The 57,671-nt window shown below is 35.5% G+C and carries 27 protein-coding genes (1 of these 27 running past the window's edge); 6 read left to right on the plus strand and 21 right to left on the minus strand.

Annotated elements, in window-relative coordinates; all coding sequences use genetic code 11:
• Positions 1–394 precede the first annotated feature (394 nt).
• The 3 genes from PL77_RS16985 to PL77_RS16995 all read right to left on the minus strand — a co-directional run bounded on the left by PL77_RS16985 (position 395) and on the right by PL77_RS16995 (position 8,588).
• Positions 395–1,744 (minus strand): family 43 glycosylhydrolase, encoded by a 1,350-nt coding sequence (locus PL77_RS16985; protein WP_172665883.1) that lies wholly within the window; start codon positions 1,742–1,744, stop codon positions 395–397.
• A 389-nt stretch (positions 1,745–2,133) separates the two neighbouring features.
• Complete coding sequence (locus PL77_RS16990) at positions 2,134–6,330, minus strand: MBG domain-containing protein (protein ID WP_044207874.1); 4,197 nt, start codon at positions 6,328–6,330, stop codon at positions 2,134–2,136.
• Positions 6,331–6,692: 362 nt separating this feature from the next.
• Positions 6,693–8,588 carry a sulfatase-like hydrolase/transferase gene (locus PL77_RS16995; protein WP_172665884.1) on the minus strand — a complete coding sequence of 632 codons (1,896 nt, stop codon included), beginning with the start codon at positions 8,586–8,588 and terminating at the stop codon, positions 6,693–6,695.
• 747 nt (positions 8,589–9,335) lie between these two features.
• On the opposite strand from PL77_RS16995, the gene PL77_RS17000 reads away from it, so the two are divergent.
• Complete coding sequence (locus PL77_RS17000; RefSeq protein ID WP_172665885.1) at positions 9,336–10,760, plus strand: T9SS type A sorting domain-containing protein; 1,425 nt, start codon at positions 9,336–9,338, stop codon at positions 10,758–10,760.
• A gap of 152 nt (positions 10,761–10,912) precedes the next feature.
• On the opposite strand, the gene PL77_RS17005 is transcribed toward PL77_RS17000, so the two are convergent.
• The gene (locus tag PL77_RS17005) at positions 10,913–11,464 is read right to left on the minus strand and encodes a DUF2867 domain-containing protein (RefSeq protein ID WP_044207879.1); all 552 of its coding nucleotides are present in this window, start codon (positions 11,462–11,464) and stop codon (positions 10,913–10,915) included.
• A 774-nt stretch (positions 11,465–12,238) separates the two neighbouring features.
• Here PL77_RS17005 and PL77_RS17010 point away from each other — a divergent pair.
• Both PL77_RS17010 and PL77_RS17015 read left to right on the plus strand, forming a co-directional pair.
• A complete protein-coding gene (locus PL77_RS17010; RefSeq protein ID WP_044207881.1) occupies positions 12,239–13,387 on the plus strand; it encodes an acyltransferase in 1,149 nt (382 codons plus the stop codon).
• 398 nt (positions 13,388–13,785) lie between these two features.
• Positions 13,786–15,660, plus strand: coding sequence for a sulfatase-like hydrolase/transferase (locus PL77_RS17015; RefSeq protein WP_052444505.1), 1,875 nt, complete (start codon positions 13,786–13,788; stop codon positions 15,658–15,660).
• Positions 15,661–15,713: 53 nt separating this feature from the next.
• On the opposite strand, the gene PL77_RS17020 is transcribed toward PL77_RS17015, so the two are convergent.
• From PL77_RS17020 to PL77_RS17050, 7 genes are all read right to left on the minus strand, one after another.
• Entirely contained in the window at positions 15,714–17,378 is a 1,665-nt protein-coding gene (locus PL77_RS17020) for a right-handed parallel beta-helix repeat-containing protein (protein WP_044207883.1), read from the minus strand.
• Between the two features lie 484 nt (positions 17,379–17,862).
• Positions 17,863–19,530: a RagB/SusD family nutrient uptake outer membrane protein gene (locus PL77_RS17025; protein WP_172665886.1), complete on the minus strand. Its 1,668-nt coding sequence runs from the start codon at positions 19,528–19,530 to the stop codon at positions 17,863–17,865.
• 39 nt (positions 19,531–19,569) lie between these two features.
• Complete coding sequence (locus PL77_RS17030; RefSeq protein ID WP_044207888.1) at positions 19,570–22,716, minus strand: TonB-dependent receptor; 3,147 nt, start codon at positions 22,714–22,716, stop codon at positions 19,570–19,572.
• Positions 22,717–22,889: 173 nt separating this feature from the next.
• Positions 22,890–24,839: a DUF4958 domain-containing protein gene (locus tag PL77_RS17035; RefSeq protein ID WP_156152405.1), complete on the minus strand. Its 1,950-nt coding sequence runs from the start codon at positions 24,837–24,839 to the stop codon at positions 22,890–22,892.
• A gap of 837 nt (positions 24,840–25,676) precedes the next feature.
• Positions 25,677–29,720 carry a hybrid sensor histidine kinase/response regulator transcription factor gene (locus PL77_RS17040; protein ID WP_044207893.1) on the minus strand — a complete coding sequence of 1,348 codons (4,044 nt, stop codon included), beginning with the start codon at positions 29,718–29,720 and terminating at the stop codon, positions 25,677–25,679.
• 1,267 nt (positions 29,721–30,987) lie between these two features.
• Positions 30,988–36,615 carry a LamG-like jellyroll fold domain-containing protein gene (locus PL77_RS17045; protein WP_044207896.1) on the minus strand — a complete coding sequence of 1,876 codons (5,628 nt, stop codon included), beginning with the start codon at positions 36,613–36,615 and terminating at the stop codon, positions 30,988–30,990.
• Positions 36,616–36,957: 342 nt separating this feature from the next.
• Positions 36,958–37,968 carry an IS110 family transposase gene (locus tag PL77_RS17050; RefSeq protein ID WP_044207899.1) on the minus strand — a complete coding sequence of 337 codons (1,011 nt, stop codon included), beginning with the start codon at positions 37,966–37,968 and terminating at the stop codon, positions 36,958–36,960.
• A 1,062-nt stretch (positions 37,969–39,030) separates the two neighbouring features.
• Here PL77_RS17050 and PL77_RS17060 point away from each other — a divergent pair.
• Positions 39,031–42,036, plus strand: coding sequence for a T9SS type A sorting domain-containing protein (locus tag PL77_RS17060; protein ID WP_044207904.1), 3,006 nt, complete (start codon positions 39,031–39,033; stop codon positions 42,034–42,036).
• A gap of 166 nt (positions 42,037–42,202) precedes the next feature.
• On the opposite strand, the gene PL77_RS17065 is transcribed toward PL77_RS17060, so the two are convergent.
• Together PL77_RS17065 and PL77_RS17070 are read right to left on the minus strand one after the other, a co-directional pair.
• Entirely contained in the window at positions 42,203–46,120 is a 3,918-nt protein-coding gene (locus PL77_RS17065) for an ATP-binding protein (protein WP_044207905.1), read from the minus strand.
• A 199-nt stretch (positions 46,121–46,319) separates the two neighbouring features.
• On the minus strand, positions 46,320–46,562 hold the full coding sequence (locus PL77_RS17070; protein ID WP_044207908.1) for a hypothetical protein: 243 nt from the start codon (positions 46,560–46,562) through the stop codon (positions 46,320–46,322).
• Between the two features lie 376 nt (positions 46,563–46,938).
• Between PL77_RS17070 and PL77_RS17075 the strand changes: the two genes are divergently transcribed.
• Complete coding sequence (locus PL77_RS17075) at positions 46,939–47,409, plus strand: DinB family protein (RefSeq protein ID WP_044207911.1); 471 nt, start codon at positions 46,939–46,941, stop codon at positions 47,407–47,409.
• Positions 47,410–47,440: 31 nt separating this feature from the next.
• Here PL77_RS17075 and PL77_RS17080 read toward each other — a convergent pair whose 3' ends face one another.
• The 8 genes from PL77_RS17080 to PL77_RS17110 form a co-directional block, all read right to left on the minus strand.
• Positions 47,441–48,175: a flavin reductase family protein gene (locus PL77_RS17080; RefSeq protein WP_216595916.1), complete on the minus strand. Its 735-nt coding sequence runs from the start codon at positions 48,173–48,175 to the stop codon at positions 47,441–47,443.
• Positions 48,172–48,312 (minus strand): 4Fe-4S binding protein, encoded by a 141-nt coding sequence (locus PL77_RS32555; RefSeq protein ID WP_156152406.1) that lies wholly within the window; start codon positions 48,310–48,312, stop codon positions 48,172–48,174. The genes PL77_RS17080 and PL77_RS32555 overlap by 4 nt, the downstream gene beginning before the upstream one ends.
• A 3-nt stretch (positions 48,313–48,315) precedes the next feature.
• Entirely contained in the window at positions 48,316–49,431 is a 1,116-nt protein-coding gene (locus PL77_RS17085; RefSeq protein WP_044207914.1) for an FMN-binding protein, read from the minus strand.
• Positions 49,432–49,444: 13 nt separating this feature from the next.
• Entirely contained in the window at positions 49,445–50,818 is a 1,374-nt protein-coding gene (locus tag PL77_RS17090) for a sulfatase (protein WP_052444507.1), read from the minus strand.
• 376 nt (positions 50,819–51,194) lie between these two features.
• Positions 51,195–52,586, minus strand: a complete 1,392-nt coding sequence (locus PL77_RS17095; RefSeq protein WP_052444508.1) for a sulfatase — start codon at positions 52,584–52,586, stop codon at positions 51,195–51,197.
• 1 nt (position 52,587) lies between these two features.
• The gene (locus PL77_RS17100; RefSeq protein ID WP_082026604.1) at positions 52,588–54,084 is read right to left on the minus strand and encodes a sulfatase; all 1,497 of its coding nucleotides are present in this window, start codon (positions 54,082–54,084) and stop codon (positions 52,588–52,590) included.
• A 447-nt stretch (positions 54,085–54,531) separates the two neighbouring features.
• Positions 54,532–55,731: a T9SS type A sorting domain-containing protein gene (locus tag PL77_RS17105; RefSeq protein ID WP_044207920.1), complete on the minus strand. Its 1,200-nt coding sequence runs from the start codon at positions 55,729–55,731 to the stop codon at positions 54,532–54,534.
• A 60-nt stretch (positions 55,732–55,791) separates the two neighbouring features.
• The gene (locus tag PL77_RS17110) at positions 55,792–57,066 is read right to left on the minus strand and encodes a glycoside hydrolase family 71/99-like protein (RefSeq protein WP_044207924.1); all 1,275 of its coding nucleotides are present in this window, start codon (positions 57,064–57,066) and stop codon (positions 55,792–55,794) included.
• A gap of 242 nt (positions 57,067–57,308) precedes the next feature.
• Between PL77_RS17110 and PL77_RS17115 the strand changes: the two genes are divergently transcribed.
• Positions 57,309–57,671, plus strand: partial view of a sulfatase-like hydrolase/transferase gene (locus PL77_RS17115; protein ID WP_044207926.1) — the beginning only. 1,233 nt of this gene lie beyond the right edge of the window; the window shows 363 of its 1,596 coding nt (coding positions 1–363); the start codon lies at positions 57,309–57,311; its stop codon lies off the right edge, out of view.

The raw sequence follows: 57,671 nt of genomic DNA on the forward strand, positions 1-57,671 counted from the left end.
GGCTGAAAACTTCTTTAAAATATTGAAGTTAGTTATGAAATAGTATTTGAAGCCTATTTAAAAGAGTGTATAAAAACATATAATTTTATAAGACCGCACATGTCATGTTATATGAAAACTCCTACTCAGATGCATAAAACAAGAAGTGAGAAACGAAGGACTTATCGGACTGTAAAAGTAACACAATGAGCCTCGAAATTTATTGAGGTGAAATTGACAGCGAAGCGAATCAATTTTGCATCGAAAAATTTGAGGAACCCGCGGTAGCGAAATAAAAACTGAAGGCTACCTATAAAAAAGACCCAATCATTTTTAAATTATTGAGTCTTATATCGAAATTAATTCACTGAAAAACTGTATCGTTTTTTCAGGGCATTACAGATGCTAGAATTTATTAATCATTCAAAGGAACAACCTTAAACCAGTCCACTTTTAGGTTTGCATCTTTGTGTGCTTGGAACTTAATTTTATTATCTCCTGCTTCTAGTTGAACATTCTTGAAAGTGATTTCTTCCCAACCGTCAGTTTTCTTGATTTTCATACCTCCCCACTCTTTATTAATTACTATTGGACCCACAAAAATATCTGCAAGGAAATCGTTTTTCGCATTGATTCTAATGGTTAGGTCAGCCTTCATTTTTTTGGCAACTTGGGCTAATACTTCTACGGAATTAAACTTGGTTTCAAAACCTGTAATATACCCTGTTCCTGTATAACCTGGTTCTATGTGAGCATTGTAAGTACCATCTAATTTCCCTCCTTGTAATGGTGCATGTTCTGCTTCTAGAAGAATTGTCACATTTGTCTTTTTTGCTAAACCTAATCCTTTTGGATCAGTGATGGCATTGATTACATCATTTTCGTCATACGTTAACCAATCTGCTAATAAATTACGGCACGAAGAGTTACCTTCTGAAAGGTGTGAGCTATGGTGGAAAGCAATCCAATCTCCTTTCCATTTGATAATAGATCCGTGATTGGTTCCTGATCTCATTTTAAAGTGAGGGATGTAGACTTTTTGGTAGGTATATGGACCTAATGGCTTGTCTGCTGTAGCATAATACATTTGTTCTGGCCATTTATTATCAGGTAATCCTGGGTAAGACAGATAATATTTCCCTTTGTATTTATGCACCCAAGGGCCTTCAAATACTTCAAATAATTGATCCGTTAGATCTACTAATGTAGATTCTTTGATGGCTCTAAGATCATGTGTCAATTCTGCTCCATAACACTTTGAGCCAGCTCCCCAATACAAATAAGCCCTGCCATCATCATCCACAAAAAGAGCGGGATCTTGACCAAAATCAACTCCTTTAATGTAACCTGCATCTACAAATGGTCCTTGTGGGAAATCACTGACTGCTAAACCTGTTCTTGTAGTGCCTGTTGCTCTTTCTTTCATACAGTGTACCAAATAGTACTTTCCTTTCCATTGAACGGCATCCGTAGCCCATGCCATGCTACTTGCCCAAGGGATATCATCAGCGGAAAGTACACGTCCGTAATCAATCCAATTGACTAAATCTTTGGTTGAAAATACGTGGTAGCTGTTCATGGTTTTGTGAGAATTCGTCCCCGGTTCATCATGTGATGTGTATAACCATAAAGTAGTCGTATCATTGGGCCAAATATGTGCTGAAGGGTCAGCGGCATAGGTATGGCTTAAAAGTGGTTTTTGTGCGTATAAGTAGTTCACACTTAGTGTTACTAGTAGTAACAACAGTATTAGTTTGTTTTTCATACTTGATTTGTATTTGTTTATTTTAACATGGGATGGAAACAGAAAAAGCATCCTAGGTTGTGGACGCTTTTTCTATTTTTTTGTAAGCTTTTTTATGTTTCAAGTGTTAAGCGATAGCATCACTTGGAACTTATTTTTGGCAAAGTCTCCCGACTTCGAATTACATTTTTGTTTTGCTTCGAAGTCAGGAGACTTCGCCAATTCATCATCACAAGTGGCGCCTAGCGGCTTAACACTTGCGATATGGTATTTTCCTTTCAATGGCACGAATGTTAAGCGATAGCCTCATTCGTGTCTTATGGATCATTAGGAATCTCCTGATTTCTAAAAACGTGCACCATCGTTAAACTATGGTGCACGAAACACTAATCCACTAAAACCACATCAATCTATTTCACATGAATTTTTTGAATCTTAGCCTTTGTTCCACTGACAATTTTTAGGATCAATACACCTTTGTAAGTGGATGGTAATTTGATCACACTCTTATTCATTATTTCAGTAGCATATACTTCTACTCCACTGATCGTGTATGCCACTAAAGATCCTGAAGTACCACTTAGATCTACTGTAAATTCTCCGTTATTTGGATTTGGGTAAACACTTACTCCTAATAACTCATCCTCTACAGATAAAGGTGGTTCTTCTTCCGTGATTTTTAAAGTCGCAGTTGCTGAACCTTCGTAATTATCCTCTACTATGGTAGCAATCACCTCATATTCACCCACTTCTACAGGAACTGTTTCTTCACCATCATAGGTAACTGTAACTTGTAAGTTTTCCACGTCTGTAGACACTGTAACTGATTTTTCTGTTCCATCATAAATATGTTCTAAATCAGAAATTGTTAACTCTGCTACTGCCTTTTCGATAGTGTATGTGCTTTCGATCGAGCCTTTATAAATATCATCAGAAATTGTGATCATCACTTGATAAATACCTGCATTAATTGGTACTTCATTTACATCATTATAAGTGACATCGATTTGATCAACTGAAATAGTTTGCCCCTCATTATCCGTTATTGTGTACTCTATCGCTTGTGCTTCAGCATTATAGGTTTTACTTGTACTTTTAATAACTATAGATGCCTCTAACTTGTCTTTGATTTCTAAAATAGCAGTAGAAGACCCTTCATAATTATCAGACGACACACTCACATTTACCATATATTCTCCAACTACATTGGGGGTAACTTCTGTCTCTGACTGAGTATAAGTTACTGTAGTGAAAGACGATAAATCTTCACTGTTGATGCCTGTTACTATAACCGTAGCCTCTCGATCTGATCCATTATAAATATATGATAAATCTGAAATCGAAATGGTTGGTGTAGCTTTCTCAATAGTATAAGTTGATGCATAGGCCCCTTTATATTCTGGATCATCAATCGTGATCACCAAATCATAAGAACCTGCATTGACTGGAACTTCAGTGGTACCATTGTAAGTAACTGTGACCTCATTGACCGAGATAGGAGTGTCATTTTGATCCGTTATTTCATAAGACACGGCTTGAGCTGATCCATTATAAATTGTACTTGACGTTGCTGTAATTTTCGCCTCTAACTTGTCTTTGATTTCTAAAATAGCAGTAGAAGACCCTTCATAATTATCAGACGACACACTCACATTTACCATATATTCTCCGATTTCTATAGGTGTGACTTCCGTTTCTGACTGAGTATAAATTACTGTAGTGAAAGACGATAAATCTTCATCTTTAACACCCGTAACCGATACAGTTGTAGATTGAGCATTGCCATTGTAAGTATATACTAAATCTGAAATCGAAATTATAGGTTTTGCCTTGGTAATGATATATGTATCAGAATATTCTCCTGTGTAATTTGCATCATTAATTGAAACCGTCACTTGATATTCTCCAACATTAGTAGGTGCTTCAGCTAAATCCGTTCCCTCTGCATCTTTATACTTTGATGTATAAGCATAGGCGGATGTTGCATTTACCTCTTGTGGATCACCATTGTACTCTACAGCTAAATCTTCTTCTGAAATTGTAATTACCCCTTTGGCTTTGGTTACTGTAAATGTACTTTGAGTTGTTCCATAATACCCTGCATCGTCTACTGTAACTACCACTTCATATTCACCTGCATTAATAGGAGCTGAAGTTTCACCATTATAAGTCGCTGTATAGCTTACAATATCTGTGATATCATTTTCTTCATTGTCTTTTATAGTAAAAGAAGGTTGAATTTCACTTCCAGTATAAACCGTAGTTGCATTATCTAATGTAATAGTAGCAACATCAAACCCACCAAACTCGTAAGCTCCGGCGTCTCTTTCGTTTCTGATATTTTTATCATTGATATCCTTATCGGTTCCTAATGTAATGTCGCCGGCATCGATGGCAATACTACTTTCTAAAAGTGCCAAATACTTTACTCCAAAATGGTTTGTTGATAACTCTCTTGCTACATTCATTTGCTCATCCACAGTCAAATCACCGTCTGCTACGATAATATTATTTTGGCCTTCAGGAACCGTCATATTTCCACTTTTATTTTGGAAAACATTATGTCTAAAAGTCGCTGTATTTTCTGTAATAATATTGGCGCTTGAAGTACCTATATCAGCAGACCAACTAGCACTCAACGGGCTGTATTTACTATAAATTAAGTTATTACTGAAGTTTACAATTTCAATAGGATTATTATAATCATTAAGCAATACACCGGACGTACCCGAAATAGGTTCCCCCTCTTTTTGGCTATAATTACCAATGATAGAGTTATTCTCTAAAGTTAGTTTAGTCGTTTGTTTTGTATTAGAATAAATAGCTACAGCACCTTGTCCAGAATGTGTAAAGTTGTTGTATACCGTTGTGTTTTTCATGATGAAAGTACCCGAAGCGGCAGCAATAGCACTACCTCTACTTGATGCTTCATTTTCTGCAAAATAAGAATTATGTACCTCTAAAACACCTGAGCTTAAAATAGCTCCACCAAACAATACTCTCTCACCATCCACAACTGAGTTGTTTGTGAAAATAGAATTCAAAACGTTCAATGTTCCTTCTTCTCCTACCGTGATAGCACCTCCATTTTCTGTGTATGAATAACCAGAAACTGTCACTCGATCTAACGTCACTGTACCATTTACCTCTAGAAAACGGCCTGTAGTTACAGGGTTGAAAACGGCATGTTCTCCCCATCCTTTGAAAGTAATTTCTTCCCCTTCACTGATCATCAAATCACTCACATTGAAAGTACCTTTCATCCATAATGTCTTTCCGGTATAGCCCATTAAATGGTATTTTGCATGTTCCAATGTTTTGAAAGGAGCTTCCATTGTTCCTGCATTTGAATCGTGACCATTTTGAGCATCAATATAAAAATCATCACCTTCTAAAGGCATAAATTCAACTGCTCCAATATCAGCAGTACCTACTCTCGTCTGGCCATTTTTATCTTCAACTGGTGCATAAGAGTCATTACCTGCATCAATCAATGGACTATTGACTGCAATCTTCAAATAGTTACCTCCATTGGAACTAACGAAGTTATGATCTATAAGAATATTATCATTTTGTGCATCATCTAAGATGTTACCATTACCTGTAAAACTTCCTGATTCATTTGTCTTATCAATAAAGTTATTTTGAATTTCTAAAGTAGTATACACATCATTCGAACGTTTTCCTTTCCACTCAAAACTGTTCGTACTACTTTTGTTCCCTCTGATACTTTTACTGAAAATATTATTCGCTAAAGTAATTTGGTCAATTCCCGAACTTTGTTCATTTACAAATACACCAACTACTCCACCATTACCAGAATTAAAGTTGTTGTAGATCGTATTGTTGATCATCTTAATACTCGTGATAAACTTCTCTGATTGTGTAATCAAAGTTACCGCTCCGGTTGTCCAACCTGTATTTCTTAATGTGTTATTTGTAATTATTGAATTAATAATTTCCAGTTCTCCTTCATCCACATACAGTACAGAACCGTTGGCGTGAGTGGTATTTTCAGAAAGGTAAGAGTTATGAATCTTTAGCTTACCTTTTGAGTAAATCGCCCCGCCTTTATTATTTCCGTGGTTGTTTACCACATTGACATTATTCAGCGTTAACTGTCCTGAAGCATTTACTTTGAAAGCTGGACCATTGACATCAGAAGTCATTGTCGAATAATTTCTGACCGTGATATCATTGAAAGACACTGTAGTATTGATTTCAAAACCTTGTACGTCTGAATTGTAATCGTCTGAAGGTTCTATAAAACTTGCATTTGGACCTTCCCCATAAAAGTTGAATACTTTGTTTTCACCTGATAAGGTAGTCAATGAAGTAGATCCAGCATCTGCTTTAGCGATTCCACTAATATAAATATTGAATTCACTTTGGGACGCATACGCTCCATCTGTCGCAAATTGAGCTAAAGCAAATTCTAAAGTTGCCCAGGGTGAATCGGCTGATAAACCGTGAGTGGCTACGTTATCTATCCCCGTTGTGGTGTTTACATAAAATGCCTCCTCTTGGGCAATTGCATTACCTGTATTAAAAATAAGAGCAAGAAATGCCAGGATAGAGGAAATCTTGAAGAGTATAATTCTTTCCATTACCTAAATTTTAATGATGTAAGTAAATAATTCAATTTTTGCTTATAAGTGAGCTAAGTACAGCTCTAAAAAACGTGAAGGGAAGTAGAGAAATACATCGTACTTCCCTTCAGCTTTTGTTTACACACTATTTATTTGACACGTCATTAATATTTGTAATACTTCAATTCAACATTTTTAGAGTATAGAAATCAGGAAATTTCTTTTGATCTTCAGGACACGAATGTTGCTAGCACATAACATTCGCGCAAGTGTTAAGCCGATAAGCGTCACTTGTGCTTTTAAAATCTTTAGAAGTCTCTGACTTCTATAAAAGAAAACGTAATATCAAGAAGTATTTGACAAGTATTATTCTATAAAACCTAAATTGATTTCTTTAAATTAAAAAACATGTCTTTAAAGAATACACCTTTTAGACCTGATGTATCTTCATCTATTGAAACCCGAATACTTTGGAATCCTTTCTTCAATGTAATTTTCTTTGTCAGATGAGTTGCTTTCCCATTAAAGTGGTAAGGATATTCCTTTCCATTTGCGGTAAATGTGAGCGTGAAAGGCGTATTTACCTTTTGCTTACTGATCACCAATTTCAAAGTATATTCTCCTCCGTCTTGTACCAATACATTGTAATCAATATATCCTTTACCATTTTCTGGAAACTTAACATGATGGGAATGATTCTCAAAACCTTCTGAGTTGTCCATTAATACCGCTCTCAACACCGACTGCTTTTTATCTGAACTTGGATGCCCAATAAAAGCCACTTTCTCCTGGAAAGTATTTTGATCATCAACGATAGATTGAAACCACTCTTTCATTGTTGCCTTCATAGACTCAGCCACTTCTGGATGATCTTTGACAATATTTGTTCGCTCCAACAAATCATTTTTATGATCAATGAGTACCAATTTATTTACCGGTTTTGGTGAATTGGGAGAGGCAATAGGATTTAAACTCAATTTATAATCATCTCTAATTAAAGTGATTCTTTGTCTCTCGAAATCATAATTATACTTCTCATCCTTAGCGTAAGGTGCATATTCATTTTTTTCCTCTCTGATAGGGTATCTATTGGTGAAGAAAGCTTGTTTAGGTGCTACTTCCTCTACTTTTCCTTCAAAACACCCTACCATACTTCTACCATCCAATGGTAAGTTACTACTTGGTAATTGTGTACCTGTCAACTCCAATAACGTAGGGAAGATATCTGTGATTGAACACATCAATTCAACATTTGCAGGTTGGTACTTTCCTTTGTATTGTACATACAATGGAGATTTAATACCATTTTTCCAGTTTCTTGCTTTTGTACCAATATATTCGTGGTTGTTTCTCAAGGCCCATTCTTCAGCTGATTCTTTTTGAGGAATCGGTCCATTATCAGACATAAAAATCACCACGGTTTTCTCATCCAAACCTGATGTTTCCAGGTATTTTAAAAGTCTCCCGATTTGTTGATCTGCAAATTCTTGCATTGCCAATAACGTTGCAAAATCCTTCGTCCTGCCAGCGGTCATATATTTCTGAACCAACTCTTCTGGAGCTGCCCATTTTCCGTGTGTACTTAATGATGATAAATAGGCTAAAAATGGCTTATTCTTATTTTTCTTCATAAAATCAATTGCCATATCCACCAATTGCTCATCAGACCACTTTTCGTACTTTACAGGATCGCCATTTACCCAACCTTGACTTGGGTAATGTTTGTATAACTTAGCATAAAAAGCTTCATCAAAACCTCTTTGCCATGGCCAATAACCTTCCGCTTTACCAGTGTGCCATTTTCCCCACATTCCGGTAGCATAACCATTTTGCTGAATCAAATCGGCAAAAGTAGTCTCATTCAAATTTAAAAAGTCATTGCCACCATGAACACCTGTTACGCCTGTTCTCCAATAGTCTCTACCAGTCAACAAACTTGCTCTTGTAGGAGCACAAACATTGGCCACATAAAAGTTATCGAATTGAACAGAACCTTTAGCAAGCTTATCAATATTTGGTGTTTTTGCTACTGTATTTCCATTGATTGATAAATCATCAAAGCCCACATCATCCATTTGGATAATTAGGATATTAGGTCTTTTTGGCTGTTTCTTTTTTACTGGAGGAGTTGCGAATAAAGACCCAGTTAGTAAAAATAAAAAAGAACAGATAGTAAGCTTATGAAAAGAAGCAATAACAGTTCTGCTTAGAGATCTATCACTTCTCTTCGTTTTGTGATTATAGACTATATCAAGTAGTGTTAATTTTAAGTTCATAATAATGTTTTTTTCAATTGACACCTCCATTCTATTATCATGTCTGGAGCCTAAATCAATTATTCTGTCTCTACTTTAAATTTCTTTTTTTATGGATAACAAAAAAACACATTCACTAATAGTTTGTTAAACTAAATATTCAATATTATTTCAATAAAAAATAAGACATAAATAATTACAATTAATTCAAAATTTATATCACTTATTTGATTAATATCGATTTATAATAATTTTACATTTCATATCATTATCAGCGATTGTTATTCAAATGTACTTGATACTATTAAAGTCAATATGGATATTTTCATTATTCATCAGACTCCTCGTTAGAGAATGTACAAAATGTAAAAATTTAATTATGCTATTTTTTATCAAAAACAGCCTTTTTAATGTTAATAAGTAAGTTTTTGGGGTGTTTTTTTTTACTATCAAAATAAATACTCCCTCACCTTGTAATATTTTTTTATCAATAGATTCTCCTTCTTAGTTTAAGAAATAAAGCGGTCAGGAAATATTTATCACAATAAGTATAAATTTAACTACATAGAAAAAATGTTCTATTTACACTACAAAAAAAGGTGATTTTTCATCATATTTCAGCACAATATTTAACAACAATCACAATTGATTTTAATTAATTTGTTTTGAAAATTCTATTACAATAAAATTAAAATATTAAATCAATGGCCTCATTATTTTTTTAAGAAATGAAGCCATACTTTCTCATTATTTTAACTTATGTATGTTATGAAAAGAGTTATTATTACTCTCCTTTTGACCAGCTTTTTTGGATTCTCTCAGTCTTTTGCACAAAGCAATAGTAGTTGTGAGTATAATTTCCCTGTAAAGGTGAAAGGCTCATTTCTAGTACTCAATGATGGTACTGACCGTAGATTCTTTTTGTCCGGTATGGTAGACAATGACAAAAGTAGTGGTATGCAGCTTTCAAAGTTTAATAAGAGTCTCACTCAACAACAAATGAAAGATGCCAAAGCCATGGGAGCCAATGCTGTCCGTTGGAATGCCTTTTTAAAAGGTTTAGATTTTGAATGGGATGCTAACGGTAATGTGACCGGTTTAAGACCAAATTGTTTCAACAATTTAAAAACAGGACTTGACTTGGCTTATCAAAATGGATTGATGGTGCAAGTTGTATTATCTACTGCCCACTTTCTGAAATATGGTTGGGGTGGTGAAGATAATGTAATAGGTGGTATTCGTAATGGTGACCGTGTGAACAACAATTACAAAATGATGACCACTGACTATGGTATACAAAATTATATCAACAAGGTCATTAACCCTATGTGTACTAAAATTGGAACTCATCCTGCTCTACTTGGCTTTGTCATTATCAATGAAGCTTACGGTATGACTTCCTCACAAGATGTTCCTTATGGTTCTTGGTCTGATAAGACAATCCGCCTAAACACTTTAAGAAAGTTTGTGAACCGTGTCTCAGGCGCATTACATCGTAACTTACCAGGTGTCATCTGCTCTGTTTCCGGTACTGCCGAACTGATCTATCAATACAATAATAGTTCACTTGTTTATCATGGAGGAGATAGTGACGGGACACTTGATATCAACCAAATTCAATACTACCCTAATAGTCACAATACCGCAAATTCTCCTTTCTCAAATGGTATGTGGAAACTCAGACCTGATTGGGGATTTGACTACAAACCTACCATAGCAGGTGAATTTCCAATTGACGGAATAGCCGCCACTTCAAAAAATAGCGATGCATTTACGTTGTTAGAGGCTTACAAAGCTTTATGGAAAGGAAACTACTCTGGAGGTTTTACATGGTCTAATGTAGACTATTATAACGCTTCTCAGAGTAAACAAAATACAATCAAAAATGCCTATTCAAGTTTCAATAATAGTTACCTTTCAAAACTAGACCCTTGGGAGAACTGGGATGAAAATATGTGCAATACCGTCACTTCACTTTCTGTTCAAAATCTTACGGCAGAAGAAATAACAGTATATCCAAATCCTACAACGGGAATAGTTAATCTCTCTCAGAAAGTAAACTATAAGGTCTATAATTCTTTTGGAGCTCAGATTCTTTCAGGGTATGGAAAGCAAATCGACATTACGAAGTTTCAGAAAGGGATTTATTACGTTCATTTCAATGGTACCTCAAAACGTATTTCCAAACAATAAAGACACTGCTTTACATGGTAGTAAATATGCAATAGATTAAGTATTCACAGTATAAAAACCAATTTCTATTACCAAAAACGATATATTTCTTTAAAAAGTAAAAGACTGATTCTCCAATGAGAGTCAGTCTTTTTTTATATAAAAAACTATGATTAATTCTTTTCTGTTACTAGCTGCTCTTCAAGATTACGGATGATTCCCTTCAACATCGCAGGCACGATCAATTGATGAAATGGTTTGACAGGTAAAAAATATAGTTTACCCAAAAAGTTATTAAAATAAACTGTAGTAGAGATGGTCAAGTTTCTCAAACTTTCGTGTTCTATTGAAGGAGCGAAATACAATGAAACTCTAAAATTAAGATGACGATCATCCTCACCTAATATCACTTCATTTTCATTACGATGATAGACTTTAAATAACCCTATTTGCTCATTGGGTTCACAACGAAAATTTTCTAACTGTGCTGCTTTACCTTGCATTTTCCCTGAGGTTTTCAACCCAAATACAGCCACTAATTTGTTCCGTAAAGTAAAAAGGTGTTCTGTCCATTTTGGAGCAGAGTTGAAAAAGGCTTTTCCGATATCTTTTGTACTCAATTGCCCTTTCTGATCATTTATTGTTCCTTGAAAGCTATCAGCATATTCAAAGTCAGTTTGGTGTAGTAGAGACTGTTTTGGTAACAGCGTTTTTGTAATGTTCATTATTTAGTGATGTTAGTTCCGAAGGATAAAGTACTACTATAATACTTAGAAAAACAAGACGGTTTACCAATTATTGAATGATTTTATTCTATAGAAGAATATATCATTTTCATTCTACACGACATTGTATTTTTTAAAGATGAACAACAAATAAAACCAAGTAAATCATCCGTTTTATCAAAAATATATATAGTTGTATTTTGACAAGAATCAAAAAGCTAAAACGTAAAATTAGCTTCACCGTAACACGTTGGAATAGTCACAAAAATGACACTCCATTTCTTTCAAAAAGGTATTTTTTTCCTTAAATTAGGTCAACGTAAAAGCAACACAAATCGATAAATTATCTAACAATTTGAAACTGCTAAGCGTCAGCTTGAAGGCAGTATTACACTCCTTTCAAAGTTGAGCAATAACGTTAATAAGGGCAACTATCAGAGTTAACCAACACATTTTTCTTCACCTTAAAATAAATAACAACATGAAAGACTTCAGAGAAAAAACAACCGAGCAACATGAAATGTATAATGAAAGAAAACGCTATACAGAGGTTCAAGTTGCAATCTCCAAACTCAACAAATCAAAAGATCAAAAAGGTTAAGATCTAACTAAAAGTAGAGCTTAAATTGTAAAAAGGGTAGTGTTTTTGAAGACATTACCCTTTTTTTGGTCACTCACTCAATAAATCCTACCACTCACTCAATTCCTCTTATTTTTATATTTAAAAATACCTACTTTTGAAAAAAGTACTACACTTAATAATTGGATTTTAAAATGAGCAAACAATATATTTCTACATTAACTGCTCTCAGAGGATTTGCGGTGTTTTGGTCTCTTTTCTACTACGTTGATATTTGTACTTATAACAGAGATTTAGGAACTATTATTTCAAGACAATCCTCAGGCATTATTTCTCAAGGTTACTTATGGGTGGATTTTTTCTTCCTACTTAGCGGTTTTTTTATACTACATACACATGGTGATAATTTTAAAGATGGCATTAAGGCTGAAAAAGTGCGCCGCTTTTTATGGAATAGGTTCAGTCGTATTTATCCCATACATTTGTTATTACTATGTGTGATAATGTTGAGTACCGACTTTTTCGGTAGTGTATTTCCCTGGCTGATCGATGACAGTTGGCATACGTATTTTTCTTACGAAGCACTCCCAAGTCGAATTTTTATGTTGGGTTCTGTAAACACTTACAATTCCCTTTCATGGAACTTACCTGCTTGGATTATAAGTGCAGTTTGGTGGACCTATGTCCTTTCTGTGTTTTTCCTTGGCTTTTTAGGAAGGCAACGTCTGCTATCTGTTGTGATTACCTCATTATTGGCTTTGGCTGGATTAGCGACTCTAGTACACTTTCATCCTCATCAAAACCTTGATATCACTTGGGACTTTGGTTTTCTAAGATGTTTATTTGAATTTATTCTTGGTGCGAACATCTATTACCTTTACAAACATAAATTTGGATACCAATTTTTAAGCAAAGACTTTTCTTTTCTACTCAGTATAGTGATGGTTGCTTTGGTATTTCATTTTAAAATTTACGATCTCTTTATCCTTCCTGTCTTTGGACTTTTGATACTGTCAGGAGCTTACAATGATGGAAAAGTAAAAGAAATATTTGAAATATCTATTGTAAGAGCAATTGGACAAATCACATTTTCAATAAGTATGGTGAATAGTCTTAGCTTCTTTTTCTTTTGGTTTGTTTTTCCGCATTGGAAAGCTTTCTTACATATTGAAGATTTTACACCTATAGAGTTTTTTAGTTTGCATTCTGCCTACCTCGTTATAGTGGGATTATTTGCGATACCTCTCAGTATTCATGTAGAAGTAAGACTCAAAAAATGGTTAAGAAGGGCTACCATTAAACAAGAAAAAATGGTGGAAACCTATGAGAATTCAGGCTATTAAATTGAATGAAATATACGAACGGCTCACGACAATTATCGTGGGCTTTTTTTATGTCATTTTCTTCTACACTTTAATTCAAGAATTGAAAAAAGGGGGAGGTTTTCATTAAAAGAAAGGTTAGAAATCGAGTGTGTATCGTTTTTCCAAATTCTATCAGCCAATTACTACATTTTTTATCTCAAATTAGGAATGCAAATATTTTAAATAATTACTAGGGAAAACGTTTTCAGAAAGTGAAAGAGGGACGTACGTGAATGACTATTATTATACCTCTATGGTTTGTACTTAAGTATTTTGATTTTCTCAATTTACATAGATTCTTTTGAAGAAATATAAGCCAAATATTCTCAGATCGGATTGACCTAGTTGTGACTACTAGACGTGAAAATTTTAACGAAATGAAACAAAATTACAAGCACTACAACATTGTAGCCTTTGTTACTCTGTTTATTGTTTTTGGGTTTAACGCACCCAAGAATAACCCTCCTAAAAAAAAGAGACCCAATATTTTATGGATCATCACAGATGACCACCGTCCTGATGCCTTGGAATGTTACAATGAAGCTGTATATGGTCAGAAAGAAAGTCCTCTTGGTTATGTGTCTTCTCCTAACATTAATCAACTAGCAAGTGAAGGCGTACTTTTTACCAATGCTTTTTGTAATGCCCCAGTATGTGGCCCTTCTAGGGGGTCAATGATTACAGGCAGATACCCTTTTAGAACGGGACATTATGCCTTTGAACAAACGCATCAAAACCCCGATTTTATACAACCCTCTTTCCCTCAAATCTTACAGAAAACAGGGTATCAAACCGCTCAATTTGGAAAATCTGGAGAGTACATTTACCGCTGGGGACCTGGACAAGGGTTTTATAGTGCACACCATTATGAGTACACGGTGCATTTTAAACATGACTTACAAAAAAATAATGTAGGTGATTTATGGGGAGATCTTTCTTTTGGAAAAGTAAATAATAAAGTAACCAACCTAGGTAAACAGGAAAAGTTGAAACGCCCTAATGGTGAAATTGAAAAATACTTTGTGAAGAAAAACCATGGTGAAGTCAGTACAGAGGATATAGAAACTCGTAAACGAATAGAAGAAGAGTTTGAAATCCTTCGTTCATATACCCGCTCAAATACCACTTTAATTATTGGTGGTGAGAATCCAATGCCAGCCCATCAAACCGTAGACGCTAAAGTAGTCGATGAGTTTGCTGCTTATTTAGAAAATCAAGGCAAAGAATTTACTACAGCTTGGGGTAAAAAAGTAAAAGGGGCGAATGCTGATCTTCCTCAGATGATTAATCTATCCTTCCACCTGCCTCACACTCCTATTCTTCCTCCAAAAAATCAAAGGGATATTTTCAAAAAGAAAAAATACAAAGTCCCTGAGTTTGAAAAGATGGAATATGATAAAATGCCTCCTCAGCTTCAAAAAATGCATAATAATATGAATATGACAAAGATGACCAAACAGGAGATTCAGCAAACCATTCAAGATTATTACGCTTTCTGTGCACATGGTGATGCATTGATTGGAAGAGCTGTAGAAGCATTTAAAAAGTACTGTGAGAAGAATAATCAAGAATACTTGATCATTTTCACTGTGGGTGATCATGGATGGCACTTGGGCGAGCAAGGTATTGAAGCCAAGTTTACAGGTTGGAAACAATCTACTAACGGTGCAATGGTAGTGGTCTCTTCTGATAAAAAGAAAGTTCCTGCGGGGTTAGTCCGAAATCAGCTAATCGAATATGTGGATATCGCTCCTACCATTTTATCTGCGACAGGAGAAGATATCAGTGCTAAGAAATATGATTATTTAGATGGGATGAAACTACAAGACTTCATTCAATCAAAGAAAGAAAAAAGAGATTACACGCTTGGGGAAACTAAAGTGGTAGTGGGACATAGAGCCTACTTACGTTCTAATCAGTTTGCCTTCTCTATGCGTACTCGACCTACTAACAATTCTAAGGATAATAAAAATATTCAATGGGCTTTAAAATGTCCAGTGGAGAAAGCTGAGTTGGCCTTATATGATTTAAGAGTTGATCCACTTGAACGTAATAATGTAGCCAATGATAAGGAATACAAAGCTTTGGCTGAATGGTTTAGACAAAAGCTAGGAACTATTGTTTTAGGTGATCGCAGAATTGAATGTGATTGGTCAAAACCCAACACGTATGCACTCAGTGATTTTGCAGAAGGTGCAGATGATAAAAAGCTAGATATTCCTAAAAATATTATTCCAAAGTACACTAAATAAAACCTTCGAAAAAGAAAAGGGATGAATACAAAAACCGTATTCATCCCTCTTTTTTATTGTGTTTTAAGAAGTTTTTCATCAAACTGAATAGCACCAAAATCAGGCTTTCCATTCAGTTTATTACCTAGAATATCCTTCTTTACTTCCATGCCAATATAAAGCCCCTTTATGTCTTGTGGTAGGAGTGAAATATCAATTCCCTTACCCTGAATTAAAAGCTTATTTTGAGGTATATAATCAACTAACTCAGTACCATTTTTATTAATAAATTTCGGGTCACCAAAAGTAGGATTTTCATCCTGAATTGATGCTTCTTTGGGCCAATTCCCTTCTTTAAGGAATAAGTTATTTTCAAAAATAATATGTTCAAGTAGTGATTCTCCCTGCTTTTCTGGTTTGTATTGATCTCCCAATACTTGTTTTGAGGTTCCTTCAATATAAAAGATATTATTAGCAATCAATACCCCTTTTGATGCTCTATCAACCGCTACTTTGACTTGCTGATCACCCTTTACATAAATTGTATTATTATAAAAATAGCTGTTGTATGGACCTTTCCTTTCTTTACCTTTACCATTGAAACCACTCAACCAAAATACTTTTCCTTCTTGAGAAGCTACTCCCTTTTTCTTCACTCTATGCCCATCGTTGACACTTACATTGTAGCGGTAAGCGCAATTGTAATTGTTGCCTAAAATCTCACAAAACCCGCCTGCGTTATTGACACTCAAATTAAATTGTACAATCACATTGGAGCAATTGAAATCAATATGACAACCGGCCGAATCAGCTGGGCCATTTGCATTTCTAAATTCATTATGTTCAATTAAAACACGGTCACAACCCCAAGTCCAGAGACCACTACCTCTACCCCACTTTCTAGAATCTTCATTATTTCCAGAGTGATCGACACTATTGTGTGCGATATGTCCATCCATCATACCTCCAAATTGCATTCCTGGGCCACCAGTTTTAAAAATTCGATTATTCAGAATGCTCACGTCTTTTATATTTCGTCCTTTGCCATTTACCTTAATACCGGTATGCGTCACATTACTTACCTCACAATCTCTAATTGTAATATTTTGGATTTGGCCTTCTTTATTTTTACTCAAAAATCGAATGCCCCAACCATACCCTTGTGTACCGTTGGGTGTAAAAACTTCTTTCTTTCCTCTTACATAGCCTTCTTCCATTAAATACACCTCCGAAACTTTCAAGTGGTGAAGTTCAATATCGGTATAAGTTCCCTCATCAGTTGCTAAAAAAAGGACTCCACATCGCATGTTGTCTTTTTTATTTTTTTTCGGTGAAAACTGTCCACCGTTTGCACTTAACTCCAGGTTACTGATGCTGATAAACTTTGAATTTTCAATAAAAATAGCATTATCAAATCCTTTTGCATCAATATGTGGAAGTACATTAGAGGGGTGATTCTTCGAAGTATAATTACTAATTGTAACCCACCTTTTTTTACTTCCTAAAATGTTTTTTAAGATCAGTGATCCCCTATAAATACTACCATTGGCAAGACGTACTTTATCTCCTGCCTTCAATTGGACTTCATTGATACGCTGTAGTGTTTTAAATGCCTGTTGCTTAGATAACCCATTATTATCATCATTACCTCCTTTTCCATCAATGTAATAATTCGTGGCAGACACACTAGAGGTAAGGGTTAAAAACACCCCTATTGTTAAGTAAATTAGTTTCTTCATTTCAATCTCATTTTTATTCTAAGTTTCACACAATTAATAAACGGTTGTAATCCATTTATACAATGTATTTTTTTCCAAATGCCGCTTACTTCCAAGACTAAATTTAAATATTCTATTGCTTCGAAATACATTTAGTAATGTAAATTATTGTCAACTTTCAAGCTTGTTTTTTTGAAGCAAAAAATTCAAGGCTTAGAAATTAAAAACTAAATTTCATTTCTCTCACTTTTCCCTTCAAGGCCGAGGAAAACACTACCAAACGCATTAGGTAGAAACTCCACTGTTACGAATGTTTCGTGTCCTACAGATCAGCAGAAAGTTCCCGGTTTCTCGAAAATACAACGATTCGAAAACGTAGTTTAAAATGTATTTAGGATTACGACCGTGTTACCATTTACTTTTAAAAAAAGCATGTCTGAGATAGTAAAAATATCAGACATGCTTAAGGTAAGAAAAGTAACTTTTCGATTCTCTTAATACGATATTACCAGTTTGATTTTTGTTGTAACTGCGTATTTACATTCAACTCTTGCAAAGGGTAAGGTAATTCTAAGTGCTTTGCAGGATTAAAGTTATTGATACATCTTGTGATACCTGGAATGGTCCAAAAAGCAGGATCATAACTAGGGTGCTCCTTCATTGCTTGATCTAATTCCTGTAACTTCTCACCCAACTTTTCCCAACGGATAAGATCGTGCTTTCTGATTCCTTCAAAGGCAAATTCTCTCAATCGCTCATCTACAATTTCTTCAAAAAATGCCCCCTTAGATGCTATAATTTCAAGGTTTGCGATCTCAATATCCTCCAAACCTGCTCTACGTCTTACTCGGTTTAAACACTCAATTGCTTCAGCTGTTGGACTACCAAACTTCTCATTGGATGCCTCTGCATACATTAATAATACATCAGAAAATCGAAGAATTGGGAAGTTAATCGGTGATTGATTTCTCTCAACCATCGTTTCGCCTGTTAGCAGTACATACTCCTCCACCTCGTTATCTTGATCGACATCATCCCAATTGGCAGGTTCCCATTTTCTAAACTTACCTGGAGTGTATTGAGGAGCGAAAATATTGGCTACACGTGTTACTTTTTGAGCAGCAGTATATTGAATACCTGGAATGTTCCATTCACGTCTTTTATCATCACCTTCGTATTTCATCGACATCACTGGAGACACTTGTACCGATCTGTGGTTGGTTCCTGGGTGGCCTTGTGCTCTGTAATCGAATGTCAATCCATTGCTATTACCAATATAAGACATCCCTGGCATACCTATTTCCAAGTTATTATTATAAGTAATCTCAAATAATGATTCCTTTAATTCGTAAGTTCCCCCAATATAATCCAAAAACAGTTTTCTGTATCCTAATGAGTCATCGGATGAGGTTCTTAAGTCATGCCATCCATCTTTGTAAATAATGTTTTCAAGATGAACAAGTGCACTATCATAATAACCGCTTTCCTTCATGGGGTAGCCAGCCATTTTCATATACGCTCTTGCCAATAATCCTTCCGCAGCCATTTTATTAGGACGGCCAGGAATATAATCTCCATCTTGTGAATGAGGAAGGTGCTGCATTGCAAACTTATAATCTTCTTCAATCTGAGCGTAAATTTCTTTTTGAGACGCAGCAGGCATTAAATTGTCTGATTGCACTAAAGTGGGCTTCACTCTTAATGGTACCTCATTCCACCATGATGCCAAGTTTTGATAAGCAAACGCTCTCAAAAACTTCGCTTCTGCGATATAAAAGTTATACTTTTCTTCAGAAAAATCTTCAGGATTCATCTGATGAATCATTAAGTTAGCATTGTTAATCACGGTATATAATGCTCTCCAAGCCCCTTCTACTGCACTTGAATTAGAAACATGAGTATTTGTAGAAACAGGCCAATTGTCATCCCAACCCCTTGAATAATAACCTTCATCAGTACCATATACCATAGACATAGAAAGGTTTTCTCCAAAAGCATTAGGTCCCATCAATTGAGAAAGCATACCTGCAACGGCGATATCTGCTTTCTTTTCAGTGTTATAAAAATTGTCTGTTGTCCACTCTGTTTTAGGTTCTAAATCTAGGAGGTTATGACATGCTGTTGAAGTTCCTAAAAGAAGAATAGCACCCCATTTTATTATATTTTTTTTCATCTTAATTCTCATTTAAAGTTAGATCTTATACTTTTCTTACTAGAATGTAAGATTGATACTACCCATATAAGTTCTTGATGGAGGGTAAGCCGAGTAATCCAAGTTTGGTGTCAGACCGTTTCCTGCCACACCCACTTCTGGATCAACACCTGAATAGTTGGTCCATGTGTATAAGTTTTGACCAGAAACAGACAATCTCATTCCTTTGATCTTCATTCTTTCCACAAAAGCTTTTGGCAATGTGTAACTTAATGTTACCGTTTTTAACCTCAAGTAAGAACCGTCTTCGATCAATTGGCTATGAATCTGATTTCCTTTTCTTGGAGCACCTGTCACCCCCGCATAGGTGGTGGTATGGTAATCAGTATTTGTATTGAAAGGTGTCCACATATCTGCCACTCCTGGGAATTTATTGTAAGCTTGCTGCGTCATTGCCTGATTCATTTCTGCAGCATTACCGTTCATGACATCAAAACCAACTGACCATTGGAATAAAACATTCAAGTTAAATCCTTTATAATAGAAGTTGTTCGTCAAACCACCAAAGTGTTTCGGAATTGGATTACCGATAATCACACGGTCTTTTTCATTGATTACACCGTCTCCATTTTGGTCTACAAACTTAACTCCACCAGGGGCAATTTCGGCGTTACCATTACTTGCTACTCCATCCTTCAATACATAAGATTGAGTTGCATTGTCCCAGTTGAAATCATCGTGTTGGTATAAACCATCAAATTGCAAGCCGTACATCATACCTACCGACTCTCCGACTCTTGTAATGTAATTGTCTTCTTCAACGCTACCCATTGCTACTCTTGAATACAATTCATTTTCACCTTGATTCAATTGAATCACCTTATTTTCATTAAATGAAATGTTGAAGTTAGAAGACCATTTGAAAGAACCTTTATGAACATTGACCGTGCTTAATGAAAGTTCTAAACCTCTGTTCTGTACCTCGCCCACATTTTGAGTCACTCTCATGAAACCCGTACTTGTTGCCATTGACGCATTCAAAAGTAGGTCGGTTGTATTTTTTTGATATACATCAGCAGTTACCTCAATTCTATTGTCATAGAATCCCATATCTAAACCGAAGTTGGTTTGGTGTGTGGTCTCCCATCTTAAGTCAGGTACTGCCATATTATTTTGTACTGCACCTGGTACATAACTGATGTTACTCCCCCAGTTATAACCCGTCCATTTCTGAATAGCAATAGTATTGAAGGCTGCAAAGTCACCAATTCTATTGTTACCAGTTACACCCCATCCACCTCTTAATTTCAAATTAGAAAAGAGGTTAAGGTCTTTAACGAAATCCTCATCACTCAATCTCCAAGCCGCTGCTAATGAAGGAAAGAAGCCCCATTGGTTACCTCCTCTAAATTTAGAGGAACCATCAGCACGGAAGTTGGCTGTTAATAAGTATTTGTCATTATAAGAATATGTTGCTCTACCAAAATACGATAATAATGTATTGGCTGTCCAATCTGATGTTGCTATCGTTGCAATTGTACCAATACCCATGTTATTATTACCAAAATCATCAACAGGGTAACCGCCATTGGCAAATGAAGTCATGGTTCTGTCATAATAAGAACCTTCAATACCTCCCATCACTGATACATTGTGCAAACCGAAGTTGTTCTTATATGTCAATGTGTTAGAAGAGGCAATATTATTTGAGGCGTTGTTATTGATTTTACCTTGAATACCCATTGCTGAATTTTGTCCTGCTCTTGTTTCCTCTCCATAGAAGAAAGATTCTTTTTGTAAGTTTCCTTGGTAATTGGCACTTAATCTCAATTTTAACTTATCATTGAACTCATAAATAAATGCAGCATTTCCTCTGAAAACATTTTGAATATTTCTTACATCTGTATTCTCCAAATTAGGTTTAGGAGGATACATTGACTGTTGGTTTTCATCCATTGGATCATAACCACCAGGAACTGCATTTTCATCCAACATTGGGTCAGCAGGACTGAAGCGAACCGCATCTCTCACAATACTTGACCATTGATTTTCTCTTAGTGTAGGTCCTAAACGTTCGTTATAAGAATGAAGTAAACCGATAATAAACTTCGCTTTGTTAGAAGCCTTATGCTCTACTCTCAAATTGTTGTTGATCTTTCTAAAACCCGTTGTGATCAGCGTACCTTGTTGATCTGTATAATTACCTGAATAGTAGACATTTGTTTTATCATTACCTCCACTTACGGATAAATTGTATCGTTGGATAGGTGCTTGCCTGTAAATCGAGTCTTGCCAATCATGTCCGATATCATTGCTGTACAATGCAGGATCTGCCCATGATTTATAGAAATTCTTAAACTGCTCAACATTTTGAGGCGTTTTATTCCATCCTTGCAATGACCATAATTGCTTCTCTCTGTATCTCACATACTCTTGTGGATTCAATACCGTCATATAACCCAGTGGCTCTTGAACACCATAAGAAGCATCTAATGTCACTTTAGTAGTCCCTTTGTTATTTCCATTTTTGGTTGTAATGACAATAACACCATTTGCACCTCTTGATCCATAAATTGCAGTAGCAGAAGCATCTTTCAAAATATTGAATTCCTTAATATCATTGGTATTCAATGTTGCAGGATCAAAGTCCGTCAATGGAATTCCATCTACAACGTAAAGTGGTTGATTACTCCCAGTGATAGAATTACCACCTCGAATTGTGATGTTCATTGGAGCACCCGGAGTACCTTCAGCAGCAGATACCATTACACCTGCTACTCTACCCATTAATGCTTCATCATAGTTAGCAGTAGCTACATTGGCTAAATCTTCGGCATCTACAGCTCCTACAGACCCTGTAAGGTCTTTCTTTTTGGTAGTACCATAACCAATGACCATCACTTCATCTAGCTGATTCAGTTCTTGTTTTAAAATAACATTGATTTCGCTTTTGCCTCCTACCGGTATAATTTGTGTCTCATAGCCAATAAAAGAGAACTCCAATACGTCTTCTTTTACGACATTCATGAGTGAATATTTACCATCCATATCGGTAATTGTTCCACTGTTCGTTCCTTGGATTCTAATATTTACCCCAGGAAGAGACTCTCCATAATTTTCAATTACTGATCCCTTTAGCGTCACTTGTGCATTACCTACATAAGGGAGCAGCATAAAGAGTAACAGACTGAATATATAATTTTTCATTTCTTCTTTATTTTTCGGTGATAAAGAGTAACTAGTAGAGTCTTGAGAGTAGGCGAGTAGGTTGTACTCGCCCCTATCTCAATTGGTAGTCACAACACAAATTGTATAATTACTTTACTCTATTCATAACCTAGTCACTAAATAAGTTTTTGCTTTTGAGCTACAATGCTCTTTTAGATTTCGTCTGCTCTATAGTTCACATTAGAGATGACGAACCTACCACTACAAGCTCCCCATTTTACATTTTCTGTAAATGTTTCTGAGTAGTTGGTTTTATATCTAAATGCAAGTGTGAATTTGGTGTACGATTTATATTCTGCTAAATCCAGCTCAAATCTTAGCCATTTTGTATAGGCTAATGCACTGTCATCGTTTTTACCACCATCAGGATTATCTCCTAAATTATCACCTGGATAAGGAGTGCCATTATACGTTACTCCTGCTCCTTCAATCTGGTATGATAAATTATCATTGACTTGTGTCCAGTTCGTTGTAGACACATCACCTGTATAATTGTCTGTAATATAAACCTCCAAGTCTGCTGGTGCACTGCCGTCTGGTAAGTACAGTACAAGATCGTTTTTCATCCAATACACTGCTTTCACATCATAACCTGAAGCATTGTATTGTGTCAAGTTTTGCTCATCCATCACCATCCATGAGTCATGTACTGGGCTTCGAGTTGGCTCATACAATAAGTTATGCATGATAATACCGTGTGGCTTTGTAACATCTGAAGGTCGCTCGGCGTCCGCTTGGGCTGGAACTTGCCATTGGTTATTTTTCCAATATAAAGCATCACCTACACCACCACGGTTCACGGCTTGAACTTTGAAACCGTCCATTGAAATTAAAGAGGGATAGAAGAAGTTAAACGTTGATTTCGGTAGCAATATTTCAGAGTTCGAAATCACAACTTTAATTTTTGTTTCAAATGTCTTTTCCCCGTAACTGATTAAACTTGTTACTTTTACGGTAGGTGTCACCTCTACCTTCTCTCCTGTAAGAACATAAGAAGGATTTAATGCAATTTGACCTGTTCTTTCATCGATGACCAATTTGTCCGTTTCTGTTTCCAAAGCAAAAGTCAAACTTGGATTACCTGATGAAACATCTGGAGCCGTAGTCATTGTACCTGCTCCAACCACTAAGTTTTGAGCATATGGTATATAAATCATTGCTGGAGGTAAAAGTGGTCCTGCGTTTAAAATTAATGGCTCATCTGAGATGACAATTTGTAAGACTTCTTCATTTCCTTCAAATTGAACTTCCTCATTTGTGATATTGCTGATCACTTTAACAGAAGGAGTAACTGCTTCATTTTTAGTGATGGTATAAGAAGGGTTCAATGAGATTTCACCTGTTTCAGTATTGATTTGAAGCTTTTCTGTATCACTCAAAAGTTCGTATCTTAAATCATAACTTGATACCTCTTTGGCAAATTTTAAAGTAGGTACTTCTGTTTTCAAGTCATCTCCGATAATAAGATTTTGTTGCAATGGTTCATAAGTTATTGCAATTGGCAATAACGGCATAACATTTAAATGAAATGCATCTTCAAAGATTTGTGTATTGTCTTCCGTATCTGTAATGGGGGTTAAGGCGAGTGTGAAGTAATAATCTCCTTCACCAAACATGTTTCCATCTTCAATTCTGATTTGGCCTGCTTGGTTAGGGTTCATTAATGGAGTATAATGAAATGTTGTATCATATTGCATCTCCATTACTGGTGCACCATCACCATCAAAGACCAAGTTTCCATCAGCATCTGTTTTTTGCTCTTCGCCTAGCTCTTTGATATCCAAGATCACTTTGATGGAATCCATGTAAGCACTTGCAATCGATACTTTCTCAAGGTAATCTTCAGAAAGAAGTCCGTCTGCTTCACTTCTTACACTAACAATAGAGAAGGCACAAGGAACGCCATCTGAATCCATAGTAGGGATTGCAGTTGTGATTTTGCTATATGCCCTTGCGTTAATAATACTTGGATAGCTTAGGTTTCTTACCGTAATATTTTGTGGTAGGCCAGAGCTTTCCATAAACGATGTTCTTTCGCATCCGGTGAGTAGGATAAAAGACATCAGGAGTATTTTCCAGTAGGTATTTTTTAGTTTATCCATTATCTATTTAATAATTCATTATTTCATTCAACAGTGAAAAGGATTGATCCAATGTCACATTTTTAATTTCAGTTCACTTTTAGAGCTTGTTCAAAATGCTTTAATTTCAAAACTTAACTCCATGTGCATTTGTCTACTATGAAGAGGTAGTATTCTATGTCACCTGCTTTTGATTTTGGTATAATGCAAGATTTTTTCAATTCGGTTATGTGGCGCCCTATACTCTTGAATTACATTACAATATTAAGTCAGTGATGAATAGCTTTGAATCACTAATACTTTTAAAAGGTGCATTTTTTTGATTTGCTTTATTTTGACAACAATTCGTCAGTTTTATGCTCAAAATACTACACTTTTTAAAAGAATAGTGTCATTAAAAAATTTGTTCTCTTCAGCTTATTGAATCCATTCAATCCAAAAAATAAAGAATGAAAAGACTGTTACTACCAATAAGGACCATAATGCCTTTTCTTTCAGGTTGTTCTTACGAAGTGTTTCTTTCATACGCTTTAGTTAAATAAGAAGTAATCGTTTTATACATCAGCAACAGAATAAATGTAAGTCAAATAAGTAGTGAAGAAGTGTAATGATTTGGTGTAAACTTTATTATATATCTTCATTGTACTTCATACTCCATTTACCCTGCTGTTGCTATAGTTCCAAAACTTATTTCTTAACACTAAAGTACCTTCATTAAAAAAAATCTACTTGTCATATATTTCGAAAAAGTAACATTCAATATGAACACTTAAATGAGATACTTTTAATCAATTTTGTACTATTTTTTTGGTATGAATGTGTGACAAATCTTTACTATTTACTCTTCACAACTACAGATCACAAACTGGCTTCTGTGGTATTGTGCTTCGTAAACTGCTTTGGTGAAATACCAAACATATCTTTGAAGCTTCTAGAGAAATAAGATCGATGGGTAAAGCCTACCATGTACATCACATCGGTGACATTGTATTCTCCTTGTTTAAGAAGCTGTTCGGCTTTTTTCAATCTCACCGTTCTTATCAACTCATTGACTGTCATTCCTGTCATTGCTTTAACTTTTCTGTACAAGTTGGTTTGTCCCATACCAATACATTCTCCTAAAGCCTTAACATTGAACTCTGAGTTGTCAATGTTTTTCTCAATCTCAGCGATGATTTCATTTAAGAATTTTTGTTCGAAAGTAGGCATTTTGTCTTCCTCCTCTTTTGAGCCAAACTCTCTTTTTATTTTATCAAAAAGTTTTACCCTTTGCTGAATAATATTTTGTACCCTTACTCTTAGGTATTCTACATTAAATGGCTTAGAGATATAATCATCCGCTCCTTTTTCTATTCCTTCCATCTTATTTTCCATACCTCCTTTTGCCGTCAGAATGATCACCGGAATATGGTTGGTCAGAATATTTCCTTTTAACTTATTACAAAGATCAATTCCATTCATTTCAGGCATCATCCAATCAGAAATAATAAGGTCCGGCATCTGTTTTTTGGCCTTATCCCATCCTTCTTTACCGTTGACAGCAGTGATCACCTGATAATCTGATGCAAAACAATGTTCTAAGAAGCTAAGCATATCGGCATCATCATCAATAATCAAAAGTTTTGATAACGTTTCTCCTTCTGACTTCTCTTCTTTTGTTTCCACTTCTTCAGACACTAATTCCTCTTCTGCTACTTCCAACTTTGTTTCCTCTTCTACCTGTACAGCTTCCATTGGTAAATACACCACAAACTCGGTTCCTTTCCCTTCCTCACTACTCATGTCAATCCATCCATGATGCATTTTCACATAATCGTTGACCAATGAAAGACCGATTCCTGTACCTGGCTGGCCAATGAAGTTTTCCATCTTTATATTGACAAAACGCTCAAAAATTTGATCTTGTACCTCTTTGGGTATTCCGATACCTGAATCTGAAATTGTGATTCTCTGACAAAGTTGGGTAGATACCAAGTTTTCAGGATGCTTGGCATTCACATGATCTATTTTCACTTTGATCTCACCATTATCAGGCGTATACTTCAATGCATTTGTGAGTAAATTATTGATCACTTTTTCGATCTTCTCAAAGTCAAACATGAAGTTGGATTCCTTCTCACTAGTATAAAAATTGAGGTTGATACTACGCTGTAAAGTGGCATCCATAAAATCGTGTACAATATTTCTAGCGAGTTTGACCATATCATTATTACTCAATGCTAATTTTTCACCACCTTGATCTATTTTCCTTAAATCAAGCACCTGATTTACTAATCGAGAAAGACGTTTCGTATTCCTATTAATGATATTCAGTAGTTTTTGCTTTTGTCTATCATCTTCAATAGCTTGCAATTCTTCCAATGGACTTGTGATCAAGGTCAGAGGTGTTCTTAACTCATGAGATACATTAGTGAAAAACTTTAGTTTCATCTGATGTACTTCATCATCTTGTGCCCTTTTGATTTTCTCTAACTCAAATTGGTTTTGGAAGTGAATATTAGAAACTGTCACTCTATGTGCTACATAAAAAAGAATACAGAACAGTATAAAGTAACCTATTTTAGCCCACCAAGTGGCCCATAGTGGCGGATCAATGACAATTTCCAATTGTGTGAAATCATCATGAAACTTTCCAAAAGTATCTGAGACTATGGCCTTGAAAACATATGTACCGGGCTTGACTTTGATATAAGAAACCGAATTTCTATCACCATCCAACACCTGCCAGTCATCTTCCAAACCTTCAAGAATCACTTTGTATTGAAGTGCATTGTCTTCTCTAAAATCTAATGACGAAAAACTGATCGTGAAACTATTCTCTTCATGAGAAAGTGTCACCGACTCCATTTCATCTAATGGTTTGTCTAATAAAATTCTTCCATTGATTTCTTTATTTTGCTTGACCTTTTTATTCAGAATTGCCAAAGAAGTCAACGTAATAGATGAAGAGATCGGCTCTAATTTCACCTCTTTAGGATCAAAGGTTAAGTAACCATTTTCACCACCCAACAGTATTCGTTCTCCCATCAAATACATACTTGTTTTGGTATATGATTTAATGCCTGTCAGTTGAGATGAAAATATTTTTTTGGTTTTAGAAGCTAGATCAAATTGAAATAAACGAGTCGCTGTTGTATACCAAATTTGATGATCAACAATCAAGAAATTTTTAATCTGAGACTTCTCTGTAACTACTAATTCATAACTTTTGTTTTGTAAATCATACTTAAAGATTTTTTTGCCGTAAGCAATCCATAAGCTTTTGTCACCAGATAAAGTGAAGTGATTAATATAATTGGATTTTATCCCTTGGGGTTTTTCAATATGTGAAATTGAACCCGTGGCTAAATTAAAATAATCCAATCCATTTCCTGTTTTTACCCACAAGTTTCCTTTTTGATCAAACTCAAAATCAGACACAAAATTTCCAGAAATAGAATTCTTGTTCTCTTCATTATGCTTGAAATTCTTAAATGTCAATTGATGATTACCTGCATTTATGACCTTGTACAATCCTTTCATGGATGCTATCCAGATATCACCATCGGCATTTTGTGTTAACTTCAATAAGTAATTGGTGCTAAATGCTTTATCATTCCCCTTATCAGCAATATAAGAGTAGATTTTATTGGTTTTATGTTCCAAAACATTCAACCCCCCCAACGTGACAATCCATACATTATTCTTGTGATCAACCAATACGTCCTTTACATCACTATGTAAAATTTGGGGTACTGTAAAATGTACATAGCGATCTGATTTTTTGTCATATTTAATCAATCCACTTTTAGAGGTTGCAAACCAAATATTTCCTTCTTGATCCTCTGTAAACTTATTAATGGTAGTTCCCATCTCTAATAGCGTTTCAGAAAATGGTAAAGCGTTGATCAAAAATGCATCGTCACCCATTGATATTTTATCGATACCGTTTTGTGTACCTAGCCAGATCGTATTGTTCTTATCTTTAAAAACTTGATGTACAATGTCGTCTGAAATAGAATAGTGGTTGACATAATTTGCAAAAAACCTTTCGAATTGTTGACTTTCAATATCAAAAATATTGAGTCCATTTCCGGTACCCACCCAAACTTGATGCTCATTGACTTTGCACAATGATTTGATGACGTCATTACTTAAAGAATTGGAATCTTTTGAATGATGAAATTTCTTGAATGTTCCTTTTACTCGATCAAAAAGTGCCAACCCAGTTTCTGTACCCACTAACAGTTGTTGATCTTCCTTTTCATTTTCAAAGGGGATGATCGCTAGAATCAAGTTATTTTTTTTATAAACTTCATTTTGATCCTGTATTCTGTAGTTCGTAAACTTTTCCTTTTTTCGGTCAAAAAGATTCAGCTTATCCTGTGTACCTAACCAAATATTCTGTTGGCTATCTTCATAAATAGTCCTTACCACATTGCTACTCAACCCTTTTTCAAGACCTTCTATTTTTTGAAAATGTTGTGCTTTTTCAGTGTCTATATCAATAATACAAAAGCCCTTGCTTGTGCCCAAAAGTACCTCATTATTAGAAGAAATACGTAAACAGTAGCTTACAAATTTTTCAAAAGGGAGTGTTACTTGTTTTTGTTCTTCCGTATGAATATTGTATTTGAATAGCCCTTTGCTAAAAGTGGCAATCCATAGGTTTCCTTTTCCATCATAAACAAGGTCATAAACGTTGCTATGATTTACTTGCTCGAAGTTATAACCATCAAAGCGGAATAGTCCTTTCTTAGTACCAAACCAAAGAAATCCCTTTTCATCTTCTGCAAAAGTATTAATGGCTTTTGAAGTGATATAATTTGGAAGGGAAACATGAGAAAACTCCAAATGTCTTTGACGTGCATTTATACTTAACGGAAGGATTAGGAGTAAAAAGAGGATAAAGTTTTTCATCATACTTAGTTCATTTGAATGTGAAAAAAGTGTGCCTTACAAAAAAGTGTAGCGATTTATTAGAAGTCAGATTAAAAAATATCAAAATAGTATTTAAAACACCTAAAGTTAGAATTGTATACTAATATTCACAATGTTATAAGCTTGCAAATTAAAATTATTCATAATTTAATTCCCTGTCTTGATCAGGTTATTAAAATAATAGTAAACTTTCAGACTCAACCTAATATCCTTAAAGTGCTTCTTTACCTAAAATACTCTTTTAAAGTAATCTCCTCTCAAGAGTAAAAGAATTGAATACTATCCATTTCATTTCAGTAAAATCTAATATCTAAACACAAGTTAATACACTCCTTTAAAAACAATGATCATGTAAATCTCTATTACTAATCATTTTTAACACTACTAATTTGTGTCATTTTTTTACTGTTATGTGCTAATTTTTATCACACTAAAAAAAATACAAAACAATGATTTACTGAAACTTAACAACATTTCATTCATTTACTCTAAAAAGGAGTGAAATAAAATAGTATTTAAAAAAGGCACATTTTACCACACATTCAAATTGACACTTTAGTTACATACATCTTATCATGTTAGTTTAAAATAAAATTATATCATCACCATTCTTCCTTTTGCTATAGGTTTGTTGTATCAAATAAAATCAGGGCTTTAATCTTATTTTTAGTTATTCTGACGGAGTAGTTTCTACTTCGTTTTCTAATCGATGATCAAAAGACAATTTCAGAAAACAGTAACTTCATATCATTAAAAAGTAATTTTAAGTATACCCTACTCGATTTTTGAGTGGGGTATTTTTTTTAGGACAAGCCAAATTGAGAGAACCACAAGATATTTTTATATCGCAAGTGTTAAGCCGATAGGCGCCACTTGTGATTACATATTGGCGAAGTCTCCTGACTTCGAGATGAATGAAGATGTGGTATTTATATTCGAAGTCAGGAGACTTCGCCAAAAATCAGTTCCAAGTGACGCTAGCGCTTAACACTTGAAACATAGTAGGAATTTGTAATATCAAACACATTATAAACTTTGTTTTTTTAATATTTAAGCTGTTAGAAATCGGGAGATTTCACGTGACTTTTTTGGTACAAATGACGATAGCACTTAACATCTGCACCAGTGGAATAACTATCAATTTGGTTTTGTCCGGACTTGAAAGGAAAAATAAAATGACCGAAATAAAAAAGTCTCCTAATTTCACGAAAAATCAGGAGACTTTAAATAATGCATAGGGTTTATATTTTTATCGTTTCAATACTTTCTTATTGATCACTCGTCCTCCTTCTAGGAAGATTTTTAATGTATAAATATCTATTGAAAGAGGTGTCATACAGATTTTTTCAGTAAAGTGAGTACTTTCTTTTTGAATAAGCTTACGTCCCAAATTATCATACAATTCCAATTTCTGAATTCGTTTTGGTGCTTCAATGTATAGATGACATGAAGCAGGGTTAGGATATAATCGAACATCCACTTCCTCCGTTGAGGTTACAGTATTCAATACTCTACTGTTACTTGAAGTACCATTGATATTTTCAATTCTTATCCATCCCACCTCTTCAAAAGGGTGATCGATTTCCTCATCTTTTGACTGTTCTTCCTCTACCATAAATTCAACGCTGTTGTCCGATAGATTTCGGAAACGTAACCCTGAGGTATTTGAACCATTGCGTGTTTGCATATTGGCTAATAGACCAGTGTTTGTATAGCTTGAGGCGAAGTTTTGTTGATACCAAACTTCATCAACCACTGTACTCGTACTTCCCACATGCAACGTTTGACTGTTGAGGGTGCCCATTCCTTTTGAAAGGACCACATAATGCAATACTTCTACAGCATGTACTTGATCTGCAGCTTCCTCTTCTCGCATTCTAATATTAAAATCGGTTGTGTTTACATCTTTGATTTGGAGCGTCGTTGCGTTGGCTTCATTGTCTGTTACCTGAACGGCAAGCACAATAGGCGTATCAGAGTATGTACTTTCCATGGTCTTTTTCACCCAAGTCATCTTTCCTGTTAAGCTTCCTGCTTCTGCAATCACCCCACCAAAATCGTGCGTTCCTTCTTCTAAGGCTAGGTAATACACCACTTCAGGTTTCGTATGAACGCCGTCCAGATAATCCCATTCGTCTACTTGTATTTCAAAACCATATTTACTTACATTCCTAATTCTTGGAATTGAAGGTGCCGATCCATTGGCACTTAAAGGTCCTGCCACTACAATTGGTGCTGCTGAAAAAGGCACATCAAAAGTAACTGTGGTCCAATCAGACGCTGACAATTGAGTAATTTCTACCTCTCCAAATTGAGGAGCATTCGTTGGCGTGGATAGTACCGTAACTGAAACCGTGATTTCTCTTGATTGTACACAATCGTCTTCCACAATTTTCAATTTCCAGTCGCCATTGTAATCGTCATCAAGTAATGCCCACCAAGATGGATTTACATTTTGATCCAATTCTTCTCCATTTGGTGAAATCCATTGATAATTGGAAGAGATGATATCATTGGGCAACAATTCAATTTCGTCACCTTCATGTAAAAAGATTTGATTCCCATTTTGAACAACTCCCTGGTTCACTCTGTAGTTCACTGTTGTAATTGCAGCATACGACGCATCAATAGAGCTTAATTCGACTTGACTACTTTGTTCATCAGAATAAGTAGGTCTGAATATAAAATTACCAAAATCACTCTCATTATTGATCGAATAGTTTAGCGTATTCGAAGGGTTATACCATTGAACATACTCTGAATTTGGAGCCTCTACCAACATCTCAAAAGGAGAGTGATCTCTGAATTTATTTTGGTTAGAAAGTGCTTTTTCCAATCCCCATTTATGGGCCAAATATCCTTCTACTAAAGCCTTTTCATTTTCATTAAGCTTACGATCCAAAATGATCACTTCGGCGATCATACCTTTATGATACCTTGTTTGATTGGTATTATAACTGATTTGCCCCAATAATAAGTCTTCTCCATTGTATAATTTATCTGTTGCATTGAGCGGTAATGTAGTTTCAGATATTCCATTTAAGAATAAATCCATCTGTCCTTCAGACTTTTGAATGGTACTGATACAACTTATTGGTAATGCATTTGCGGCTCCAGAGATGGTTGATTCTCCAGCGGCAATAGCCATTTTTCCAGTGTCAGATACTCTAAAAAACATTCCATCTCCGGTGGTTGCATTTTTATTTCCTAGTGTATTACTCCATACGTCAATCGGAGATAACTGATGCACCATAAAAATAGTCCAATCTTCATCTAAAAAAGCTGTTTCGTTGGCGTCCAGTAGCTTTAATAAGGAGCCGGATTCTTTTCCGAATTCCAAAGCAGGTAAATCATTTAATCCATTGGATACATACAAAGGGGCAAGTGTTTCATTATCTATTGTTGCCGCTCCGCTTTGGTTACTCAAATCTTCCCATTCCAATACTTTTTCACCCTCTGTTTTATTCGTGATTTTTGTAGCGTCTAACCATAAAATCGGGTCAATGGCTAACTGCAATTTAAAACTAACTTCATCCCCTACGCATCCATCCAAAGTGGTACGTTGCTCCCATTCTTCGCCATTGAGTTGTGATAGAATGAGAATATCTCCCGGAACGGCAATCGTTGCCGAAGCTTCATCTGAGTCTGTACAAGTCGAATTACTAATCATGGTCACTTCTACAATATCGCCAGCTTCAAAATCAGAAGTATATAATTTATCTGAGTTGTTGTTCACCACTTCCCCGTTCACTTTCCAAGTGTACACCGGAGCATCACCACCACTTGCAGGTGTTGCGTGAATATATTCAATATTACTATACAATTGTGCATTAGGGCTTAAACTCAATTGCACAGATGGAGAAATATCAAAATCCCAATTAATGTTAGGCCAAGCCTCACTACTCCAAGCAATCAATTCTTCAATGATTTCACATTTCACCCCAAATTTTATAGACTCTTGAATGACCCAGTACATATGATCGGCCCAAAGTGGTTCTTCAAGTGCATCAACATCATCTGAACTTGAAGCAAAAATTTCATCATTAGACAAGGTCACATCTACGACTGTAGATTTCTCGATAGGATCTAACTCATTGGAGCCATTCATTCCCTCTTCCCAACGCGTCCACTCTGAAATACTATGCTTTCTCACGGCCTTTAGGAACTCTTCCATCAATGCATCCAATACCCATTTTGTCATGCCTGGCTCAATTTCATCTAATAGTTTAGGCCATTCACCAGGTGCAAAACCATGGAAATTATTGGATCCGCCATCTCCTTCTTTTCCAAAGAAATACCACGGTCCTTGTACTCTTATTCTAAAGCCCATGCCATCGTTGGGGTTCAAATCTCCAGACCACGTTTTCGTTTTATACATCGTACCGATTCCATGATAATAGCGAAGTGGATGTGTGATGTTGGATGAATAAGAACTTGCTAAAATAAACTGAGGGTGATAATTATAATCTACTGGGCCGTTCCACCACTGATAACCTTCACCACCTGCTAGGATACCTTGAAGGTGATACCAAACCGAAGACTCATATTGACCAGTAGATTTTGGTTGGCCGTCAAACGTCTGACAATCTCCATCGAGACACCCAGTAATGTGTGCGGGAACTTCGAATACGTGCTTTGATAAACCATGAAACCATTGTCTACCCGACGGTAAATCTGCATTGTTGATATAGTCCGGAGCTTGATCTTGAAGATTAAATTCCTGCATAATTTCAAAGTTTTTTACCGCCATCAACCTTGCTAAACTTGTTGCCGCAAACTCCTGCGGTACATCATCATCCAATGCATCTAAGCCATTACCTTGGGTTGATCGCCAATGCTTTGTCTGTCCACCACCTTGTGATTGGAAAAAACGGAAATTATAGCGAAAAACTTCATGAGCGTACCTCAAATCAGCTAACTGCTCTTCAGTAATTGCACTCATATCAATTGTAATACCATCTGCTTTTTTAGGTAATTCATTAATTTTATCTCTGATGATTTCGATTCCCTTTTCTGGGTTCAGTAAACTCTCTTGTCCATTTTTATAAGGCGTTCTGTCGTTGTAAGTATCTTCATATAAAGTCCCTTTTGTAAACGCATCTTTGGGGTGAATCATTGGGAGCCAATGTTTCCAGTCAGGAAATTGAATGGCCAAGGGTAAAGTGGTGCGATCCTCTCCTTTATCCTGATCAAAATAATCTTTTACCGTTTCGGCATTCACACCATTAGGGAACATATGCGGCAACATATCTTCATCCTTTTCCAAAACAGCATCTAAACCTGCACCTGCCGCCCAGTAGTCAATCGATTTCCCTTTTAATTCAGGCCCCGGTTGATAAGGTGGGTTCCAAGGTCTACCATGACGATTTATATTCTCGTGTTTTCCTGATAACGAACGTATGTAACTTGCAATTTTACGTGCTTGTTCATCATTCAAATCATGGAACTTTGATCTTTCAATAATGGACTTATTAGAATACGAAAACAGTTCTAAATCCCTACCGTCTTGTGCGTGACAATCGGCACAAGTGGCGTTCATTGGAATATGTGCTTTCAATTTATAACCGTACCAAAAACCTTCTGTTCCTTCTTCTAAATAATTAGACCATAGCTTTGCATTTCTCCACAAGTCCTCTCCTTCAGCGATTGATGCATTGTCAGTATAAGGAGAAACCCACAAGTTTGGATCATCATTATAAAAATAATTGTCAGGCAAAAGAGGTTCATCATTCTCATTTAAGAGGTTAAAACGAACGACTCTATAACCATTGGAAATGGCATCTGAGTGATTAAAACGAAATGAGATGGTATTTGTACCTGACTGAATGTCTGAGGTTGGATAGGAAAAACGAATGGTATTGTATCCTCCATGTTGCATACCTCCCCTCGCCTTTTCTTGTTCTTGCATTTCTACTGATCCATGATTAATATCTTTCCAGCTTCCATTATTGATTTTGATGGAAACCTTATTTTCATAACTTAAATTATTGATCTGAAACCATACCTTTTTTGTATTAGAGGCTTTTGTGTCTCCTAAAATAAAAGTTCTGGTCTCCACCACTCCTTCTGCCCCCAATACTTCCACTGGTAAAGTAAATCCCTGCCACAAATCATGCATTGCTGCATATTCCGCTTTGAATTTGGCATTAGAAAGTGCTTCACTATAAATTTTTACATCACCGATAATACCTTTAAAATAGCGATTACCGTTAGAGTTAGAACCCAATGTGAGATCTGCTATATTAAAATTAGCAGGTGCTACGTCATAATTATGCTTCAGCTTGTTTTGCGAATCCCAAAAAGAAAGTTCTCCTTTAGTTGCATTATAATTAACGGCCACTACAATAGACTGACCACCCCTTGCCTTCGCTCCTGGAATTTTTGCATTCAAAGTACCCAAATAGACTTGGTACTCACCGTCATCAGCATATCGAATACCGAAACCACCATTGTCTGTATTGGAATGATTGCCAATCAAATCGCTCCAATTGTCATGCATTTCATGAACTTGAAAAGAAAGTAGAACACTAAAGCCAGTGTGTGTGCTGGCTGCACCAGTAAAATCAAGAAGTGAACCTGCATCTTCTTGTGATAATAAAGTCAGGCTGTTTCTTTCATTTCCAAAATCAAGTGCTGATCTCCCCGAAAAGGAAGTATTTTGAGCAGGGTAATAGACTGTACCATGCTTGGATTGTGCATGATTTTCATTGCCAGAAAGATCAATCCAATTTGTCACTGTTCCATCAGAATTTACCGTGATACTTTCCGTATCGGAAGTACTTAAATACTGTAATGGTGTTTGTGCTTGTGCATCTATCAATAGAAAGTAAAACCACAAAGCAAGAGTTGTAGTCGTAAAGTAATAAATGTGCTTCATTTCAATTATTTATAACATTAATAGTAGCTGGTAGAATAACCAAAGCAAAACTTATCACATTGTAAACTAAATTATCGTCAACTTTTAATGGATCTTTTTATAAACAATTATAGGATCTACTTTCAAACTTTCTTCTTCTTCATTTCTCTTATGATTAAAACAAGGGAAATTGTATTTATTTTGTACAATTTCTTTCAAAAGAGATAATTCAATATTTACAGCGAAGGTAATTTTGAATTTCTATGTCAAGGGTATATAAACGCCTTCATGCTTCAGTCGCCCTTGACATAGAAATTCATACATTGTTTTGCTGACAATTCAAGTTATTTCTCTCGAAAAAAATCATGTCCAAAGGGCTTTATAATCCCTCTGATAGGCTGTGTTGTTTCTTATTACAGCAAACATAATATGGATCAGCTTAGACCGTAAATTATTAAGCACTAACATCTTTTCTTTCCCTTCTTTGATTTTTCTCTCATAATATTTTGTAAACTCCCCTTTTCCATGGTGTACTGCACTGCAGACTCCCATATGCAGATACCTTTTGATTCGCCGGTTCGACCTCTTTGAAGTTTTTCCCTTTGAACGAATACTACTGCCTGATTGATATTCAAAAGGGGCGACTCCTACATGGGATGAAAACTCTCTTGCCGAAGGGAACTTTCTAAATCCTAAAGTAGCGATAAGTACTTCTAGTGCTATTTTGGGGCCTACACCAACGATAGAATTTAATAATTTCATTTGGTGTTTTAACTGAGGATCATTTTTGATGATTTCAGAGATACGCTTATCTATCGCCTTCAGGTTGACCTCAAGCACCTTAAGTGTCTTATTATGCCTTTTTGAACGATCTTTATAATCTAAAGTATCTACATATTGTTTATGGTCAGTAAGTTGACCTTTAAGCATGCTCTTTTGTTTGGTGATAAGTTCTTTTTCAGAATTCAAATACTTCAGACTTACTAGGCTCTCAGAAGCCAGTTCACATAGCTTTGCTTTGTCATCATTTCTAAAACCATAATCAGCTAATCTTTTGGCATCAAGTTTATCATTCTTGCCTCTGATTAAACCAAGGCTATAGTGTGCTTGATTGGGGCATGCAATCCATAAATTATACCCCTCTTCTACCAAAGCCCAAGTCATCGGGTTAGTATAATTACCCGTATTTTCAGCGACAATCAACACATCCTCTTTCTTCAAGCGATGTTCCTTAAGAAGAGTTTTAAAATTTTTAGAGATCTGTTTCTCCTCATTCAGGCATTCTCTCATTACAAAATTCGTTGAATCCAAACGTAGAGCAATGTCTAATTTCAATTTACTAATATCGACTCCAATTATAAACTTGTAAATCATTTTTGTAACTTCGTTTAGGTTATGAATTAGGGTAATTCAGAGCACTCCTACCAACCTTAGCGGGGTTGAAACAATCTCTTATTTAGGCTCTACTCTGTTAAAAGAAATAAGTCCAAGAAATGAAGTAATTTTTAAAATTATTTTGTCTTATGGTTTACTTATTTCTTTTACCCTAGTTTTAAAAAAGCAATTTACCTTCTTAGATAAATACAACACTATAAATCTAAGGTTTTGTCTTAACACAAAAACGAAGCAAAAAAGTCAAGGCTTTGAACGCAAAAGCTAAATTTCATTCCTCTCGCCTAAATGATTTTAAACTCGCTAAAGCTCAAACAAGAAAATCATTTTTAACGGCTCATTCCATGAAATTCTTAACGCTTTTCCCTTCAAGGCCAAGGGAGATACTACTAAATGATTGTCTAATTACAAGTCAAAAGACGAGTGTTTTATCATTACCTTCTAAAATGCAGTTCTGTAGGGACGTTGCATTGCAACGTCCTCGCGAACCACAATACACTACCCTTTATCCTTCATAAAAGAAATTATATAAAATTTAGTATACAATGGAATTATAGTTATTCGTATTATCAACACTTAAAGGTAGCTTGGAACATTAATTTGAGATTAATATTCTAATAATTGCTTTTTTACAGTGAATGAAACAATCCAAAATGTGACTGAATTAACGTTTTATTAATGTTCATCTTTTCCATTTCACCTTAAAAAAACTCCTTTGATGAAAATAAAATGTCATGATGTGTTTCAATTCAGTTCCTGATAGTCCAAAATTAAAAAATGATCCATTGAGTAAAATCAATCTATTCTTTTTAAAATACCCCCATAGTTATTCCCCCTTTTCAATTTTACTACCCCTTATACTAAGCCAAACACCCCACTCTTGCTTTTTCATAAAATAGTCACTTTTCAAAATCGAAATTATTCTGTTGTATTCGAAAGTTTTCTGCTGGTGCAACTTCCATATTTGAGTTACAAATTTATTACAACAGATCGCGACGACAGTAATAGTAACCAACATAAAGAACACTTTTGAAATTCTATGAAATGAAATTAATTACTACGATTACACTGCTTCTTTGTTTTATATATGCAAAGGGACAAACTACTTACCATGTTTATTCAACAGAAATTCCTTGGGAATCGACGAATAATTCGCAAGAACAAGGAAAGATATACAGTATTAATGAAGCTATTTCAAAAGCTAAAGGAGGAGATATAATAGAGGTACATGAGGGGATTTTTAGAGAGAAAATAGTAATTAATAAAAACAACTTGACCATCAAGAATTACCAAAACGATTATGTATTGGTGACTGGTGCTGAAGTGGTAAACGGTTGGAAAAAAGCGGCAAACATGGCAGAAGGTGTCTATGAAGCCAGTGTCAATTCCTTCAATTTTGAAACGGATTTTACACAACTTTTTGCCAATGGTGTTGAACAAATGATGGCTCGACACCCTAACAATACCAGTGGAGAAATGATGGATCCAATGGGTGAAAATAGCGGATACGCATTATTAAGTGACGTAAAAAAAGATGAGGGTGAAAATGCCAACGGCTATGCTACATTAGAAGGAACTACAATTCCTGATGTAGATTTATCAGGTGGTATTTTTAGAGGTTTGACAGGTAAAATGAGGAATTATGTGATTGGAGATATTTTGAGTAATGCTGGAAACTCCGTCACTTTTAAAGCTTATAATAATGGCGTATGGAAAGAAAGTTCTGCCATCAAAAATACGCATCATAAATTCAGTTGGGGTTTTGTGATGCATAAAAACTTGATCGATATACCTGGCGAATGGTTTAAAGAGGGAAATCAACTTTACTATTTCCCAAAAGATGACCAGGAAATTTATCAATCAAGAATTGAGGTACAAGTACGTGAAAAAGTATTGGTACTTAACAATACTTCGGGTACTTCAATTGATGGTCTCCACTTTACAGCAGGTAATGTAGAGATGGTCAATACCCAACAAGCGAGTATTGAAAACTGTAGTTTTAGATACCTACATCCTTTCTGGAAATCAAAAGGATATGGAGATAATAATACTGAAAAAACAGGAATCTATCTTTCTAACAGTTCTGACAACAGCTTCAGGTATACCCAAGTCGCACACACTTGGGGAAATGCAATTGCAATCAAAGGCGGTAATAATAACCAATTTGAGCATTGCTTGATAGAAGATTTTGGATGGTTGGGGATCTTTACATCAGGGATCTATGCCACGGGAGATAACATTAGAGTACAACATTGTACGTTTGGTGATGCAGCCCGTTTTCATATTCGAATCAGAAAAAATCTGAAATTTGATATCCTTGATTCTGATTTTTTTGGAGCCATGCGAATGGGAGAAGATGCAGGACCTATTGAAGCAACAAGTACAGGTACTCTATATGCTTTAAATATGAAAGGGAGTGAAATTGCTTACAATAAAATTCATGATGTGCATGGATTACCTGTTTCAGATGGTGGTTACAACAAGCAGAAAGTAACAGCTTTTTATATGGAAGATACTGAAAATTATACGGCTCATCATAATTTGATTTATAACATAAAAGCCGATAATTATACAGGTCCGCATTCGATTACTAAACATGGAGAGTTTTTGTACTTAGGACCAAGGTACAACCCCATGGACAAACCGGTCAACTACTATAATAACACGGTTTGGAATGTAGATTTTGGTATCAGTATCTGGAATATTGAAATTGATAACTGGGAGGCATTAGGCATCAATCATACTACCGGTTATATGAAGGATGGCCATTTTGCAAATAATATTTTCATGACCGGTACAGGCTATAAGCTGAGTTATGTAAGGCAAAAGCTAAGTGCCACAGGCGGAAATTTAGGTTGGGTAGGCTTGGACAACAGCCCAAGTATGGAAACGGAGGATTTTGATGAATATACAGCACATGTTGCTCAATATGATTATAATTTCAATCCTCAAAATAATGTTCACTTTGGCTTCTCTGAGGGTAAAAATAATTTTACTAACGCTGAAAATGGCAACTTCAGCTTACTCAGCAACTCACAAGCTAAAAACGCTGGTGTTGCTTTAAGTGGAATTACAAGTTCTGCTACTCCAGATTGTGGTGCTTTAGAAGGAAGTACAAGAGTAATGCAAGCTGGCGCTGATATTACATTACCACAACGATTAGAAGTGAATAATCATAGTTCACAAGAAAACATAGGGATTGTGGAGTTCGCCACTGAATTTTATTCACCTGCTCAGTCTTTTCCAATAGAGGTTTATTATACTACACTTGAGCAAAGAGATATTGTCATCATCCTCAAAGATGCTGAAGGCACCTTTATCGATTCTAAAACGGTCACTGTTGAAAAAGGCAATGGAACGTTAGCGGATGTGATAGAAGTAGATGAGGCCTTAGCAATTGGTGATAACTATTCGATTACGGTGGCATTAAGACCGGTCAATGCCAACTGGACTGAAAATATCACGACTATAACACAAAACTTCAATGTAAGGGAGCAACCAGAAAGTGTTGGTTTTATTGATCCCTTATCAGAATATAAGACATCAATGTCAGTCAAAATTACTTATCTAGCCCATCAGAAAAGAGATCTTCACCTTATCCTTCAGAGTACTGACGGTGATTTTATATCGTCAGAGAAGGTGTTGGTGGAAGCAGGTTCTGGAATAGAAGTGATTAGCCTTACCGCTCCCAGCTCTTTAGTTGATGGAGATAATTACAGATTTTTTGCAGCACTACGTGAGGTAGGTGGCAACTGGTCTACAAACAAAGCAACGGCTACACATCAATTTATTCTAGATTCCTCAGGAAGAATTATAAATGCGATCGGAAACCCGACTAACAATGTGACTACTTGCCCTAACCCGGCAACAACTAACATTCAGGTTTATGGAGTAAAAAGTGGGACTACTTATAGACTATTGGATTTGAGAGGACGCCTAGTACAAGATGGCGTCCTCACCAATGGGCAAATAAACTTGCAACATCTAATTCACGGTGTTTACCTTCTTCAGTTTGAGAATGGTCAACATCAAAAATTAATCAAAAAATAGAATTTCTTTACTACATTCATTTCTACAAGCAAATCGCCTTTTAGGTGGTTTGCTTTTTTTTGATAAAAGATTACTCGAGAAATCAAGAGATTTCTGATGATTTACAAGACACGAATACCGCTATCGCTTAACATTCGCACCAATGGATTGGATAAAATAGTACACACTAAAGTTTTCCTGGCGGTACCCCAAACTCCTTCTTGAAAATGGTATTAAAATAGGCGTATGAGAAACCTACAGCATTGGCGGCCTCTGTGACATTGTACTCTTCTTTAACCAGTAAACGATAGGCTTCTTTTAATTTTTCCTTTCGGATATATTCTGAAGTCGTGACATTCAATAAACCTTTGAGCTTGCTGTTGAGAGTAGTACGACTTATTTTCATTTTGTCTGCCACAAAATCAACAGATAGATTTTCATTATGAATCTCCTGTTCAATAATCTGTGTTAGCTGCTTAATAAAACGTTGGTCTTGTTGATTTAACCCTTCGAGGTCGAGGGGTTGCCCTTGTTCAAAACTGTTCAACAGTTGTTGACGCGTATTGAGGAGGTTTGTTATTTTAAAATATAGAATTTTTTCGTCAAATGGCTTTTCTACATAATCATCTGCCCCCACTTCCAAGCCTCTCAATTGATCTTCTACTTCATTGAATGCAGAAAGCAACACAATCGGAATATGAGAGGTAGATATATCCGACTTTAAATGCTGACACATCTCAACCCCATTCATCATCGGCATCTGATAATCTGAGATAATCATATCTACTGCATTACTTTGGGCATAAAACAGACCTTCCTGTCCATTTTTCATGGTTACTACCGTAAATCTTTCTTTGAATATCCCTGCAATATAATCTCTGATTTCTGCATCATCTTCTACAATCAATAACTTCCCTTCCATCATCGAAGGCACTAATTCCTCTTTATGAATATCTGTATTCAAGTATTGCTTTTCTGTTGTCTCTATCTGTGTTGCGGTGTTGACATTAGCTGTCAGCTTTGGAATTTTAATGATAAACGTACTCCCTTGATGCAATTGACTCTCTACTGAAATTTCTCCCTTATGTGCTAAAACAATCCTTTGTGACAATTCTAAACCAATACCAAATCCCGCATACTCAGAGGGATTTAATTCATAGAAACGGTTAAAAATACGATCAACCTCCTCTTCGTTCATTCCTTTTCCATTGTCTTCAATTTTAATCACTGTGGTCTCCAGCTCCTGATGACAAGATAAAGTAATTCTCCCTCCTGCTTTTGTAAATTTGAGGGCGTTACTTACCAAATTGGATAATACCTTTTCCATCATCTCTCTATCCATCACCACTGACAAAGGAATATCCTCACTGAAGTATTCTATTGCAATTTCTTTGACTTCCGCCTCATAACTAAACCAATCACAAATATCTTCCATCACCAAGTGAATATCCACTTCTTCTAATTTCAGATGCAAATTGTTTTCCTCCGCTTTTCTAAACAATAATAATTCATCGACTAAAGAAGAAAGGCGTTTGGCACTTTTCTGAATGGTATTGAGACTCTTTTGAGTAGGTACATCAAACTTTCTATTTTCTAAAAGAGCGTTGAGAGGGCTTAAAATTAAAGTGAGAGGTGTACGTATTTCATGTGTTATATCGGTAAAGAAACGTAATTTTGTTCGGCTAATCTCTTCAGTATTACGCTGCTCTAACTGTGCCATCACCACTGTGTTTTTCAGATGTAATTGTACTTTAATGATCCATATCGACAAGACAAAAATAAACAGAAACAAGAATGTGAAACTGACATAGGCCATTGTTGTTTTATACCACGGCAACGGCACTCTAAGCCAAGGACTAAACACCTCTTCTGACCAATCTGAAAAGGGACGGGTCACTTTCACTTTCAGCCTGTATTTTCCCGGCGGTACATTATGATAAACTGCCTTTGGTGTATTTCGGTGGGCATATTGATATTCTTGGTCAAAGCCTTCTAGAAAATAAGCATAAGTGTAGCTTTCCGCATTACTCAATTCAGGTGTAAAGAAATTAAATTCAAAGTTCTTGTCTTTAATTTCAATTGTATTTTGTTTCGTGAAATCAACCAAGTTGGTCTTTTGCTGACCAATATAAAAGTCTGAAAATTGAGGGGCGGGTAATGGCGTTTTTTTAGACTTTAAATCTTTCGGGTGGAAATAAGTAAATCCATTTGCTTCACCAAAAAATAAAGTGCCATCATTGGCTCTAAAAGAAGAGCGATAACAGAATTGATTGTCCAATACACCGTCTTCCTTACTGTATTTTTTGAAGGTCTTAGCACTTTTTTGGTAAGACAAAAGACCACTATTGGTACTAATCCATAAGGTGGATTGCTCTTGATCATCAATGATGCTATAAATTACTTTTACATCCAAATATTCCGGAACTACTACTGCACTAATTTTTTTACTTTTCTCCTCATAGCAATACAAACCATCGCCATAAGTTCCTATCCATAATACCTCACTTTCATCTTGATATAAACAATTAATTCGGGTATCTTCCAACCCTGCCTGATGAATCAGTTCTTCATATTCTTGTAGTTTAACTTCCAAGTTTTCATCAAATACTTGGAGGCCATGTGCACTACCTAACCAATAATGTCCACTTCTTTTTTCTTTTTCGATACAATACAACCTTCGAGCATCAATCTTTTTGATTTCAAAAGTAAATTTTTCATCATCATAAGATAAAATGTTAGAAGCTCCAACCATATGAATTTTCCGTTGTGATGCATCTATCGAAAAATCATTGACCGCAAGGTAGCGTGTCTTTGAAGTATTTTGAGTAATTAATTGATTGATCTTTTCCTTATCAGGACCGTACACTACTCGGGTTCCAATTTGATGGTTTCCTGTCCAAATTCTACCTTTCCAATCTTTACGTAATTGAAGTGCTTTTTTATCAGAGTATGCTGGAAACGGTTCATCATGGTAAGGCTTTATTGTGCCCTTTTCTTTATTGAAAATAAAGTAGGTATTTTTCTCTGTCACCATCAAAATTTCAGAATTTTCAATCTCTGAAAAACCTTTTACAAACCGTAATGGTGCCTCCTGTTTATCGTTCGCATTTAAAGCCACATTCTTGAATGGCTTTTCCCTTTGCTGCAACTGATAAAACCCTTCTTTCCAGGTCGCACACCATATATTTTCATATTGATCCACTACAATCTTGACGGTCTCTAAAGGTGATATTTGTATGTTTTCCGCTAGCTTAGGGTTTAATACATCGTCTTTATGAATCTTTTTCAATTTAGAATCATCACAAAATAAATAGCCGTCTTGAAAAACTTCTATATCAGAAATATGGAACTTGGGTGTATCCTGATCTTTTAATGAGGCATTGATGTTGATTGCTTTTGAAAATTGTGGTATGCCAGCTTCAATAGGAATATACATTAGCTGATCATTATCCCTAATCCAAAGTGTTTGATCCTCAAGGTATTTGATAAATAATGCATTTTTAATATACTTTCTGCCTAAAACTTCCAGTTTTTGAGTGGACGGAGCATAAGCGTAAAGTCCTTTCCATCCACCAATAAGCAACGTATTTTCAAAGGATTCCAATTGAAGAATTCCTTCAAAAAGAGGTGTTTTTACCTCTCTAAAATCGTTGGTTTTAAGGTTTACCTCTATCAAATCATCATTATCTCTCACGGCATAAAGTAAAGTATCATTCAATACCTCTACTTGAGTATAAATCCCTACTTCTAAATCACTGTGGAGAGGGAGCCATTGATCCCTTTGATAATCGTAACGTGCTAATCCCCTATTGGTCGCTACCCAAAAATGATGGTTATGATCTTCTACCAAAGCATTGATAAAATGACTGACTTTTCCCTCTTTGCGTTGTATGTATTTTGGTTCAAAACTATGTCCATCAAATCTATTCAATCCGTTATTAGTACACACCCACAAATAGTGCATCTGCTGATCAATATACAGATCAGTGACTTCATTGATTGACAAACCATCATTTACAGTATAAATTTTAGATGAAAATTGACCAAAAACGAAATGCCCAAAAAGTAAGAGTGTAGTGATTAATATATTTGCCTTGATAGTCATTATTACTCAAAAAAATGGATCGTTGGTGACGATGGATAAAAAGTAGTTGATATTTGGTGTAAATTAAACTTTAGACTTAGTTTACAGCCTATCTATTTTATAAATATAGGATTTTATCATTGATTTAAGTACACTGTAAACCCAATTTTCGTCCACCTTTATACAGGTGGGGTAAGTAATAGGGCGAAGTTGTTATTTTTTATCTTGGCACCACATCAATAAACGCCCTCATCACTTCTAACCAAAATTGTTCATTTTCAACTTTTTGAGCTGTAGGGTCAATTCCTGATATTCCTTTCAACTCTTCTAAAATTACTCCAAAACGTTTGAACCAAAAGGGAATATCTTCTCCTTTTATATTCAGTGTGGTATTCAAAAGTAAGATATTTTTATCCTTGATGCTTTGATAAATGTCCTGTAAAATTTGTTGCTCTTTGTTCATTATTTTTTGTCTTATTCAAAGGGTAAAGTTAAGGACTAGATCAATAGTAAACGAGGGTTTTCGTGTTAGAAAATATGGGGGTATTTAAAAGTCCGTGCCAACATTGTAATACAATATCTACACGGACCTCTATAAAGATTTGTGGTTTTTAGAAATCAGGAGGTTTATGATAATCTATACATATCGGTGAATTATTATTTTCACATTTACCTACTTCTCTACATTCACAATTTTCCAACTCCTTCTCTATTTTCTCTCTACATAGTTCTTTGCGCTCACTTCTTTCTATAAATTATAATGAGTACAAAAAAGAATTGACTATTATCAAATACTTATGCAAGTTTACGGTATCAAATAACAAGCAAGCTTTCAAAAAATGAATTCCAAAACAAAACAACTGATCCAAAAATATAGTAAAGCACCTCAATTATTAAGAGCAAAAGCATCTACATTTAATGAGGAAGAACTCCAATTTAAACCTTCTCCAAATAAATGGAGTATTAAAGAGATCATCATACATTTAGCTGACAGTGAAGTTAATGCTTTTCTTCGATACAGAACAATCATTGCTGAACCTACAAATGATACTTTTGTAGTAGACGAATGGAAGTGGTCGCAAGAACTAAAATACCAAAATCAGCCTTTAGATCATTACCTTAATCTTTTTGAATCACTTAGAAGTATCACAGTACATCAACTGCAACTTTGCGAAGAGTCCGACTGGGATAAATATGTAATACATAAGGATTTTGGGAAAATTACACTTAAAATGTGGCTTGAATTATATGTTGATCATTTTGAACAACACATGAACCAAATTGAAAGAACATCGAAAATTGAGTATTAATAATAATGAATTCATTCTATCATTCTCACAATTATTTTGCTTCCTCATCAGGAGTAATTCCCAATCGTTGGTATACTTTTCCTCCTCGACCTAAATTCTCACCTATTCCAAAATAACCTGAACCATGACCGGTCATCACTGGGCGTAATTTATTGATATCCACAAACTTTTTATCTGCCTTGAATATTGCTGTATCTACCTTTACATCCATAATCTGACCTACAAAATGAGTGTGTTTTCCTAGGTTTGTAGTTCTGACTACTTTACATTCCAACACTACTGGAAATTCATGGACGTAAGGCGCATTGACAAGTTCTGATTTCACGGGCGTTAGAGGTAAAACGTCAAACTTATTTACGTCTTTCCCTGAATAATGCCCTACCCAATCCACATATTCTATTAATTTTTCATTGGCAATATTTACGGTGAAAGCCTTATTTCTCATTACGTTATTATAAGTGTGCGTGGCAGGACGAAGCGAAACGCCAATACTCATTGGATTAGAATTCACAATGCCAATCCATGATGCTGACATAATATTGGGTGTCCCCACACTATCATAAGAACCTATCACACCTACCGGCATTGGAAATAAGAACGGTCTTTTACCTACGGATTTTTTAACGTGCAATGAATCCATTACGGCAACGGAATTCACTACAGAAGCTTCATTGACTTCTCCATTTGCTTCTTTTACATTATAACGGATTAATACAAAAATGAGTACTACTACAAGTACTATATTTAGAAGTTCACTTAGTTTCATAGAATATTATATTTTTTGTTATCTCTTGCTGAGCGTTTTTTACAATTGTCAAGTACAAATCCAGTTGGACAGATTTTGCACCATGGTTTAGAATAAAAGAAGGATAATCCGATAAATAAAAGGCCAAAACCAATCATCCACTATGATACCACCCTAAACGAAAAAGAGGGAAAGGGTTCAATGAAAGATAGTTCGGGGTATTCACCCAAGAAAATGCAACAAATCAATACTATAGTTGCCACTGTTTGTAAGGGGATTGAGCGAATTTTTAAGAAGTTCATATTCCTTTTTTGGAAAGGAGATATTTTTCCAGCTAGCTCCTGAGCGGCTCCAAAAGGACACATATAATGACAATAGAACTGTTTTTTGGTGGTGATGGGTAATAAGACAGATAGGCCTAACAAAACTACTGACACCAAATTTGAATCAAGAGATATACCATTTACAATCCATCCATGTAAAAACGAAATGGAGATCATTTTCTGATAAGCAAATCCCATCACAATCACCACCATAATCAACATAGTGGTTCTATAATTTTTCATAGGACGATAGAAGCAAACCAACAAGCCAAAAAGCAGGGTGGCTGAAGTCAATACCCATTGCAAAATTAAGGTCCATGGATAATGCTTCTCTTCCAATTCCTTGCCTGTTACTTCAGACATCGTCACTTGAATCGTTTCAATGATTGCCTCACTTGTTTCGGTGGCAGAGGTAATCGCATCTACTTTATTATAAAGTGCTCGATCGAAAGTCATTCCATTCCACTTTTCTAGAAGTTTATCATCCAAAATAAATTCGATATACTCTCCTGATTCATTGTGCTGCAGCATCTGCATTCCCTGTATGGTCGAATCGTTATCAAAACCAATCAGCACGGGTACTTCTCCTGCAAAGCCTCTGACATGACTTGCAAAATCGTGCGTGGAAATGGCGTATCCTATAATGTCTTTATATTGGTTGTAAACCGTATATTTTTTTTGGTCATCTACCGTAAAGTACTTGGCTTTTTTGAAGATTTCCTCCAAGTGACTCTGGGTCACGACAATCTTTTTAGTGTAACCCTCTTGTTGTAAAAAAGGCAATTTCCAACCTCCTGAAATGCCCACTGCCACTACTAAAAGAGAGATCAAAACCACCCTATACAAGTTATACGCTTGAAGTGAGTTTAGTCCTTTTTGAGGTTCCTTTTTCTTCGATTTCTTGACAGGGCGTTTCGGTGGTATCCGTTTTTTTTGTTTTTCCTTTGTTGTCATTTGTTTATGATAATTATTTAGTCTTCTCTCCTTTGAGATAAGATGTTGGTAAGGTATTATTCCAAGCTTCTACCTTTTCAATTAGGTCTTTTAAAACTTCAGGATTATCCTGAGCTACATCGGTAGTTTCACCTGCATCTTGAGTTAGATTGAACAATACATACTTCTTTTGCTTTTTGAGATAATGTGCTTTCCAATTCTGGTTTAAAATAGAAACTGCACCATTAGGAGAATTCGTCTTCCAATATAAGTAACGTTTTGGTGTATATTCTTTTCCGAACCATATTTCAGATACGTCTTTTCCTTCATATTGACTTACGTCAAATGACGTATTTGTTATCGTACACAAGGTAGGGAGCCAATCCAAACCTGATAACACTGAAGTAGTATTGACGTGCCCTTCAGGCACATGATTTGGGTATTTTACGATAAATGGTATTCTCACTCCACCTTCAAATTGTTCATGCTTTCCTCCTCTAAGTCCTCCGGCCCATCCTAACATATTCGCGACCACATTGGGATCCTTTTTCTTATTCATTTTTACAGGTGCCGGTCCTTGATCACTTGAGAAAACGATAATTGTATTTTGGGTTAACCCTAAATCATCTAACTTTTTTAATAATCGCCCAACGGCTAAATCTAAAGACCATACATCGCCTAAATAATTTCTAAAAGACTGATTAACGTCTCCTCCTAGCTCCTGCGCTTTTTTAAGTTTCTTTTGATAGTATTTATCGAATTGAGAAGCATCAACATTTACCTCTTTAAATTCCTCTGAAAATCGTTCATGGGGATCCACTGCAAAATGAGAAATATGCCCCCAAATATTAAGGTAAAAAGGTTGATCAGATTGACTCCTTTCCTCTAAGAATAATTCAGCTTCTGCAAAAATATCATCATCTCTCCCAGCTGTTTTCTCTTCGGCATTTCCCATCACTTTAATAAAGTCCATACCGTAAGTTCCATGAGGAGGGTTTTCATCTCCACTGATATGCCACTTACCAATATGCCCCACGAAATAACCATTATTATGCAATAGTTCAGTGATAGTTGTTCTACCTGAAAAACCATGAAAAGGCATAAATTTTTGGTACGATGCAGGGTGTCTACTGGTCAAAAAACCTGTACGACTAGGGCTACAAGTCACACCTGTAGCGTACATACGCGTAAAACGTGTGCCTTCTTCAGCCAACTTGTCAATGTTAGGCGTTTTGATGTAAGGATGACCATAACAGCCTAAATCGCCATAACCCAAATCGTCTGCAAAAATAAAGATGATATTGGGCTGTTTTTTTCTTTTCTTTTCACCTTCAGATGCATTGCTTATAAGGGTAGTGTAGAAAAATAGAGAAAGGATTAATGAGAGTATTTTGTAGCATTTATTCATTTCATTAATGGTCAAATTGAGCTAGGAAGAGAGTTTTTAATAGGGAACGCATGGACGTTGCAATACAACGTCTCTACTGTTTCTCACAATTTTAATTACAAGAAAAATTTATTGATACCGTTCACTAGGATATTGTATTACAACGTCCTTACGAACCACTATATGTTTATTTAATGAAGAATTAAAAGTGAAGAAAAAAATGGTTCTTGTTGTGGTTCGGTGGACGTTGCAATGCAACGTCCCTACAACCGTATTCATCATAAAGGGTATTCTAGCAAAAAAATGAAAGTGGACTGTAGGAACGTCCTAACGCACCACCCAAAACAAACACTTTAAGGACCATAACACAGACCATCTTTTCTTCATTCAAAAAGTCTTATTTGCTTTTTTCTACAGGCTTATGAATTTCTTTTTTCCAAGCTCTTAGTAATTTTCCGTATTTGGCTACAAGTTCAGGGTGTTGTTCAGCCACATCAGTCGTTTCACCTTGATCTGCCTCAAGATCATATAATTTTACTTTATTCAAGTGAAGGTGTGCTTTCCATTTACCATCTCGTACCACTTGCCAGTTCGGTTTATCACTCCAGAAATGCAATTTTTCTCTTTGCTGAGGAGTACCCAAAATTGCTTTACTTACATCTACACCATCCATTTGCATTGAAGAAGGCACCTCTACTCCTGCCAATGCTGCGACAGTAGGTAAAAAATCCACTCCTGCAATTAATGTTTCTTCGTCTCTTGTACCAGCTTTAATTTTGTTTGGCCACTTTACAATCCATGGAGCTCTGATTCCTCCTTCATACATACTTCCTTTTCTCTGTCTGAAAGGACCGGCTGAACCTACAGAATTTGCCAAATTTGGTTTCTTGGCATAACGCTCTTTCAACTTTTTTGTATTGTTTAAAATTGGACCAGGACCGTTATCACTAGAGAAGATAATGATCGTATTTTCATCCAACCCCATCTCTTCAATAGCTTTCAATAAACGACCAATTTCATCATCCAAATTAGAAACATCAGCACAATAGGCTTGCATTGCCTTATTGATATCATTCGTCTCTGCAACAAACTTTAAAAAGTCCCTTTGGTACTCACTTTCAAAGTCATTGATATCAACTTTCAAATCTTTGAATCGAGCCAAATACTTTGGAAGAGGATCAATGTAAGAGTGCGTAGGGTATAACCATAAGTTGATGAAAAAGGGCTTGTTTTTATTTTCCTTTGCAAAGTCAATGGCCATATCCACATAGTGTGTAGTTGTATGCTCTCTGTAGTGAGGTTTCTTTTTGTCTTTTGATGTAAAACCAGGTCCTGTACTCTGCGTTGTAAAACTCAAATCAATACCATATTCTGATGGAGGAGGTGCATTTTCACCTCTTTTATTGTCGCCGATATGCCACTTTCCAATGTGTGCTGTTTTATATCCTGCCTCACTCATTACGCTAGTGACTGACGGTTTTTCAACATCAATCACAAAACTGCTCAAAAACTCTCTTGAAGGAAAAAGGCTTGTCATCAAAGCGGCCCTTGCCGGCATACACCAAGATCCTGACATGTACCCTTGTGTAAACACTTTACCCTGGTCTGCCAACTGATCTAAATGTGGTGTTTTAGTGTATGGGTGTCCATATACAGGCAAATCACCATACCCCAAATCATCAGCCAAAATAAATATAATATTAGGTCTATCTTGAGCGATAGTAGTTGTACTCATCCCTAAAAAGGAAAGGAATACAATCAATTTAAATGTTATTGCTTTATAGTTCATTTTATTTCATTTTTGCGTCAATTACAGAAGCTTCTTCCACTTTCAGATGAAAAATTTCTCTCATCTCCTTCAACACCTCAGCATATTCTGGATCATTGACTTTATTTTTATATTCTTTCGGATCTACCTCATAATCATACAATTCCGATTGCGTAGGATCATCTCCCCACTGTGTATATCTATAGCGGTCTGTTCTTACAGATGTACCCAACAATTCCCCTCTTTTTGCATACGTCAATGCTGGTTTTTGAAAAGCTTTATTCTTAGGGTTATCAAGCAATGGCACCAAGCTTGTTCCTTTTACAGTACTTGGGTTTTCCAAACCAATCAACTCTGTAATTGTAGGGTAAACATCCATCAATTCCACTGTGGTCATGACCTCCATTCCGTTGTTTTTATTATCCGGTATTCTGATGATCAAAGGAGATTTTGCACTTTCCTCATAAAGGGATACTTTGCCATATAAAAAGTGGTTGCCCATATGGTAGCCATGATCACTGAAGAAAACGATAATGGTATTTTCCCAAAGCCCTTTTTCTTTTAATGTAGTGACTAACTGACCTAAAATATCATCAATATAAGAAATACAGGCATAATACCCTTGCATATAACGCTTTCTTGCATCCATAGATCCCAATCCAAAATAGATATCTTCAAATGCTTCATACCTCTTCCAATTCGCAATCAAAGGTTTTGTATTCCAGTCATCCATAGGTACTTTCTCCGGTTGAATTTCATCCAAAGGATATAAATCAAAAAAGCGTTGTGGTGCAGTATATTGTACATGTGGTTTATGAAATCCATAGGCGATAAAGAAAGGTTGATCTCCATACGTTTGTTGATCCATCCATTGATTAAAAGCCTCTAGGTTCAAATCATCTTCCAAGGGTATACCATCTTTGATGGGCAATGGCAAAGCATGTTTTCCTTGTCTGTCATCATCACTGTATTGCTTTTTTAATACTTCCCAAGCTTTTTCCTTCTCAGGAGAATCGATTGGTCCGTATTCTTTTTCAAATTTATCTTTAAGGTGAAGTACTAAATCGTTTTCCTTCATCTTTTTTGTTCTTTTGGCATCCCAAGTAAAATCTTCCGCTCCAGGATGATAAACCTTTCCGGCATTCGCAACCCAATACCCGTTGTCTTGAAATACCTTACCAATACTTACAGCATCCGGACGTGTATCTGTAACGTGAGGACCATTAGTGAAAATCTTGGTTTGTGCCGGATACATACTTGTCAGAAACGATGCTCTTGATGGTCCACAAACAGGGTACTGACAATACGCCTGTCGAAACAAAATACCTTGTTCTTTTAATGACTCAATGTTAGGTGCTTTAACATTATCATATCCAAAAGAAGGCAAATGCATGTTCAAGTCGTCCACTGAGATAAATAATACATTAGGTCTTATCGATTTCTTTGGTTTTTTCTTGTCATCTGCTGTAGTACCTAAACTAAAGCAAAGTGCGAGTATAAGTAATATATAAGTCTTCATACATAATTGTGTTTTAATTCATCTCCTCATGGATGTATCACAATATTAAGTTCGGGGGCTAATAATTATATTAATATCTTCTTAATAAAGGCTTAAATAGAGATTTTTCAGATATTCTTGAGAAAAAATATTCTTACATTAAAGTATTTCATGAAGTAGCACTATGATTTTTTTTCAATGCAATGCCAAGGTGAAACTATGCAAGAATAAAAGCAATAGTCTGATTTCATTATATCAAAAAATACGTCTACAAAGATGAATAATTACACCCAAACCGTTGATTAACGCATAAAAAAACACAGTTCCTACTAAGTAAGAACTGTGTTTGAAATTTCTGTTGAAAAGTAAGTAGTCACTGATTACTAATGTGAATGTAAAAAGCTATGATATAGAAAAGGAATGATACTTCTCTATAAATTTATAGTAGGGTCACACAACAATTACAAATTAATTCATCATCAATTTTTTCTTTATTATCCCCTCTTTTACCTTCAGAGAAATCATATAAATTCCTTTAGATAAAGAGGTTTTATTTAATGTTACTTTGGATTGATTCATATCAGTATAGGTTCGAATCAGTTTTCCCTCAAGATTAAAAATGAAGATCTGATCAATGACACCCCCAATATATTCGATATTTACGACACCTTGAGAAGGGTTAGGGTAAAATTGCAGTCTTTTCTGAAATTCGGCTTGAAGTGATGTGACATTTTCATCTTTATCTTCGTCCTTATTTTCATCGTCATCGTCTTTGATTTCTACAATTTTTAATACAGGAATAATAAACATGGGATGGTTTGTACCTTCTCGAACAATATGAATGGTTTTGCCATCCAGATTATAACAAACTGCCTCCGTTCTACCTGTGCTTGGTCGTACTATTCTTCGGGGTACTCTCGAAAAAGCATCACTCCATGTTTCCCCTTCATATCTTGTATACTCTATTAGATCTTCTACACTAATTATGATCGCCCGATGATTATCATCAGAAATGTCCATTCCTGTAGCGGCATCAATGTCTGCCCTACCTATTTCAACAGGTTCGTGTACTGTTGAAGTGGGAGTAAGAGAAAGTGGCATTGAAAAAATCGTTGTATTCTTAGCACTTCCTCGCTTTGTGATTACAAAAATTTGATCATTATCTAAATCTACTGCAAGGGATTCGTGATTATATGATTGTGATCCACCTTGATAGGCATATTTGATTTCATAAATTATATCATGATTCCATTCTTTGGTAGAAAGGTCTATTTCTGGTTCTTCTATTAATACCAATTGATACTGTGTCCTTTTTGTGTTATTATCACCAAAAGCACCAATCATTAAATAGTATTTCCCATCTTTTTCAAAAGAAACAATGTCTTCCCAATCTTTGTTATTTACTCCATTGATTGATCCGTAAGTCACCAAATTTCCTAAGGTATCTAACAAATAAATCATGGGGTCATCTCCAGAATCATTGTGCACCCAAAAATGACCAGGATAACGTCTCGATGGACAGATGCCACTCATTTCCTGCAAAAGAGTTGCTTCATAAACCGGCGTTTCTATAATGTTGGAATCATATTCAATACTATAATTAGGATATTGAGCAAAAAGTGATATTGAACTCAATAACAGTAGTTTTAATAATAAAATCTTGTACATAGAATAGTCTGATATGGTCGCTTTGATGTTCGTATTTTTAATTCTAAAAAACCTTATGCTTTACTTCATGGTCTTCTTCTCTCTTAGCCTCTTTCCTGCTTGCCCTGTCAGTTTTAAATAATGATCGGAAGGTAATCCTTCATAATCTGAAAACGTTCCATTGACAGGAGGTGTATTTGTTACTTTGAATATGGCTGTACCTTCATCTATTTCATCAAACATGGCTACATAAAGCATATCTACACCCTCCTCTATCGTAACGTCTATTTGCTTACTGAAAAAAGCTCCCTTTAATCTAGGTATCGCATTTAAATTCGCATTTTGTTCATTGCCTTGCCCCTTCATTCTCTTTAAATTATACCAGCTAAACCCTGGGTAGATCGTTGGTACATAATCCAAATTATTCTCCTTACACCATGCTAGATCATCCGCAATCTGTTTTCTATATACATTATCATTTTCCAAATCAGGCATTTTATATCTACCTACCAACCACGGTTGTACAATATCAGCTTGTTTGATGATTTCATGTAGATAAGGGTCAGGTTCACTGTCTTTGGTAAGTGTTCTAAAACGTGTAGGAACTCCTAGCATTATAGAGAAATTACCGTATTTCGGATCATTTTTTACAAAGTCCATAAAACGCTCTACTTCACTACTCTTCGCTGTATAAGGACGCTCTTGAAAACCCACACCCCATATTGCTACTAACGGTTTACCGTTATGATGTAAATAATTCTCTTTGTTTATTCCTTTATTAAAATGGATTTCATCAACCAACTGTTTCCAATCACTCACTAATGTTTCATAACAGCTTTCCTCTTTTTTTAACCCCGACAAGTCATACATCACCGCAATAGCTCTATTGTACTTCTTGGCTGATTTGAAGGCCTTTTTCAAAATAGAAGTTGCTTCTTCTCTGCGAGGTCCGCTTTTAGAATTATTGTAAAAACGTTGCATAAATACGCCATCAATACCATATTCTTTCATCCATCTGAAATGTGTATCTATAGTCGATGCGTCCAATGAGCTAAATACATTTGCTAAAGAACCATCTTGATTTTTAAAAGGGGTTTTATACGTCTTCTTGTATTCAGACATATCAGGCCATAAGTCAACAGATACATTGTTAGGATCAAAACCTTTGTAACCGTAATGTACCCAGCCTCTAGAACCCCCATCGTTAGGGGTTCTAAACCAGCCTTGATAACCACACATCACTAACCCTTTATAGGAAGGGTAATTTATTTTTTCTTTCTTCTTTTTGAAGGCCAATAACATTAGTAAACTTATTGATGCTACTAATACTATTGAATATATCTTTTTTAATTTCATTTCAATTCTATATTAAAAAATTAGTTCAACAGTGTGTCAGATTTGATAATGTAAAAGTAGTTTTACACTCAAATAATAGATTAATGACACATTAATTATTTGGATGTTAATGCACTTTTTTTGTAAAATGAGAGCCGATCAAGCCGATTTTGACCATTAGCCCATTATTAAGAGTCTATTAATGATCACTGCTACTTTTAGGTAAAATTTTAATCAGACTATCACTTATTTAATTTAGTGAAATGAAAAATATAATTATAGCTTTATTACTATTATTCGTTGCTACGAGTATAAGTTTTGGAAATGAACCGCCAAAGAAAAAGAAAAAAACCAACCTTGTTTTTATTATAACAGACCAACAGCAATATAAAGCATTGGGTTTGGCAGGTAATAAAGTATTGAAAACTCCAAACTTGGATAGACTAGGAAAAGATGGAGCCTATTTTGTCAATGCCTATTCTGCTTGTGCCGTATGTGGCCCTGCCCGTTCTTCTATCCTTACTGGTAGAACAGTTGAAAATACTGGGGTAAATAATAATGATAAAACCTATTATTATACTAAAGAAAAGGTAATGCAACACCCTACTTTTGATGAGCTTCTAAAA

The organism is Flammeovirga sp. OC4 (assembly GCF_000812565.1).
In the GTDB taxonomy this organism is placed as follows: Bacteria; Bacteroidota; Bacteroidia; order Cytophagales; family Flammeovirgaceae; genus Flammeovirga.

Excerpts from the sequence above, each read along its gene's own strand:
- PL77_RS16985 (WP_172665883.1), bottom strand. The coding sequence starts at position 1,744 with ATGAAAAACAAACTAATACTGTTGTTACTACTAGTAACACTAAGTGTG.
- PL77_RS16990 (WP_044207874.1), bottom strand. The coding sequence starts at position 6,330 with ATGGAAAGAATTATACTCTTCAAGATTTCCTCTATCCTGGCATTTCTT.
- PL77_RS16995 (WP_172665884.1), bottom strand. The coding sequence starts at position 8,588 with ATGAACTTAAAATTAACACTACTTGATATAGTCTATAATCACAAAACG.
- PL77_RS17000 (WP_172665885.1), top strand. The coding sequence starts at position 9,336 with ATGAAAAGAGTTATTATTACTCTCCTTTTGACCAGCTTTTTTGGATTC.
- PL77_RS17005 (WP_044207879.1), bottom strand. The coding sequence starts at position 11,464 with ATGAACATTACAAAAACGCTGTTACCAAAACAGTCTCTACTACACCAA.
- PL77_RS17010 (WP_044207881.1), top strand. The coding sequence starts at position 12,239 with ATGAGCAAACAATATATTTCTACATTAACTGCTCTCAGAGGATTTGCG.
- PL77_RS17015 (WP_052444505.1), top strand. The coding sequence starts at position 13,786 with ATGAAACAAAATTACAAGCACTACAACATTGTAGCCTTTGTTACTCTG.
- PL77_RS17020 (WP_044207883.1), bottom strand. The coding sequence starts at position 17,378 with ATGAAGAAACTAATTTACTTAACAATAGGGGTGTTTTTAACCCTTACC.
- PL77_RS17025 (WP_172665886.1), bottom strand. The coding sequence starts at position 19,530 with ATGAAAAAAAATATAATAAAATGGGGTGCTATTCTTCTTTTAGGAACT.
- PL77_RS17030 (WP_044207888.1), bottom strand. The coding sequence starts at position 22,716 with ATGAAAAATTATATATTCAGTCTGTTACTCTTTATGCTGCTCCCTTAT.
- PL77_RS17035 (WP_156152405.1), bottom strand. The coding sequence starts at position 24,839 with ATGGATAAACTAAAAAATACCTACTGGAAAATACTCCTGATGTCTTTT.
- PL77_RS17040 (WP_044207893.1), bottom strand. The coding sequence starts at position 29,720 with ATGATGAAAAACTTTATCCTCTTTTTACTCCTAATCCTTCCGTTAAGT.
- PL77_RS17045 (WP_044207896.1), bottom strand. The coding sequence starts at position 36,615 with ATGAAGCACATTTATTACTTTACGACTACAACTCTTGCTTTGTGGTTT.
- PL77_RS17050 (WP_044207899.1), bottom strand. The coding sequence starts at position 37,968 with ATGATTTACAAGTTTATAATTGGAGTCGATATTAGTAAATTGAAATTA.
- PL77_RS17060 (WP_044207904.1), top strand. The coding sequence starts at position 39,031 with ATGAAATTAATTACTACGATTACACTGCTTCTTTGTTTTATATATGCA.
- PL77_RS17065 (WP_044207905.1), bottom strand. The coding sequence starts at position 46,120 with ATGACTATCAAGGCAAATATATTAATCACTACACTCTTACTTTTTGGG.
- PL77_RS17070 (WP_044207908.1), bottom strand. The coding sequence starts at position 46,562 with ATGAACAAAGAGCAACAAATTTTACAGGACATTTATCAAAGCATCAAG.
- PL77_RS17075 (WP_044207911.1), top strand. The coding sequence starts at position 46,939 with ATGAATTCCAAAACAAAACAACTGATCCAAAAATATAGTAAAGCACCT.
- PL77_RS17080 (WP_216595916.1), bottom strand. The coding sequence starts at position 48,175 with ATGAAACTAAGTGAACTTCTAAATATAGTACTTGTAGTAGTACTCATT.
- PL77_RS32555 (WP_156152406.1), bottom strand. The coding sequence starts at position 48,312 with ATGATTGGTTTTGGCCTTTTATTTATCGGATTATCCTTCTTTTATTCT.
- PL77_RS17085 (WP_044207914.1), bottom strand. The coding sequence starts at position 49,431 with ATGACAACAAAGGAAAAACAAAAAAAACGGATACCACCGAAACGCCCT.
- PL77_RS17090 (WP_052444507.1), bottom strand. The coding sequence starts at position 50,818 with ATGAATAAATGCTACAAAATACTCTCATTAATCCTTTCTCTATTTTTC.
- PL77_RS17095 (WP_052444508.1), bottom strand. The coding sequence starts at position 52,586 with ATGAACTATAAAGCAATAACATTTAAATTGATTGTATTCCTTTCCTTT.
- PL77_RS17100 (WP_082026604.1), bottom strand. The coding sequence starts at position 54,084 with ATGAAGACTTATATATTACTTATACTCGCACTTTGCTTTAGTTTAGGT.
- PL77_RS17105 (WP_044207920.1), bottom strand. The coding sequence starts at position 55,731 with ATGTACAAGATTTTATTATTAAAACTACTGTTATTGAGTTCAATATCA.
- PL77_RS17110 (WP_044207924.1), bottom strand. The coding sequence starts at position 57,066 with ATGAAATTAAAAAAGATATATTCAATAGTATTAGTAGCATCAATAAGT.